The sequence below is a fragment of the Streptomyces sp. SID12501 genome (assembly GCF_010550245.1).
In the GTDB taxonomy this organism is placed as follows: Bacteria; Actinomycetota; Actinomycetes; order Streptomycetales; family Streptomycetaceae; genus Streptomyces.
This window is the reverse complement of the sequence record NZ_JAAGLU010000025.1, coordinates 114594-171627: the sequence shown is the minus strand read 5'-3', so window position 1 is coordinate 171627 and position 57034 is coordinate 114594. Positions and strand designations below refer to the sequence as shown.

Genomic DNA, 57034 nt, shown 5'->3' with positions numbered 1-57034 from the left:
GGCAGCCAAGGACGCCCGTGCGGCGGCCGACCGCGCCGACGTCGAGGCGACGGCGGCGGAGCAGGCGGCGAAGGACGCCCAGAAGTACGCGGAGTCCGCACAGCAGGCCGCCGACCAGGCCGCACAGAACGACGCCAACAGCCAGGTCCAGGCGGGCGCGGGGACCGGGGTCGGGGGTGTGTTCTCCGTCATCGACGACATCAAGCAGCGGGGTGACCCGCAGCGGCTGGCGGACGACTGCTCCCGACTGCCCTGTGACCTGGTGTACGAGGTGCCCTTCGACGCGGTCGTCAGCTACTACCTGTGCGTCAACCCGGACGTGCCGGCGACCGAGTCGGGCTGCCCGGCCGAGGACACGCTCTTCCTGAAGACGGAGACGTTCAAGGATCTGACCAAGACGGTCAACATCTCCTCCTGGGAGGCGACCAAGGCGCTGTGGAAGGGCCTCTACGAGTCGATCATCGGCGACTTCACCGGCTGCTACCACAAGGCCACCCGAAGTGATGACGGAGGGAGCTACGGCGACTGCGCCTGGGCAGCCACCTGGCTTCCGCTCGGCGGACCGATCGCGAAGATCACCGATGCGATCCGCGCCGTGGACGCCGCCATGCGCACCGGGATCGGCGTCGCCGACGCCATGAAGGCGCTGCGGGCGCTGAAGGTCGACGCCAAGGCGATGGCCGGGGTCGAGCAGAGCGTGCGGACCTACGAGGAGGCACGTACCGCCTGTGTCCGCAACAGTTTCCCCGGCGGCACCCAGGTCGTCCTCGCGGACGGCAGTCGCAAGGCCATCCGTGACGTACGGTTCGGCGACCTGCTCCTGGCCACCGACCCCGACACCGGGAGCACCCGGGGCGAGCCGGTCACCCGTACCTTCTCGCACCCCTCCAGCGACCTGCTGGACGTCACCCTGACGGACGGTGGAAGCCTGACGAGCACCTCGGGGCACAAGTTCTACGTCACCGGTCGCGGCTGGACCCTCGCGTCCGACCTGCGTGCCGGCGACAGCCTGCGCACCCCCGGCGGAAGCCTCCGCACGGTGGCCGCGGCGCTCGACCGCGACGACACGGCGCCGCGCACGGTGTACGACCTGACCGTGTCCGGGCTGCACACCTTCTACGCGGTGGCGGGCAGCACCCCGGTCCTGGTCCACAACTGCAACGACCTGGAACTGGACCACGTGTCGTTCCCCGACCAGGCGCACACTCTGAAGGAACACGTGTGGCCCAACAGGGCGGAGGCAGAGGCCCTGGCGCATGCCAAGACGCTCAAGTTCGGCACGGACAGGCCCAACAGCGTGTTCATCGACCAGCAGACCGCGCAGCAGGTCGTCGACTACGCCCTGGCCGGCAACGCGAGCAGGATCCGCACGTGGATGGCGGGACGCACCAACGAACTGACGTGGACGGGTACCTTCGGGCGGAACACATCCCTCGGCACGGTCTACTACGACAGCGGCCGAGCCGCCCCCACGGCCGCGGGCAACGGCTACTTCATCAAGCTCGTCAGAGTGCCTCGGGTGAAGGGTCAGCCGAAACACCCCCAGGGCTACTACGTGCAGACCTGCTACCCGAAGTAGGAAGGTGACCAGCTGTGCAACGTTTCACCGAGTTCGACTTCGGCGTTTCGTGGGTGATGGGCTTCTTCCATCAGGACTGCACGTATGAGGCGGATACCGAAGCCGAGCTCGTCGCGCAACACCTGCCGGAAGGGGCCGCTGAGTACGCACTGGCCGTGCGCCGCGATGCCCGGACGCTCCTCGACAGCCTTCCGTCGGAGACGCTGGAGGTGCTGTGGACGGCCGGGTCGCAGTACGGTCCGAGTTTCGCGCGGACCACGGGAGCAGAGTGGACGCGGACAGTCGTCGGTGTGTGTGACACCTGGCTGTCCGAACAGAGTGGGGTACGCCCACTCACCGGCGCCGACACGGAGGACGGCCTCACCCACCGGGACACGGTTGTCGCCGAGATCGAGGGGATGGGGTTCCTGACCGCCGAGGTACGCCAGGCGCTCGTCGACTGCGCTCACCACTGCACCCCGGACCTGGCGTTGCGGGTGCTGTTCAAGGTGGCCGTGGACACCCCCGGTGCGTCGTTGTCCGAGGACCAGTACAAGAGGCTGGAGACCATCGGATCGGCGCTCCACTACGGCGAGTTCCTGGTGGAGGACGTCAAATTCCTGGTGGCCGACGACTAGAAGTACGGCGCGAGGGCTCTCCCCGTACGGCCGCACAGGAAGAGCCCTCGCACGGCGTTCCCGATCTGGTCCCCACCGCAGGAGGTGACGGTCAGTGCGAAGTGCCGACGAGTCCGACTTCGGTGTGACATGGCTGATGAGCATGTTCCACGAGGATTGGAGTCATCACGGGCCCACGGCCGCCGACGCGGTCGGGTACCACCTCTGGGACGAACTGGACCCGGAGAGCGTGCTCGCCGTCCGGCGGGACGCTCGGCTTCTACTGTGCCTTCCCTCGGAGACGATCGAGGCGCTGTGGCTGGCCGGCACGGCGGTCGGGCCGTCCTTCTTCTCCGGGGGACGGACCGGCGTCACCTCGGGAACGCGGTGGATGGAGACGCTCACCGATCTGTGCGACGCCTGGCTGACCCGGCGCGCGCAGGCCGCCGTCCCCGCCGCCGTCCCCGCCGCCGTCCCCGGCGAGTGGGACGGCGTGGAGCTGGCCGACGCGGTCCTCGCCGAGATCGGTGAGGACCGCGTCGTACCGGAGGGCGTCGGGCGGGCGTTGGCCGAGTGTGTCCGTCACTGCACCCCGGACCTGGCGTTCCGGCTGTTGCTGCGGGCGATGGCCCAGCTCGGCACCGCGTCGGGTACCCCGTCCGGCGCCGCGCTCTCGCCGGAGAATTACGAGCGGCTGGCGGCGCTGGGATCGGCACTGCACTACGGCGAGTTCGTCGTCTCCGAAGTGCGGCATCTGGTGAAGTGAGGAACGCCGGGCCGACGTGCCCCCAACAGGTCTTCTCCGGAGGCCTGTTGGGGGACTCGGCTCCGGGCGCGATGAGATCATGTACGGGTACCTACGCGGATGCCGGCGTGGATCTACGCCTCTACGCGCGCCCCACGATGCACGCCGCGCTGGGCGATACCTGGACGGACCGGCGGCGGTCCGGCCCGGACGGCGGCGCCGGGTGAGCGTCGAGGGCGCGGCAGAGGGCGGCGTGGAGGTGCTCGGCCTCGGCGGGCGTGAGGGTCAGTTCGGCGTCGGCCGGGTGGTCGCCGTCGCGGGTCAGGCGCAGGGGGAGGGCCAGATGATCGTCGTCGGTGCGGTGCAGGGGGCGACCGGGGGTGCGCTCGATCTTCCAGGTCACGACGACTCCTTCTTCGGCTCGGGCCGTCCGATACACGCGAGGCGGTACGTGCCCCACAGCGCCCGTCCGTCGTCGCAGCCGTCCGATGCCTTGCTCATACGCTTGCAGTGGTCGCACTTGCGTGCGTGCTCGAACCAGAGTCGGTAGGCGAGCAGCGTGGGGTCTTCGGGCTTTAGTGCGGCCGTGTCCGCTCTCCCGTCGCTCACTGGAGCACCTCCGCGAACTTCGGTTCCCTATAGGCGGGTTGGCGTTCCTCAAGGTGGACGACGTAGGCGCGTACGATGTCACCCGAGTCCATGTGCGCCGCGAAAGCGGGCGGTACGGCGGGCGGCCACAGCCAGGGTGCTCGGCGGCGGCGCGCGTTGGCAAGGATCGCGGCCCACATCTGCGGCGAGGTGCGAGGCCCTGCCGAACGTGGATCGGCCTCCGGCGCAGGGGTGTTGAGGGCTGCGAGGGTGGGGCCGTCGGTCGTACTCGACCCGGACAGAAACGCTCTCACCCATTCGAGTAAGCGTGATACACACGGCATGTCGGCTCCGTTCCAGTCGGCCGCGCCCCGGGCCGTGACAGCGGCGCCGGGGTCGTTGATGTCCCATACCGTCGCCTCCCGGCGGCTCTTCGCGAAAGGCAACTTCGGCGCGGGTGACTTCAGAGGAGAGGGAAACTTCGTCTCCCGCTCACGAATCGTCATCACGTGGTTACGCTGGGATCTTCCGGTGGGGGAAAGCCGATGGACCGTCAACTCCAGCCGAACCACACGCTCCGGCGCCTCATGGCCGAGTACGGGTTCACCAGAGAGGGCCTCGCGGAGGCCGTCAACAACGCGGCTGAACGGGAGTCGGGCGGGCCCGGCAACTGCGGTGCCCGTCTTGTCGGTTACTGGCTGAGCGGGAAGACCACCTGGCCGCGAACCGGTACCCGCGGCCTGCTGGAGGCGGTCTTTCGCCGTCCAGTGGAGGAACTGGGATTCAGGCCTCCCGTGACAGGCCGTGTGCGGGTTACGGTGCGGGAGTCCGTCTCCGTACCGTCCCAGGATCCGCCCGTGCTGCGCCGCAAGTTCGTCATCGGCCTCGGAAGCCTTGTCGCTCTGCCCGTGCTCCCCGAGTCGGGTCGCCTGGGCGTGAAGGACATCGAGCACATCCACGCCACCGAGACGCAACTGCTGCGTCTCGACGACCAATACGGCAGCGAGCAGCTCGCGGGGGTGTCCGCGCACTACATCGGGCACATCGAGCGCACCATGCGGCAGTGCAGCTACGGCGGTCGTATCCAGACCGAGTTGCACCGCACGCTCGGCAACATGTGCGCCGTAGCCGGCTGGTTCTGCTACGACTCCGCACGGCACGAAGGCGCCCGCCGCTGGTGGGACACGGGCCTGCGCTACGCCCTCCTGGCGCGTGACCCCCTGCTCCAGGCCCGCGTCTGGTCCTACATGTCCCGACAGGCGGTCGACCTCGGGCACGGCAGTGAGGCCGTCGCCATCGCACGTGCGGCGCTCGACGCCACCCGGGGCCGAAGAGAGGCATACCTCTCCGCGCTCCTGCATACCCGTGTCGCGCTCGGCCTGGCGGCAGTCGGGGAGGCCACACGCTCCTTCCAGTCCCTCCACCGCGCGGAACAGGAGATCGACCGTACGGAAGCGGACGCCCAGCCGTGGCTGTCGTTCGTCGGCCCTGCCGAGGTGCTGGCGCAAGGGGCGCTCTGCCAGGACCAACTGGGCGCGTACGACCTGGCGGTGGAACTGCGCCGCCAGGCGTCGGACCTCAGGGGCACGGCATTCCGGCGCAACCGGTTCTCCGACCGCGTTCACCTGGCGGAGTGCCTCCTCGCCGGAGGCGAGCATGACGAGGCGATTTCCGTGGGCCACCAGGCGCTGAGCCTCCTCCCCGAAGTCCGTACGCCTCGTTGGAACACGCACCTGAGCGTCTTCGGGCACAACGTGCTCCAGATGAGGGTGCCCGGGGCCACAGAGTTCGCGGATCACTACCGGGAGGCGACGGCATGACGGACGTACTCACACTCAGCACCTACCAGCAGGACCACCTGCCCCGGATCAGACAGACACTGCTGGACGTGTACGCCGAGGTCTACGCGAAGGAGATCGCCGCCGACCCCTTCTTCTCCGTGGAACGCTTCGACGAGCGACTGACCGGCCACGCATCCGCGCCCGGCTGGACCTGTGTACTCGGCGAGGTGAACGGCGACCCGGTCGGTTACGCCTACGGAGCCACCGTCAGGCGCGGCGGCTGGTGGAACGGCGTACAGACTCCGATGGACCCCGAGCTGATCCGGGAGGACGGTTCCCGCACCTTCGGGCTGTTCGAGATCATGGTGCGCGTACCGTGGCGCGGGCAGGGCATCGCCCGTGGCATCCACGACGAGCTGATGAGCCGACGGCCGGAAGAACGAGCCGCGCTGACCGTGGAGCGGTCCCACTTCAAGGTCCGTGTGCTGTACGCGAGTTGGGGGTACCGCAAGGTCGGCGAACTGAAGCCGGCAGCGGACTCGCCCCTGTACGACGCCATGATTCTCGATCTGCGTTGACCCACGCTCCGCCGGTGTGACAACGGCAGCCCGGACCGCTGTCAGCCCTCGTGGTCCTCTGTCGCCCCGGTCAGCCGCTGATCGAGGTCGCTCACCCACAGCTGGGCCCAGATCCTGAGCGCTTCGGTCTCGTCCGGGGTGAGGCCGTAGGCGGCGAACTCGTCGTCGTCGAACCACTCCGCACCGCCGAGGCGCTCACGGAGGTCCTGGAGACGGAACTCGCCGCGACCGTGCCGCTCGCCGAGTCGTTCGAGATCTTGAAGGGTGCGGCTGTCCGCGGCGGCATGGACGTCGATGAGGTCTCTGACGGCACCACGGTCGGCCAACGCACGGACCTTGGTCCCGATGACGTCGTCGAAGGCGAGCACCGGTCCGTGTTCGGTCAACTCGGGTGACGCCCAGAAGTTCTCCTTCAGGACGTCCACTTCACAGTCCTCGCCCGTGTCCGGACTGGCCACCAGGAGTCGAGCGGAAAGCGGGTCGACGCTGATGACGGTGACCCTCCACCCTCGGTCCGCCAGGCCCCGCTGAAGGTCCTCCGCAATGGCGGCCATAGGCGCAGGGTTCTCGGTCGCGACGTCGATGTCCTGGCTGAGCCGGTCGACGAGCCCGTGAGCCTGGACGGCGTATCCGCCGGTAATGACCAACGGATAAGGAGTGCCGATGGAAAGGACATCGGCGAGGAGTCGACGGTGGAGGTCGCTGAGGTTCACGCCGAAGTTGGTCCTGTCCGGCGCACGAGTTCAGGGAAGTGTTCTTCCCACACCGTACGGATGTGCCGGCTGATGAGGGTGCGCAGGACCGGCCACTGCTCGATCAGCAGATCGCGGTGGAGGAAGGCCGCCACATCATCCCGCTGTCCTTCGGCCAGGACGGTGCGGTACAGGCTCATACGCTGCCGGGGCCGGTCCAGATCGTAGCTGCGCAAGCCTGACCAGGCGATGTGGAGGGGCAGCGGAACCTGGCCGTGTGTCGGACCGGCGAGGTCTTCGATGGCGTCCGGGAGCCGGTACGCGTAGCGCGCCCGCAGCACGTCGGCCGTGGAGGGCGAGGAACCGGAGAAGGACTGCGCTGCCATGCCGGTGATTATTCCTCCTCGCCTGCGCGGGCGCCTACACGGTGCCGTTTCACCCGCCCCGCGAATCCGCCCGCCAACCAAACCCACCCCGCCCATTACTCTGGAAGGTCGACCCACCCCACCTCAGGAGCAAAATGGCCGTCAACCTCGTCAATGTCGAGAACGTCAGCAAGGTGTACGGGACCCGTGCCCTGCTCGACGGGATCTCGCTCGGGGTGTCCGAGGGGGACCGGATCGGGGTCGTGGGTCGTAATGGCGACGGCAAGACCACCCTCATCCGGATGCTCGCCAAGCTGGAGGAGGCCGACACCGGGCGTGTCACCCACTCCGGCGGACTGCGCCTGGGCGTCCTCACCCAGCACGACTCCCTCGACCCCACCGCCACCGTCCGCCACGAGGTCATCCGGGACATGGCGGACCACGAGTGGGCCGGAAACTCCAAGATCAGGGACGTACTCACCGGGTTGTTCGGCGGACTCGACCTGCCCGGGTTCCCGCAGGGCCTCGACACCGTCATCGCGCCCCTCTCCGGTGGTGAGCGGCGCCGGATCGCGCTCGCCAAGCTGCTCATCGACGATCCCGACCTGATCGTTCTCGACGAGCCCACCAACCACCTCGACGTCGAGGGCATCTCCTGGCTCGCCCGGCATCTGCGCGAGCGCCGCTCCGCGCTCGTCTGCGTCACCCACGACCGGTGGTTCCTCGACCAGGTCTGCACCAGCATGTGGGACGTGCAGAAGGGCGATGTGTACGAGTACGAGGGCGGCTACACCGACTACGTCTTCGCCCGCGCCGAACGCGAGCGCATCGCCGCCACCGAAGAGGTCAAGCGGCAGAACCTCGTCCGCAAGGAGCTGGCCTGGCTGCGGCGCGGGGCGCCCGCCCGTACGTCGAAGCCGCGCTTCCGTGTCGAGGCCGCCAACGAGCTGATCGCCGACGTGCCGCCGCCCCGGGACAGCAGCGAGCTGATGAAGTTCGCCTCGACCCGGCTCGGCAAGACCGTGTTCGACCTCGAGGACGTGACCGTGCAGGCCGGGCCCAAGGTGCTCCTCAAGCACCTCACCTGGCAGCTCGGCCCCGGCGACCGCATCGGGCTCGTCGGGGTGAACGGCGCCGGCAAGACCTCCCTCCTGCGTGCCATGGCCGACGCCTCCCGCAGCGGGGGCGAGACACAGCCCGTCGCTGGACGGGTCGCCGTGGGCAAGACCGTCAAGCTGGCCTATCTCTCCCAGGAGGTCGCCGAGCTCGACCCGAACCTGCGGGTGCTGGAGGCCGTGCAGCAGATCCGCGACCGCGTCGACCTCGGCAAGGGGCGTGAGCTGACCGCCGGGCAGCTGTGCGAGACGTTCGGGTTCGGGAAGGAGAAGCAGTGGACCCCGGTCGGGGACCTGAGCGGTGGTGAGCGGCGCAGGCTGCAGATCCTGCGTCTCCTCATGGACGAGCCCAACGTCCTCTTCCTCGACGAGCCCACCAACGACCTCGACATCGAGACCCTCACCCAGCTCGAGGACCTCCTCGACAGCTGGCCCGGCTCCATGGTCGTCATCTCCCACGACCGGTTCTTCATCGAGCGGACCACCGACCGCGTCTTCGCCCTTCTCGGCGACGCCACCCTGCGCATGCTGCCGCGCGGCATCGACGAGTACCTGGAGCGGCGCAAGCGGATGGAGCAGGTCGCCGCAGCCGCCGTACCGGTGCCCGCCGCCAAGGCCGTCACCGAGAAGAACGCCGCCGACACCCGTGCCGCCAAGAAGGAACTCCAGAAGATCGAGCGGCAGTTGGGCAAGATGTCCGATCGCGAGACCAAGCTGCACGCCCAGATCGCCGACAACGCCACCGACTTCGGTAAGGTCGCCGAACTCGACGCCGAACTGCGCGAACTCATCGGCGAACGCGACGAGTTGGAAATGCGCTGGCTGGAACTCGCGGACGAGGCATAGCCGTCGCACAGCCGAGGGCGGACGAACCGTGAAACTCGCAGACATGGCGTGAAGAGCGGGTGAACGCGCATAACGGCGGCATCACGGGCCTGTTCGCCCTTGGGAACAGAGGTGGGCAGGGGCGGATACAGTCCGGTGAGGGGCGGCCACGGAGTGGTAGAAAGAGCCCTCTGAAACTCCCTGAGTGCCCATCCGCGTGCGTCCGCGCACCGTTCGCGTATTTCGGGGCGTGGCTAAAAATCAGCTGAAGGGGGAAAGCGCTGATGACCCAGCCGCCCAGCCAACCGCCCCAGGGGCCGCCCCCGGGCGGCTTCGGCCCACCGCCGGAAACTCCACAAGTACCGCAAGGAGTACCGCAGGGGGTGCCGCAGGGATCGCCGTACGGGGCTCCGCCACCCCTGCCACCGGCCCCGCCCACCCCCCAGCCGGGCTACGGCCATCCGCAGCAGCCCGGCCCCTACACCCAACCGGGCCCGTACGGTGCCCAGTCGGGCCCCTACGCCCAGTACCCCCCGGCGTACGGGGCGGCGCCCACCCCCGGCTACGGCTATCCCGGCCAGCAGTCCCCTCAGTTCCCCGGCGCCCCCGTCCCCCCGCCGCAGTTCCCGCCCGGCGGCGGTTCCCGCGGCCCCTTCAAGGGGCGGCCCGCGATGCTGCTCGGGGCGGCCGTCGCCGCGCTGCTCGTCATCGGGGGCACGGTGTACGCCGTGACCAGCGGCGGTGGCGACGACGAAAAGCCCGCGGCCGGTGGCAGTCAGGCCGACCCGGAACTCTCCGTGCCCGCCTCCGGCCCCGCCGACGCCGGTGAGGGCAGCGGCGGGAGCGGCGGTACCGCCGGCGCGGACCCCGACAACCTCAACGAGGGGCGCCAGGCCGGGGAGTCGAAGGTGCTCTGGTACAAGGAGGCGCCGGACGCGCCCGCCTCCGGTGCCGACGCCGACGGCATGTGGATCACCGACAAGGTGGCCGTGAAGACGGCGTACAAGGAGGTGTTCGCGTTCCGCGTCGGGAACGGGGACACGGCCTGGGGGCCGATCACCTTCCCGCAGAAGATCTGTGCCGTCACTCCGCAGAAGTCGGCCGACGACAAGATCGTGGTCGCCTACATGAGCGGCGCCAGTGAGCGCGCCAAGTGCAACAAGCTCCAGGTGCTCGACCTGAACACGGGCGCGAAGGGCTGGAGCGGCGAGGTCGCCGACGGGGCGCTGTTCGACAGCGCGCTGAGCGTCGAACTGACGCTCACCGGGACGACCCTGATGGTCGGACGCTCACAGTCCGGCACGGCGTACGACCTGAACACCGGCGCCAAACTGTTCGACAAGGTGAAGTACGGGGCCGCCTGCTTCCCCGCCGCCTTCGCGGGCGGCGCCAAGCTGATCGTCGTGTCGTCCTGCGGGGCCTCCACCTCCACCGAGCACGACGAGGTGCAGGAACTGGACCCGAAGACCGGTGCGGCCCGCTGGACCCGGCCCATTCCGAAGGGCTGGGCGGTCGGGCGTACGTACTCCGTCGATCCTGTCGTCCTCTATCTCACCAACGCGGACAAGAAGTCGTGGAACATCTCCACGCTCAAGGCCGACGGCAGCTTCCGTTCCGAGGTCGCCGTCGACGAGTCCTTCGCACCCGTGTGCGGCTGGGCGATCCTCGAACGCGCCCTCCAGGGCTGCCAGGGCGTCGCCGCCGACGCGGAGACCCTCTATCTGCCGACCGAGGCGACGAGCGCTGCCAACGAGATCGTCGCGATCGACCTGGCCACCGGCAAGGAGAAGTGGCGCACCAAGTCCCCGGCCGACGAATCGATGCTGCCGCTGAAGATCGAGAGCGGCTCGCTCATCGCCTACGTCGAACCGTCGTACGACGCCGGCGGCCAGGTCGTGTCGATCCCCCTCACCGGCAGCAGCCACACCCCGACGACGCTGCTGAAGAACCCGGAGGCAGCCGCCGACGTCGAGAACGGCTTCTACTCCAAGGCGTACGACTGGGTCGACGGCCGCTTCTACCTCTCCACCACCCGGCTGAGCGGCAGTGACGAGCAGAAGGAGAAGCTGATGCTCGCTTTCGGCAAGTGAGCCGCCCTCTCCCTCGCACTCTCACTCTCCCCCTTTCTCCTTTCTTTCCTCTATCCGCTCCCGAGGTACCCACGTCATGACCCAGCCGCCGCCCCCGCCCCCGCCCAACCAGCCCCCGCCCGGCTACGGCTATCCCCAGGGCGGCCCGAACCCGTACGCCCAGCAGCCCCCGTACGGTTCTCCCGCCTACGGCTATCCGCAGCAGCCGCAGCCCGCCTATCCACCCCCGGGTCCGCCTCAACCACCCACCCCCAAAGGGAAGTTGAACGCGCAGGCGGTCATCATCGTCTCCGCCGTCGCCGCGATCGCGCTGATCATCGGCGGCGGTGTCTGGTACTCCTCCACCAAGGACGGCCGGGCCGACGCGAAGAGCGGCGACAAGAACAGCACCGCCGGCACCACCGGGGGAACCGGCGACAGCGGTGGTACGGGTGGTGGCAGTGGCGCGGACAAGGCGCCCGCGAACACCGCCTCCAAGGTCCTCTTCCAGCTCCCTCAGCCCGCCATCGGCGCCGACGGGAACAGCGCCACCGTCGACGGGTCGTGGCTCACCGACACGGTGTACGCCAAGAGCGGCTTCGCCGAGATCGTCGGGTACGACCCCGTGAAGGGCACCAAGCTCTGGACGGTCCCGCTGCCCGGCCCGGTGTGCGAGGCGAGCCGGCACACCACCGCCGACCACCGGACGGCGATCGTGTACGAGCCCGCCATGCCGACCAAGGACAAGCCCTCGCACGGCTGTAGCCAGGTCGCGGCCATCGACCTCGACGCGGGCAAGGAGCTGTGGACGCGGACGGTCAAGTCCGGCGACCAGGCGATCACCCTCAACAACGTGACGGTCAGCGCGAACACGGTCGCCGTCGGCAGCACCAACGGCGGCGCCGCCTTCGACATCAGCGGCAAGGTCCTGTGGGCCCCGAAGCCGACCGACACCTGCTACGACGCGGGCTACGGCGGCGGCGAGAAGCTGGTCGCGGTGCGTAAGTGCGGTGCGTACGGATCCCGGCAGCTGAAGATCCAGACCATCGACCCGGTCTCCGGGAAGGTGCTCTCCGAGTACGCGATGGCCAAGGGCATCGAGAGCGCCAGCATCGTGTCGACGAACCCGCTCGTCGTGGCAGCCGACGTCAACTACTCGGCGGGCGACGGCAGCGGCATCTCGGACTTCTTCTCCATCGACAACAAGACGGGACAGCTGCGTACGAAGATCTCGGCGCCCGGCGACAAGTACGCCGCCAAGTGCGAGGGCATCACCAAGATCGAGTACTGCACCAAAGTGGTCGTCGGCAACGACCGGCTCTACCTCCCGACCGAGAGCCACGACGGCACCGGCGAGTACAGCAAGACCAACGAGATCGTCGCCTTCGACCTCGCCACCGGCAAGCTGGACGGTCAGCGGGCGGACGCGGGCGACGGCTACACGATCTCCCCGCTGACCATGGACGACGGCAACGTGATCGCGTACAAGAGCCCGCCCTACGACAAGGGCGGCCAGGTCGTCAGCATCGACGGCGGCTCCTTCGCGCAGACGAAGCTGATGGAGAACCCGGCGACGAAGGCGGTGCGCGAGGTCGAGTTCGACATGCAGCCCGAGTCCGCCGAGCTCATCTACGCCGACGGCCGCCTCTACATGTCGCAGGTCTTCGCCGACAAGCCCTCCACCCCCGGGGCGTCGGACTACCTGGCGATCGCGTACGGCACGAGCTGAGCCCACTTGCCTCCCTGCTCAGGGGTGGGGGCGTGCACGTACTACTCATCAACCTCGAATGAGAGGATTTTCGGCGATCCGGGGCACTTCTCTCCAGTAGGGGAAGCGCAACGTCGAACAAGCGTGTAGCTTCCGGGGGCATGGGAAGCGGGGGGAGCCGGGGGGCTCCCGTCCGTGGTGACCAGTGGACATCCAGAAGGGACAACCATTGGGGGGACTGGGGGGTGGCTCGATGGGAGTGCGGCTGATGGTGGTCGACGACCACCGACTGCTCGCCGAGGCGCTTGCCTCGGCGTTGAAGCTGCGCGGGCACCGCGTGCTCGCCGCGGCGGCGCCCACCGCGGGCGCGGCGGAACTGGTGATCACGCGCGCGCCGGAGGTGTGCCTGCTGGGCACGGCGACACCGGCCGAGCCGGGCATGTTCGACCCGGTGGTGCGGATCAAGCGCGAGCGCCCGCAGGTGGCGGTCGTGGTGCTGGGCCCGGTGCCCAGCCCGCGCGGCATCGCCGCCGCCTTCGCCGCGGGAGCTTCCGGGTACGTACGCCACGACGAGCGCATAGAGGGTGTCGAGCGCGCCATCATGAAGGCCAGGGCGGGCGAGGCGGCGGTCGCTCCGGCGCTGCTCCAGGGCGCGTTCAGCGAACTGCTCAACCCCGTCGACCAGCCCGACGACGAGGGCCAGCGCCTCCTCCAGATGCTCACACCGAGAGAGGTCGAGGTCCTGGTCCGGGTCGCCGACGGCGAGGACACGCGGCTGATCGCGGCCGGCATGGGGATCGCGCCCAGCACGGCCCGCACCCATGTGCAGCGGGTGCTGATGAAGCTGGGGGTGGGGTCCAGGCTGGAGGCGGCGGCCCTGGCGGCCCGCACGGGACTGCTGGACCGGGCGGGTCCGGTGCATCTGCACTCACCTCCCGCATCTCCCCAGCCTCTCCAACCGGACTTCTGACCTCAAGAGGTACCTGACCTTCCAGACCGCGGAGCCGGAGTTCCCGTGAACTCCGGCTCCGCTCGCGTGTCACGGACTCCGCTCACGGCTCGTCTAGCCATACCGACGGTTGTGGATTTATGATTTGATGTGTTCGGTTCTGTTTGAAGCTAGGTTTTGGGTACGGATGGAGAATCCGGCGTGAAGAAGACCTCGACGAGGCTCGCCGACGGTCGTGAGCTCATCTACTACGACCTGCGCGACGACACAGTGCGCGACGCGGTGGACCGGCGCCCCCTGGAGCGCACGGTCACGACGTCGCAGGTACGCCGGGACCCGCTGCTCGGCGACGAGGTGGCGATCGCCTCGCACCGCCAGGGCCGCATCTACCACCCCCCGGCCGACGAGTGCCCCCTCTGCCCGACCGAGGGCGACCGGCTGAGCGAGATCCCGGACTCGTCGTACGACGTGGTCGTCTTCGAGAACCGCTTCCCCTCCCTGGCCGGCGACTCCGGACGCTGCGAGGTGGTCTGCTTCACCTCCGACCACAACTCGTCCTTCGCCGACCTCACCGAGGAGCAGACGCGACTGGTCCTGGACGCGTGGACCGACCGGACGGCGGAGCTGTCGCACCTCCCCGCCGTCGAGCAGGTGTTCTGCTTCGAGAACCGCGGCGCCGAGATCGGCGTCACCCTCGGCCATCCGCACGGCCAGATCTACGCGTACCCCTTCACCACCCCCCGCACGGCCCTGATGCTCCGCTCGGTGGCCGCGCACAAGGAGGCGACGGGCGGCGAGAACCTCTTCGACTCGATCGTGGAGAAGGAACTGGCGGGCGAGCGCCTCGTGCTGGCCACCGACCACTGGGTGGCCTTCGTGCCGTACGCCGCCCACTGGCCGTACGAGGTGCACCTGTACCCCCGTCGCCGCGTGCCGGACCTCCTCGCTCTCGACGAGGACGCCCGCACAGAGTTCCCCAAGGTCTACCTGGAACTCTTGAGGCGCTTCGACCGGATCTTCGACGGGCGGGATGGAGGGAAAGAAGGCGAAGGGGAACCGCCGACGCCGTACATCGCGGGCTGGCACCAGGCGCCGTTCGGCACCCTGGAGGAGTTCGAGGGCGTCAACCGCGACGACTTCGGGCTCCACCTCGAGCTTTTCACCATTCGACGTACTTCCGGCAAGCTGAAGTTCCTCGCGGGCTCCGAGTCGGGGATGAGCGTGTTCATCAACGACATCCAGCCGGAATCCGCGGCCCAGCGACTGCGAGAGGTAGCGAGTTCATGAGCGGTAAGTACCTGGTCACCGGTGGTGCGGGCTATGTCGGCGGGGTGGTCGCCCAGCATCTGCTGGAGGCCGGCCACGAGGTCGTCGTCCTCGACAACCTCTCGACGGGCTTCCGGGAGGGCGTCCCGGCGGGTGCCACGTTCGTGGAGGGCGACATCAAGGACGCCGCCAAGTGGCTGGACGCCTCCTTCGACGGGGTGCTCCACTTCGCCGCCTCCTCCCAGGTCGGCGAGTCTGTCGTCAAGCCCGAGAAGTACTGGGACAACAACGTCGGCGGCTCGATGGCGCTGCTCACGGCGATGCGCGAGGCCGGCGTACGCAAGCTGGTCTTCTCCTCGACCGCCGCGACATACGGCGAGCCGGAGACGACCCCGATCGTCGAGACGGCCCGCACCTCCCCGACGAACCCCTACGGCGCCTCGAAGCTGGCCGTCGACCACATGATCACGAGCGAGGCGACGGCCCACGGCCTCGCCGCGGTCTCCCTCCGCTACTTCAACGTCGCCGGCGCGTACGCCACCCAGGGCGAGCGCCACGACCCCGAGTCCCACCTGATCCCCCTCGTCCTCCAGGTCGCCCAGGGCAAGCGGGACGCGATCTCGGTCTACGGCGAGGACTACCCGACCCCCGACGGCACCTGCGTACGGGACTACATCCACGTCGCGGACCTGGCGGACGCCCACCTGCTGGCCCTCGCGTCCGCGACCGCGGGCGAACACCTGATCTGCAACCTCGGCAACGGCGAGGGCTTCTCGGTCCGCGAGGTCGTCGAGACGGTACGCCGGGTCACCGGGCACCCGATCCCGGAGGTGGTGGCCCCGCGCAGGGGCGGCGACCCCGCGGTCCTGGTCGCCTCCGCCGACCGCGCCCGGACCCGCCTCGGCTGGAACCCGACCCGGTCCGACCTGGCCGGAATCGTCGCGGACGCGTGGGAGTTCGCACAGCGGCACAGCAAGTAACAGGCAGCAGACAGCGGCAGGTAGCAGCAGGCAGTAAGGCCTGGCAGGCCTGGAACGTACGAAACGAAAGGTCAGAGGTAGAGGGCATGTCGACTGTGGATGTCGCCGAGGCGTTCGAGGGGCTGTACGGGTCTGCGCCGGAGGGAGTGTGGGCGGCGCCGGGCCGGGTCAACCTGATCGGCGAGCACACCGACTACAACGACGGTTTCGTCATGCCCTTCGCCCTCCCGCACACGGCGGTGGCAGCGGTCTCCCGCCGCACGGACGGCGTCGTACGCCTGCACTCGTCGGACGTGGAGGGTGGCGTCACCGAGCTGCGGGCAGGGGAGTTGACGCCCGAGTCGGACAAGAACTGGACGGCGTACCCGGCGGGCGTGATCTGGGCACTCCAGGACGCGGGCCACACGGCCGTGTCGTCCGGCGCGGACATCCACCTCACCTCGACGGTACCGACGGGCGCGGGCCTGTCGTCGTCGGCGGCCCTGGAGGTCGTGGTCGCCCTGGCCCTGAACGACCTGTACGAACTCGGCCTGGAACGCTGGCAGTTGGCCCGCCTGTGCCAGCGCGCGGAGAACGTGTACGTGGGCGCTCCGACCGGCATCATGGACCAGACGGCCTCGGCGTGCTGCACGCGGGGCCACGCCCTCTTCCTGGACACCCGGGACCTCTCCCAGGACCAGATCCCCTTCGACCTGGCGGCCGAAGGCATGCGCCTCCTCGTCGTCGACACCCAGGTCAAGCACTCCCACAGCGAGGGCGAGTACGGCAAGCGCCGGGCGGGCTGCGAACGGGGCGCGGAACTGCTCGACGTGAACGCGCTGCGGGATGTGGCGTACGAGGACCTGGACGCGGCCCTGACCCGGCTGGCCGACGATGAAGAGGTCCAGCGCCTGGTACGCCATGTGGTGACGGAGGACCACCGAGTCGAGAGGGTGGTGGAGTTGCTGAAGTCGGGCGGCGACACCCGCGCGATCGGCCCGATCCTGACCGAGGGCCACGCCTCCCTCCGCGACGACTTCCAGGTGTCCTGCCCGGAGCTCGACCTGGTCGTCGAGTCCGCGGTCGGCTCCGGCGCCCTCGGCGCCCGCATGACGGGCGGCGGCTTCGGCGGCTCGGCGATCGTCCTGGTCGAGGCGGAGGACGCGGACCGGGTGGGCAAGGCGGTGGAGGAGGCGTTCGGCGCGGCCGGGTACGCGGCGCCTCGAGTGTTCGCGGCGGTTCCTTCGGCGGGGGCGCGGCGGGTTCGGTGACGGTTGGTCGGTAGCGGTTGTCGGTTTGTGCGGGGGCCGGACCTGGGGGCTGTGCCCCCGGCGCCCACGCTTCCGCCCGAAGTGACCTGTTGAAGTGGACAGTTGAGTGACGGGTCAGCGCGTGGGCGACGCGAACTCCGGCTGGTCCAGCAGCCGCAGCCAGCTTCCGTCGGGCTGACGGCGGACGACCTGGGCCCGGGCGCCGGTTCCGTCCTTCGGCGGGGTCGAGGTGAGCGCGATGTCCCCGCTGACCAGTGTCGGCAGCGGCTGTTCCGGTTCGAAGCGGGGACGGTTGGCCAGCACCTTCTCCCACAGTGCGCGGATCGACTCCCGGCCCACCGTCCGGTCGCCGGGCGGGTAGGCCATCACCGCGTCCTCTTCGTAGAGTGCGGCGACCCCGGCCGCGTCACCGGCGTTGGACCGTTCGACGAACAGGCGGGTGATGTCCTCGGGCCGCATGGCCTTCTCGTACTCCGGCACGGTTGCCTCCTGGCGGTTCGTAGGGCTTCGGGCTGCTTTCCAGCCTGGGCGGCCGCCCGTCAGAAGTCCAACAGATGGTTCTTCTGGAAACTAGAATCAGCAGTCATGGAACTGAGGCAGCTGGAGTACTTCGTCGCGGTCGCCGAAGAGCGGAACTTCACCAGGGCCGCCGAGCGGGTGCACATCAGTCAGTCCGGCGTCAGCGCCCAGATCCGCCGGCTGGAACATGAACTCGGCGCCGAGCTGTTCGACCGGTCGACGCGCACCGCCACCCTCACCGTCGCGGGAAAGGCCGCGCTCGGACCCGCCCGCGCCGCGCTCGCCGCAGCCGGGACGGTCGGACAGGCGGTGGGTGAGGTGACCGACCTGATCCGGGGCCGGCTCACGGTCGGGATGGTCATCGGCTGCACTGTCACGCCGCTCTTCGACGCCCTCGCCGCGTTTCACCGGGCCCATCCCGGTGTGGAGATCTCCCTGCTGGAGGACAACTCCGACCGGCTCGTCGAGGGCGTGCGCACCGGCGCCGTAGACCTGGCTCTCATCGGTACCGCGACCGCCACCCCCGACGGGCTGGACGCGTTGACGATCGTCAGTGAGCGTCTCGTCGTGGCGGTTCCGGCCGGGCATCCCCTGGCAGAACAGGGGCGGCGGGTCGCGCTGCGCGATCTGACCGCCCACCCCGTCGTCTGCATGCCACCCGGCACGGGCCTGCGTGCGGTGTTCGACCGTGCCTGCGCCGCCCAGGGCGTCCACCCCGTCATCGCGCTGCAGGCCAGCTCCGCGGATGCCATCGCCGACCTCGCCGCCCGTGGGCTCGGCGTCGCTGTCCTCAGCGAATCGATGGCCGCGGACCACCGCGACCGCCTCACCGCCCGCACCATCGACGACGTCGAGACACCGGCGCTGCTGGCCCTGATCTGGAGGAGAACGCCCGGCCCCGCCCTGCGCGAGCTGCTCGTGCACAACCGCAAGGCATTCGGCTGACCCTTGCCCGGCCTCCCCGCCCCGACAGACATCTCCCCACAGATACCTCCCTACAGATACGCCCACGTCCGGCACATCTCCCGCAGCACTTCGGGTATCTCGTCAGCCGCCGGAGCCGGCCGGTCCGGCTGGACCTTGCCCGAACGGATCTTGTCGTTCCAGTCGCCGAAGCCGCCGCCCAGGACCGCGCCCTCCAGGCTGCTGCCGTACTCCAGCATGCCGGGCTGCCAGTCCAGGTCCAGGAAGTCGCAGAGGGCGCGGAGTTCGGTGGCGGGGTCGGCGGTGAGGTTCTCGTACGTGAGGATGTGGCCGCCGAGCTTCGCGTGGGCCTCCTCCATCGCCTCCATGTACCGGAGGACCCGGGTCGCCGCCTCCTCGCGGGTGCGGTCGGGGACCGCCTCGTGCCAGGAGCGGGACACCGCGGCCGGGTGGCGGCGCAGGAAGACGAACCGGGCGTCGGGCCAGTTCTCGGCGATGCGCTGCCACTGGAAGGTGTTGCCCGGGGTCTTCTCCACGATGAACGGCTTGCCCGACTTGACGAGTTCCCGGTGCAGGGCGCGGTCCCAGAGCAGGCCCTCCAGGTCCTCGTAGCCGAGGCCGAGCGCCTCGAAGGAGCGCTCCGTGGGGCTGCCCGACTTGAAGTAGACCTCCAGGCCCGTCAGATGCAGCTCGTGCGAGGCGTGCAGTTCGGAGTGGGCGCCCAGCATCATGCGCAGCAGCGTCGAACCCGAGCGCACGGGGGCCAGCACGAAGACCGGGCGGTCCAGGAGCCGGTCGAACTCCGGGTCCACGGGGTGGCGGGGCGCGGCCGGAAGCCGGGCCGGCCGCGGAGAACGCGGCTTCGGTACGGCGTCCAGGGCGGCGGGCCTCGCGGTCGTGCCGGGCTTGGGCGCGGGAACCCGGCGGACCTGGTAGCCGGTCGTCTCGGCAAGCTTGGAGTTCAGCTTCCGCAGGATGCTCATGGGGCGGCACGTTAGAACTCTTACCTGAGACTTACCTTGGTCTTGCCTGAGACCGGCGTAAAGGCCCGAGGTGGGTGCCTCAGGAGATCTTCGGCAGCAACCGCTTCGTCAGCGTGTACTCCGTGACCCCCGGTGGATAGTCCGGGATGACGCACACCACCTCGTACCCCTGTTTGCGGTAGAAGTCCGGTGCCTGGAAGTCCCAGGTCTCCAGGCGTGCGTCGGTGCACGCGCGCTCCTCGTGTGCCGTGCGCTCCGCTTCCGCGAGGAGGCGGGAGCCCAGGCCGCTGCCCCGGTGCGGGGTGTCGACCCAGAGGTACGCCACGTGCAGCCAGGTCGTCCAGGTGTGGCCGACCAGGCCGCCGGCCAGGCTTCCGCCCTCGTCCAAGGCCCATACGTGGAGCGGGAGTTCGCGCTCCGCAGGGGTGCCGCGCAGGGCACGCAGGACGGGCGAGGCCGCCGTGTTCGCGTCGCGCAACCGCGACCGGAGCACGGAGAGCCATTCCTTGTCGACTTCTGTCTCAATACGAAACATGCGGCACACCATAAACGCGCTGGCCAATCAGTTCTGCGAATTACCTTCCGCTCCTGCCTCCCGGCCGTACCCTGATGAACAGCATCGGTGGGGGCCGGTGCTGATCAGGGGGCGAGACAGTCGGGTTCGACACCCGGAGTGGGGGTAGCAGTCATCGCACGGCGGCGGCCGTGCGTCGGTGACTGCGACAGCCCCGTCCCAGGCCAGAAGCAACAGCCGGGGACTGCTCCGGGCGTCGTGTCCGCACGAGTTGTCCCCCCGACGATTGGGTGTCCCCAGCTCTTGAGGAGCTCGGGGAAGGGGGTTTCAGTGGTTCGCATCCGAGTCCTGGTCGTCGACGACCATCGCATCTTCGCCGAGTCGCTCGCCGCCGCACTGGCCGCGGAGCCCGACGTCGACGTCTCCGCCGCCGGCAGCGGTCCCGCCGCGCTGCGCAGTCTGGAGCGCGCGGTGGCCGAGGGCCGCCGGTTCGACGTCCTGCTCGTCGACTCCGACCTGGGCGGCAACGTGCCCGGGGCGCGTCCGGCGGTGCCCGTGCAGGAGGGCAACACGGAGGGGCTGGTCGACGGCATCTCGCTGGTCGCGGGCGTCCGTACGGGACATCCGCACGTACGGATCATCGTCCTCGCCGAGAAGGACGACCCTCGTAGGGCCGCCCTCGCTCTGCAGGCGGGTGCCTCCGGGTGGGTCGCCAAGGACTGCTCGCTGTCGCGGCTGCTGACCGTCATACGGGGCGTGCTGCGCGACGAGACGCACCTCCCGGCCGCCCTGCTCACCGGTGTGCTGCGCGAGCTGACCGCCGCCCGCAAGCACCGCACCGAGAGCGAGCGGCTCGTCGAGTCGCTGACGCCCCGGGAGCGGGAAGTCCTGCGGTGCATGGTCGCCGGGCTGGGCCGGAAAGCCGTCGCCGAACGGCTTTTCCTCTCCCCGCACACCGTGCGCACCCACATGCAGAACGTGCTGGGCAAGCTCGGCGTCCACTCCACACTCGCCGCCGTCGCACTCGCCCGGCGGGCCGGGGTCGGACCCGTCGACCTGGGGCACGGTGGACGGATCACGGTGGAGGAGAGCAGCAGCGCCTGACCGGCAGCATCGGCTGACCGGCAGCGGCGTCCGGCCGGCAGCGGTGTCCGGCCGGTCGGCGTACGAGTGGCGTATCCGGTGTCAGCCGGGGATGTTGTCGAACGGCGCCGTCAACTGGCGCAGCAGCCCGGCGAGTTCGCCTCGCTGGGCACGCGACAGCTCCGCCAGGATCGCGCGCTCCTGGTCCAACAGGCCCGCGAGCGCCTGATCCGCCCTGTCCTGGCCCTCCGGAGTGAGCCGGACCAGTACCCCCCGCCGGTCGCTGGGATCGGGGAGGCGCTCCACCAGGCCCTTCTTCGTCAGCCGGTCGATACGGTTCGTCATCGTGCCGGAGGTGACCAGGGTCTGGGTGAGGAGTTGCCCGGGGGAGAGCTGATACGGGTTTCCGGCGCGCCTCAGCGCGGTCAGGACGTCGAACTCCCAGGGTTCCAGGGCGTGCTCGGCGAACGCCAGCCTGCGCGCGCGGTCCAGGTGCCGGGCCAGCCTGCTGACCCGGCTGAGCACTTCGAGTGGTTCCACGTCGAGGTCCGGGCGCTCCCGGCGCCACGCAGCGACCAGCCGATCGACCTCGTCCTCCATGGCGATCAGTGTAGTGGTTGTGTCGATGTGAAGTCTCTTGGTATCAAGTCTCTTGACGTCGAGAGACTTCCTCGGTCAGGCTGGAGCCACGAACGGCTCCGACAGCCGACGCCGGTGACCTCGACGCACAGGAGAGCCCTCCCATGTCTGCACCCGCCCCCACCTGGGACCCCGCCCAGTACCTCCGCCACGCCGATCACCGCGCTCGCCCCTTCTCCGACCTCCTCGCCCGTGTCCCCGACCTCCCAGCAGAACCGCCCGCAGGGCCTCCCCGCATCGCGGACCTCGGCTGCGGCCCCGGCAACGTCACCGCCGTACTCGCCGACCGCTGGCCCACCGCGCACATCACCGGGTACGACAACTCCGCCCCGATGCTGGAACGCGCGGCCAGGTACGCGGGCCCCACGGCGGGCGGTGGACGCCTCGACTTCGCCCACGCGGACGCCTCGGCGTGGGCGCCCTCGGAGACGTACGACCTGATCGTCTCCAACGCCGCCCTCCAGTGGGTCGAGGGTCACCTCGACGCGTTCCCGGCCTGGCTGGACGCCGTCGCGCCCGGCGGGACCTTCGCCTTCCAGGTGCCGAACAACCTCGACGCGCCCCTGCACACCCTGATGCGCGAACTGGGCACCGGCGCCCGCTGGAGGAGCCGCCTCGGCGAGGTGCTGCGTCACGACGACTCCGTCCACGCACCCCTCGTCTACCTCGACCGCCTCGCCCGGCTCGGCTGCGAGGCGGACGTGTGGGAGACGACGTACCTGCACGTCCTGCGGGGCGAGGACCCGGTGCTGGACTGGGTCAAGGGGACGGGCCTGCGCCCCGTCCTCACCGCCCTGGCGGACGACCCGGAGGCCCGGGACGCGTTCGTCACCGAGTACCGCGACCTGCTGCGCGCGGTGTACCCGACGGAGGGGTACGGCACGGTGCTGCCCTTCCAACGGTTGTTCGCCGTGGCGCGGAAGCGTGGAACAGCGGAAGGGCGGGCTGAGCGGTGATCGCCGCCGTCGACCATGTGCAGCTGGCCGCGCCGCCCGGTTCGGAAGATGCCCTGCGGGCGTACTACGTCGGCGCCCTCGGAATGACCGAGATCCCGAAACCCCCGATCCTGGCCGCGCGGGGCGGCTGCTGGTTCCAGGCGGGGCCGGTCCAGCTGCATCTCGGGGTGGAGGAGAGCTTCCGGGCGGCGAGGAAGGCCCACCCGGGGCTGCGTGTCGTCGACATCGACGCGTACGCCGAGCGGCTCGCCGCCCATGGTGCGGCGGTCACCTGGGACGGGGACCTGCCGGAGCATCGGCGCTTCTTCTCCTACGACCCGGTGGGGAACCGGCTGGAGTTCCTGGAACGCGATCACCCGTTCGGATGATCAGGCGAGAAGGGGCCGCACCAGGCGTTTCGCCTCCGTAATGTTCGGAGGTGCTTCCCGATGACTGCTCCCCGTCACGAGGTGTTTCCGGTGATGACGACGAACGAGCCAGCCTCAGTCGACGAGATCCTCTGGGAGACCTGGAAGGCGATGGAGCTTCCCGAGGGCTACCGAGCCGAGGTCATCGAGGGAGTCATCGAGGTGTCGTCAACGGGCCGCCGTCGCCATGCCGTACTCATCAGCCGCACGCGGCGTGCTCTCGAGACGCACCTGTTCGGCGGCGATTACGTTGCACACCAGATGATCCATGTGATCCACCGGCGCAAGTCCTGGATCCCCGACCTCCTCCTCGGTCCCGAAGATCTTGACGAGATCCTGGATGAGGATGGTCTCGGCGTCGATGCTGCCGTCGTTCCCATGGTCATCGAGGTCGTCTCGCCCGGGCGGCGCAACATCGAGCGCGACCGGGTCCGGAAGCGCCGTGAATACGCCCGCGCCGGGATCGCTGTCTACGTGATCATCGATGACTTCGACGAGGACGGCGCTGTTGTCGTCCTCGGCGCGCCCAACCCCGGCAAGGCCACCTACGAGGACGAGCACCGAGTCCTCTACGGCACCGACGCCGTCATCTCCAGCGGCCCCGCCAAGGGCTTCGTCATCGGCGAGGCGATCACCCGGGCCTGATGCCCGACAGGCACCCGCCCCCTGAACCCCGAAGGCGGGCTCAAGCCTTCCGCCGCCCTATAAGCCGAGGCTTCGCCTCCAGCCCGTCCAGCCCGTGCCACGCCAGGTTCACCAGGTGGGCCGCCACCTCCGCCTTCTTCGGGCGGCGTACGTCCAGCCACCACTGGCCCGTCAGCGCGACCATGCCGACCAGGGCCTGGGCGTACAGCGGGGCCAGCTTGGGGTCGAAGCCGCGGCGTTTGAACTCGCGGCCCAGGATGTCCTCCACCTGCGTGGCGATGTCCGAGATGAGCGACGCGAAGGAACCCGTCGACTGAGGGATGGGGGAGTCGCGGACCAGGATGCGGAAACCGTCCGTGTACTCCTCGATGTAGTCGAGGAGGGCAAAAGCCGCCTGCTCGCACAACTCACGCGGGTGGCCTGCCGTCAGCGAGCTCGTGACCATGTCCAGCAGGCGCCGCATCTCGCGGTCCACGACCACCGCGTACAGGCCCTCCTTGCCGCCGAAGTGCTCGTACACCACCGGCTTGGAGACGCCGGCCTTGGCCGCGATCTCCTCCACCGACGTGGCCTCGAAGCCCTTCGTGGCGAACAGCGTGCGGCCGATCTCCAGCAACTGGGCCCGGCGCTCGGCACCCGTCATCCGGGTGCGGCGGGGGCGCCGCGGTTTCTCATTGCTGTCGGTGCTGCTGGAGTCGGTCGCCACGCCGCCAATCATGCCGCCTTCGCAGGCTCCTTCCGGCGCCGAGAGCCGTCCTGATCCGTGTTTCGACGGGAATCGATACGCGAGCGTGACGGCCAGCGCACGTCAGAGGCCCAGCCGAGCTTCTCGAACCAGCGGATCAATCGCGCCGAGGAGTCGACCTGCCCGCGCATCACACCGTGCCGCGCGGACGTCGGGTCGGCATGGTGCAGGTTGTGCCAGGACTCGCCGCAGGACAGGACCGCCAGCCACCACACGTTCCCCGAGCGGTCCCGCGACTTGAACGGGCGCTTGCCCACCGCGTGGCAGATCGAGTTGATCGACCAGGTGACGTGATGGAGCAGGCAGACGCGGACCAGCGAGCCCCAGAAGAAGCCCGTGAACGCGCCCCACCAGGACATCGTCACCAGGCCACCGATCAGCGCGGGCAGCGCCAGCGACAGCATCGCCCACCAGATGAACTGACGGGAGATCGCCCGGATGTCCGGGTCCTTGATCAGGTCGGGCGCGTACTTGTCCTGCGGCGTCTGCTCCTCGTCGAACATCCACTCGATATGCGCCCACCACAGGCCCCGCATCAGCGCCGGAACCGTCTCCCCGAACCGCCACGGCGAATGCGGGTCACCCTCGGCGTCCGAGAACTTGTGGTGCTTGCGATGGTCGGCCACCCAGCGCACCAGCGGACCCTCCACCGCCATCGAACCGGCGATGGCCAGCGCGATCCGCAGCGGCCGCTTGGCCTTGAAGGCGCCGTGCGTGAAGTAGCGGTGGAAGCCGATCGTGATGCCGTGACAGCCCAGGTAGTAGAAGAAGACGAGCAGGCCGAGATCCAGCCAGCTCACCCCCCAGCCCCACGCCAGCGGCACCGCCGCCAGCACCGCGAGGAACGGGACGGTGATGAAGAGGAGAAGCGTGATCTGTTCGAGCGAACGCTTCTGTTCGCCACCCAGCGTGGCCGAGGGCGGTGAGATGTCGTCGGGCGTCTTCCCGGCGTCTTCGATCGCGCCGGAAGGTGAGGTGGTCATGCGCGTCCCCTGGGGGGTGGTGGGTCTAGGTAGATGCCGGGTTCGGAATCCGAGGGTGCCCTTCGGATCCAGGCTCCCTACGCTTGCGTAACCTACGGCGTCGTAAGTATGTCAGCGCGTTGCCCGGCGGCAAGAGCCCAAATTCTGCGCGTCCCCCTCGACACCTATCCTTGAGTCGGTCGGACAGCGCGGTCCGCTCCCATTTCTTCCCGGATGCCCAGCCCCTATGCCGCCCGGCACCCGGTTCCGGGGCGGTCTGACCGCCCGGACACCGGCCGGGTACCCACCCGCCGAGCCTCCACACTGCAAGGAGCCGCACCTGTGAGCAGTGCCGACGACCGTGGCCAGACCGACATGGCCGCCACGACGACCAGCAGTGAACTGCGCGCCGACATCCGGCGCCTGGGCGACCTGCTCGGCGAGACCCTCGTCCGCCAGGAGGGCCCTGAGCTGCTCGAACTCGTGGAGAAGGTCCGCCACCTGACCCGCGAGGACGGCGAGGCCGCCGCCGAACTGCTGCGCGGCATCGAGCTGGAGACCGCCGCCAAGCTCGTCCGCGCCTTCTCCACCTACTTCCACCTCGCCAACGTCACCGAGCAGGTCCACCGAGGCCGCGAACTGCGCGCCAAGCGGGCCGCCGAGGGCAGCCTCCTCGCCCGCACCGCCGACCGCCTCAAGGACGCCGACCCCGACCACCTGCGCGCCACGGTCAAGAACCTCAACGTTCGCCCGGTCTTCACGGCGCACCCCACGGAAGCGGCCAGGCGCTCGGTCCTCAACAAGCTGCGCCGCATCGCCGCCCTGCTGGAGACCCCCGTCATCGAGGCGGACCGGCGCCGCTACGACACCCGTCTGGCCGAGAACATCGACCTCGTCTGGCAGACGGACGAGCTGCGCGTCGTACGCCCCGAACCGGCCGACGAGGCCCGCAACGCCATCTACTACCTCGACGAACTGCACGCGGGTGCGGTCGGGGACGTACTCGAAGACCTCACCGCCGAACTCGAACGCGTCGGGGTCAAGCTCCCCGACGACACCCGGCCCCTCACCTTCGGCACCTGGATCGGCGGCGACCGCGACGGCAACCCCAACGTGACCCCGCAGGTCACCTGGGACGTCCTGATCCTCCAGCACGAGCACGGCATCAACGACGCCCTGGAACTGATCGACGAGCTGCGCGGCTTCCTCTCCAACTCGATCCGCTACACGGGCGCCACCGAGGAACTCCTGGAGTCCCTCCGCGCCGACATCGAACTCCTGCCCGAGATCAGCCCCCGCTACAAGCGCCTCAACGCCGAGGAGCCCTACCGGCTCAAGGCCACCTGCATCCGCCAGAAGCTCGAGAACACCAAGCAGCGCCTGGCCAAGGGCACCCCGCACCAGCCCGGCCGCGACTACCTCGGCACCGGCCAGCTCCTCGCGGACCTCACCCTCATCCAGAGCTCCCTGCGCGAACACCGCGGCGGCCTCTTCGCCGACGGCCGCATGGACCGCACGATCCGCACCCTCGCCGCCTTCGGCCTCCAGCTCGCCACCATGGACGTACGCGAACACGCCGACGCCCACCACCACACCCTCGGCCAGCTCTTCGACCGGCTCGGCGAGGAGTCCTGGCGGTACGAGGACATGCCCCGCGAGTACCGCAACAAGCTCCTCGCGAAGGAACTGCGCTCCCGCAGGCCGCTCGCCCCCACCCCGGCGCCCCTCGACGCGGCCGGCACCAAGACACTCGGCGTGTTCGAGACCGTCAAGAAGGCCCTCGCCGTCTTCGGACCCGAGGTCATCGAGTCGTACATCATCTCGATGTGCCAGGGCTCCGACGACGTCTTCGCCGCCGCCGTACTCGCCCGCGAGGCCGGGCTCATCGACCTGCACGCCGGCTGGGCCAAGATCGGCATCGTGCCGCTCCTGGAGACCACCGACGAGCTCAAGGCCGCCGACACGATCCTCGAAGACATGCTCTCCGACCCCTCCTACCGGCGCCTCGTGGCCCTGCGCGGAGACGTCCAGGAGGTCATGCTCGGCTACTCGGACTCCTCCAAGTTCGGCGGCATCACCACCTCCCAGTGGGAGATCCACCGCGCCCAGCGCCGCCTGCGTGACGTCGCCCACAGGTACGGCGTCCGGCTCCGCCTCTTCCACGGCCGCGGCGGCACCGTCGGCCGCGGTGGCGGGCCCTCCCACGACGCGATCCTCGCGCAGCCCTGGGGCACCCTGGAGGGCGAGATCAAGGTGACCGAGCAGGGCGAGGTGATCTCCGACAAGTACCTGGTCCCCTCACTCGCCCGCGAGAACCTCGAACTGACGGTCGCCGCCACCCTCCAGGCCTCCGCCCTGCACACCTCCCCCCGCCAGTCCGACGAGTCCCTCGCCCGCTGGGACGCGGCCATGGACCTCGTCTCCGACTCGGCCCACGCCCGCTACCGGTCTCTGGTCGAGGACCCGGACCTGCCGACGTACTTCCTCGCGTCGACACCGGTGGACCAACTCGCCGACCTGCACCTCGGCTCACGGCCGTCCCGCCGCCCCGGCTCGGGCGTCTCCCTCGACGGACTGCGCGCCATCCCGTGGGTCTTCGGGTGGACCCAGTCCCGCCAGATCGTCCCCGGCTGGTTCGGCGTCGGCTCCGGCCTGCGGGCTCTGCGCGACGCGGGCCTCGACACCGTGCTCGACGAGATGCACGAACAGTGGCACTTCTTCCGCAACTTCATCTCCAACGTCGAGATGACCCTCGCGAAGACCGACCTCAGGATCGCCGCCCACTACGTCGACACCCTCGTCCCCGACGAGCTGAAGCACATCTTCGACATCATCAGGGCCGAGCACGAGCTGACCGTCGCCGAGGTCCTGCGCGTCACCGGCGAGTCCGAACTCCTCGACGCCACCCCTGTGCTGAAGCAGACCTTCACCATCCGCGACGCCTACCTGGACCCCATCTCCTACCTCCAGGTGACCCTGCTCAAGCGCCAGCGCGACGCTGCGGCGGCGGGCGTCGACCCCGACCCGCTCCTCGCCCGCGCCCTGCTCCTCACCGTCAACGGAGTCGCGGCAGGCCTGCGCAACACCGGCTGAGCCGGACGGAAACGGACGTAAAAAGTCGAGGGTGCCCTCGTACGCGGACACACGGTCCACGCCTACGAGGGCACCCTCACGTCGTCTACAGCGCCACCCAGGCCGCCGTCACCAGGGCCAGACCGCTCCCGGCCAGCGCCCAGCCCGTCCGCGTCAGCCCCAGGCCGCCCGCCACCACGACCGACGCGAGCAGCAGCGCGCCGCCCAACGGCACCCACGCGTACAGGAAACCGGCCGGCCCCGACCGCACGACATCACGGCTGCCGGGCTTCACGACCACGGTGTACGTGTCACCCTCGACGACCCCGACCGACTGGTCCAGCACGACCCGGCCCCGCGCCGTCGACCCCACCGACACCGGCCGGTACGACCCCGTGCAGACACCGTCCTGGCACACCGACACGGTCATCGTGCCCTGCTCGCGCCCCTTGCTGAGCATCACGTGCTGAGCCGTGCCCCAGGACGCCCACACACCCGCGATCAGGATCAGCGCGGCGACCGTACCCATCACCACGAACTGCCCCAGCCGCCCAACACGCCCGAGCCGCAGTGCGGCGGGGGCGGACTTGCGCCGATGGACGGTGGCTGGCATGGCCGGGATCATTGGCCATGGTCGGGCGATCGGTCAACTCCTGCCCGACAAAGTCAGCAGTTGTACGCACGTATCCCGCGCCTCACCAGAGGCCCTCCGGCGTCTGACCGGCCTCAGGAGTTGTACGCGGTCTGCGCCCGCTCCAGGCCGTCGGTGAGCAGGGACTCCACCGCGTCCGTCGCCCGGTCCACGAAGTAGTCCAGCTCCTTGCGCTCCGCCGACGAGAAGTCCTTCAGCACGAAATCGGCCACCTGCATACGACCCGGCGGGCGCCCGATCCCGAACCGCACCCGGTGGTAGTCCGGGCCCATCGCCTTCGTCATCGACTTCAGACCGTTGTGGCCGTTGTCCCCGCCGCCCAGCTTCAGCCGCAGAACGCCGTAGTCGATGTCCAGCTCGTCGTGGACCGCCACGACACGGTCGAGCGGCACCTTGTAGAACTCGCGCAGCGCGTTCACCGGCCCGCCCGACAGGTTCATGTACGACGTCGGCTTGGCCAGAATCACCCGACGGCTCGCCGGACCGGGCGGGCCGATCCGCCCCTCGACGACCTGCGCCTGTGCCTTACCGGCCCGCTTGAACTTCCCGCCGATCCGCCCCGCGAGCAGGTCGGCCACCATGAAGCCCACGTTGTGCCGGTTCATCGCGTACTCCGGCCCGGGATTGCCGAGACCCACGATCAGCCAGGGGCCGCCCGCGTCGGTCGTCACGTCCATGTCTCCTTGATACGCGCCCTGATAGGGGTCTTGATACGCGCCTCGATACACACCGGCCGCCGCCCCTGGTGGGAACGGCGGCCGGCGGACCGGGACTCCGGGAAAATCAGGCCTCGGTGGTGGCGGCCTCGCTGTCGGCGGCGGCTTCCTCCGCCTGGGCGGCCAGGACCTGGAGGACGACCGCGTCCTCGTCGATCACCAGCGTGGTGCCCTCGGGCAGCGGGATGTCCTTGGCGAGGAGGGAGTCACCGGCAGCCAGGCCCGCGATGGACACGGTGACGGACTCGGGGATGTGGGTGGCCTCGGCCTCGACGGTCAGCGTGCTGAGCACGTGCTCAAGGAGGTAGGCGCCGGGAGCCAGGTCGCCCTCGGTGTGGACGTAGACCTCGACGGTGACCTTCTCGCCGCTCTTCACGGTGAGCAGGTCGACGTGCTCCAGGTAGCCCCTCAGCGGATCGCGCTGCACGGCCTTCGGGATCGCCAGCGCGGTGCGGCCGTCGATGTCCAGGGTGAGCAGGACGTTCGACTTGCGCAGAGCGAGCTGGAGCTCGTGGCCCGGCAGCGTGATGTGGATGGGCTCGGCACCGTGGCCGTAGACGACCGCGGGAACCTTGGCCGCGCGGCGGATGCGGCGGGCGGCGCCCTTGCCGAACTCGGTGCGGGTCTCGGCGGTGAGCTTCACGTCGGACATGCTTTTCACTCCTCGTACGGGTGAGAGACGGACAGGTCACCCGGCCACGAACGGCCTGCTACGAAGAGCGCGTCGATAACGGATCACCGGCCCGCGAACCACACGGGTACGGCCTCCCTCGCCGAGCAACTCCAACAGAGTACTCGGCGAGGGAGGCCGTAGAAAAGTTGATCATGCAGAAGCGATTCAGCAGATCTGGCGGGCAACAAACCCGCAGGCAGAAGACCTGGTGGGCCTACTGGCCTACTGCTCGTCGAACAGGCTCGTCACCGAACCGTCCTCGAACACCTCACGCACCGCACTCGCGATGGTCGGCGCGATCGACAGCACCTTGATCTTGTCCAGGTCGGCGCTCAGCTCACCCGGCGTCGGCAGCGTGTTCGTGAAGATGAACTCACTCACCCGCGAGTTCTTCAGCCGGTCCGCCGCCGGACCCGACAGCACACCGTGCGTCGCCGTCACGATGACGTCCTCCGCACCGTGCGCGAACAGCGCGTCCGCAGCCGCACAGATCGTGCCACCGGTGTCGATCATGTCGTCGACGAGAACACACACGCGACCCTTGACCTCACCCACGACCTCGTGGACGGTTACCTGGTTCGCCACGTCCTTGTCGCGACGCTTGTGCACGATCGCCAGCGGCGCACCCAGCCGGTCGCACCAGCGGTCGGCGACCCGCACCCGGCCCGCGTCCGGCGAGACGACCGTCAGCTTGCTCCTGTCCACCTTGGTGCCCACGTAGTCCGCGAGCAGCGGCAGAGCGAAGAGATGATCGACCGGACCGTCGAAGAAGCCCTGGATCTGGTCCGTGTGCAGATCCACGGTGAGAATGCGGTCCGCGCCCGCCGTCGCCATCAGGTCCGCGACCAGACGCGCCGAGATCGGTTCACGCCCACGGTGCTTCTTGTCCTGCCGCGCGTAACCGTAGAACGGCACGATCACGGTGATGGAGCGGGCCGAAGCGCGCTTCAGCGCGTCGATCATGATCAACTGCTCCATGATCCACTGGTTGATCGGAGCCGTGTGGCTCTGGATCACAAAGCAGTCCGCGCCACGCGCCGACTCCTCGTAACGGACGTAGATCTCGCCGTTCGCGAAGTCGAAGGCCTTCGTCGGCACAACCCCGACCCCCAACTGCTGGGCGACCTCCTGGGCCAGCTCGGGGTGGGCGCGGCCGGAGAAGAACATCATCTTCTTCTTGGGGCCGGTCGTCTTGGTCCCGGTCACAGCACTGTCTCCTCAGAGGTGGTGTCCCAGCCGTGATCAGCCCGGACAGGCCTGCTCAGCTGGGGGTGTGCGGGTGTGCATCTATCACGGTAGCCCGAGTCGGACCGGACTGTTTCCGGTCAGCTTTCGCCGCCCGGCTCCCGGGCAGCCGCCTCGGCAGCCCTCGCCGCCGCACTCCCCGGACGCTTTCGAGCCACCCAGCCCTCGATATTCCGCTGCTGGCCACGGGCCACGGCCAGCGAACCGGGCGGTACGTCCTTCGTGATCACCGAGCCGGCCGCGGTGTAAGCACCGTCCCCGACCGTGACAGGCGCCACAAACATGTTGTCCGAACCCGTCTTGCAGTGCGACCCGACGACGGTGTGATGCTTGTCCTGCCCGTCGTAGTTCACGAACACACTCGCGGCACCGATGTTCGTGTACTCACCGATCGTCGCGTCCCCGACATACGACAGATGCGGCACCTTCGTCCCGTCACCGATCGACGTGTTCTTGGTCTCGACGTACGTACCGATCTTCGACTTCACGCCGAGGCGGGTTCCGGGACGGAGGTAGGCGTACGGCCCCACGAGCGCCTGCGCCCCCACCACGGCACCGTCGGCCACGGTGTTGTCCAGCCGGGCCCCCGCGCCCACCCGGGTGTCCTTCAGCCGCGAGTTGGGCCCCACCTCGGCGCCCTCCGCGAGATGCGTCGCGCCCTGGAGCTGCGTGTTCGGGTGGACGATCGCGTCCTGCTCGAACGTGACCGTCACATCGACCCACGTACTGGCCGGATCGATCACACTCACCCCGGCGAGCATGGCCTCGGTCAGCAGCCGCTCGTTCAGGATCCGACGCGCCTCGGCCAGCTGCACACGGTTGTTGATCCCGGCGATCTCCCGGTGATCGGCGGCCACGGACGCTCCCACCCGATGCCCGGCCTCCCGCAGGATCCCGAGCACGTCGGTGAGGTACTCCTCGCCCTGACTGTTGTTCGTGCGCACCTTCCCCAGCGCGTCCGCGAGCAACTGCCCGTCGAAGGCGAAGACACCGGAGTTGATCTCACGGATCGCCCGCTGCGAGTCGGTCGCGTCCTTGTGCTCCACGATCGCCGTCACGGCCCCGGACGCCGCGTCCCGCACGATCCGCCCGTACCCGGTCGCGTCCGGCACCTCGGCGGTCAGCACGGTCACGGCGTTGCCGTCACCGGAATGGGTGGCGGTGAGGGCGTGGAGCGTGGCTCCGGTGAGCAGCGGGGTGTCGCCACAGACGACCACCACAGTCCCGTCGACGGCCCCACCCAGCTCCTCGAGCCCCATCCGCACGGCGTGACCGGTGCCGTTCTGCTGCGCCTGGAAGGCGGTACGGATACCGGCGCCGGCCTCCGTCAGATGGGCGGTGACCTTCTCACGGGCGTGCCCCACGACGACGACCAGGTTCTCGGGGTCCAACTCACCTGCGGCGGCGAGCACATGACCCACCAGGGAACGGCCACAGAGCTCGTGCAGGACCTTGGGTGTGGCCGACCTCATACGGGTGCCCTCACCCGCTGCGAGTACGACGACGGCGGCGGGGCGATTGGCGCTCACGGGTGGTGCCCTTCGGCTGCGGAGGGGGTGGGGTGGACATCCGCAGGATACCGGGGCGTTTCACGGGGGACATGAGTAAGGGCCCTGACTGGACTGTCAGGGCCCGAACCGAGTATGGCTCCCCTGCCAGGACTTGAACCCGGACATATGGCACCAAAAGCCACAGTGCTGCCAATTACACCACAGGGGAATGGAATCGACTAAACCGGACATTTGGTCAGGTCGCCGAATTGGCACCCACCACTATGCCGTACCAGGCGCCCTCGATGCGACGGTAAAGATCTGCTCCTTGACGCACTCTGATGCCGAGGCACCCTCGGTAGGAGCCTCCCGTGTTCTTGCGCACGGTCGTTGGATTGTGCTTCTTGAGGATGGTCCTGCCCAGGGCTGACGGGTCGATGCCGATGAGGCCGGCCCAGTGGTGTTCGGCGGCGGCGACGTCAGCAGACTCGTGAATCATGACGCGGCAGTGCAGTCGTTCCCGACTTACCTCAAGTAGGTCGAGCCAGGCGAGGAAGACGCTGATCATTCCGGGGTCGCTGTTGACGAACTCCACACACTCGCGGCGGGCGTGTGGCTTGTCCTTGGTCCCCTCGGCCCAATAGAGGGCAACACCTGTAAGGAACAACTCGCGATCCGACAGTCCGCCGACGGCTGTCGCTGCTGCTTGCTTCGTAGCCTCACGCTCCTGCTGTCGGGAGGCTTGCAGTCGAGCGAGTCCCGCGTTCATCCGCTCCCGCTGTTCCTCCGGTGTGCACTTGGGCGCTGGGTGCGGCAAATCCCGCACCCAGAGCGAGACCGAACTTTTCGAGCACCCCAGTTCCGCCTGGATCCGGTTGTAGGTCCAGCCCTGCTTCCGCAGTTCTCGCGCCCTCTCGCGGAGGTCGTCCCTCGCTCGCGGGCGCTTCGTCCATTCCGGGGGTGGCTCGCCCTCGACGAGGCGCTGCAGGACGTCCTTGTTGTGGACCTGGAGCTCGTCACGGATCTGCCGGAGACTCAAGCCCTCCCGCCGCAACTCCACCGCCCGCTCCCGAAGCCTCTCGAAATCCGCGTACTTGCCACATACGTGTTCCATGGGCAAACCCTCCGGGCGGAATCATCGCTTCCGTGGTCGAACGGTGCGCGATTCAGCAGTTCGAGGGATTCTGGTGGGTTTCGCTTCTGTTCGATTGTGGTCACGGCAGCCCGTGTGGTGTAGGCCAGTCGTCGAAACTCGCCGGAAAAGCGGGGGGTGGCGCCCGTAGGCTGGGCGCATGACCACTACGGGGGAAGACCACACCGCGGCCCTGACCGGGCCGTTGTGGTGGGCCCGGTGGCGCAGTGCGGCGTTTGACGTGGGTCTCGCGGTGCTGTCCGCCGGGGAGTGCGCGGCGGAGGGGATCCGGTTCGCCAGGGACTCGGGGATCCCCTTGGCAGCGGGGATCGTGTTCGGGCTTGTCGCCGGGTCCGTGCTGGTGTTGCGGCGGCGGTGGCCGATCGCCGTCGTGCTGGTGTCCATCGCCGTCGCGCCGGCCCAGATGGGCTATCTGATGGGCATCGTCGGGCTGTACACGCTCGCCGCCTCCGAGCTGCCCCGGCGGATCATCGGGGCGTTGGCCGGGATGGCGATGGTGGGGACGCTCATCGTGACGTTCGTGCGGTCGCATCAGGATCTGGCGGACGGGAGTCTGAAGATCGGGGACTGGCTGGTTCCTGTCGTCGCCATCACCACGTCGTTGGGTGTCACCGCGCCGCCGTTGCTTCTCGGGCTGTATGTGGGTGCTCGGCGGCGGCTGATGGAGAGTCTCCGGGAGCGGGCCGACAGTCTGGAGCGGGAGCTGCAGCTGCTGGCCGAGCGGGCCGAGGAGCGGGCGGAGTGGGCGCGGAACGAGGAGCGGACGCGTATCGCGCGGGAGATGCACGACGTCGTGGCGCACAGGGTGAGCCTGATGGTGGTGCATGCCGCGGCGCTGCAGGCCATTGCGCGTAAGGACCCCGAGAAGGCGGTGCGGAATGCCGCCCTGGTGGGGGACATGGGGCGGCAGGCGTTGACCGAGTTGCGGGAGATGCTCGGGGTGCTGCGGTCGGGGGACGGGCTGGAACGGCGGGTGCAGGGCGTGCCGTTGGCGGCGGTGGGTGTGGCCGCGGCTGTGGCTGCTTCCCGTGCTGCTCAGGGCCAGGGCGGTGATGGTGCGGGGGACGGGCCTTGTCTGGCTGAGCTGGAGGAGCTGATCGGGCAGTCGGCGGCTGCCGGGATGGTCGTCGCGCTGTCGGTCGAGGGGGATGCGCGGTTGTACGGCGCGGTGGTGGAGCAGACCGCGTACCGGGTGGTGCAGGAGGCGTTGACGAACGTCCACAAGCATGCGGCGGGTGCGAAGACGCACGTACGGCTGGCTCATCGGGGTGACGAGGTCGCGATGCAGGTGGAGAACGAGCCGCCGCCCGAGCCGTCGTCGGCCTCCGCGGTGCGGTTTCCGTCCGGTGGCAACGGTCTGCTCGGGATGAAGGAGCGGGTTGCCGCGCTGGGCGGGGTGTTCGTGTCCGGGCCGACGGAGGCCGGGGGGTTTCGGGTGTCGGCGGTCATTCCGATCCAGGGCCTGGTCCAACGCGTCGTAGGGCAGTCCTAGGGCCGTTCGGGAGCAGTCTGGAGCAGTCCTAGGGCGCAGTCAGGCGTATGGGTTCCAGGCCGGTGACCAGTGTGGCGAGGGCCTGGTCGATGTCGGCGCCGAGGTACCAGTCGCCGGTGTGGTCGAGGGCGTAGACGCGGCCTTCTGTGTCGATGGCCAGCAGGGACTGGGTCTCGGGTTCCTCGCCGAGGGGGCAGACCTCGGTGTCGAGGGCGCGGCCGAGGTCGGCGAGGGTGCGGGCCATGTGGAGGCCGTGCAGGGGGTCGAGGTGCAGGGCGGTGGGGGCGACCTGGCGGCCGGTGCCGGGGGGTGCGATGTGCAGGCCGCCGAACTCCGCCCAGGCTTCCACGGCGGCCGGGAAGACCGCGTGGCGGTGTCCGGCGGGGGAGATGTGGCCGCGCAGGGTGTCGGCCCAGATCTCGGCCAGTTTTATGTCCCAGCGGCCGGGCTGCCAGCCGGCGGCGCGCAGTGCGGCGTCGACGGCCACGGGGAAGCGGGTGGTGGAGGTGCGGTCGGTGTGCATCTGCCCTTCGATCGTCGAGGTCATGGACCGGCGCGAGCGTGTGCCTGGTGCGGCGCCGTCGTGCGGTGGGGCCTGGGGGAGGGGTGGGGGCGTCAGTCGGTGGTGGCCGACGAGTCGACTACGCGGACGCCGAAGTGGGCGCTGAGCGCTGTGCAGGAGCGGCAGGGTGCGGCGAAACCGCCGTGGAGGGGGTCGCCGTCCTCGCGGATGTGGCGGGTGGTGAGTTTGGCTTGTTTGAGTGTCCTGCGGGCTTCGCCGTTGGTCATGGGTTTGCGGGCGGCGCGTCGGCTGCGGGCCTCGTCGGCGACGGTGATGTGCCGGGATATGAGGAGTGCCTCGGCGCAGCGGCCGGTGGACCGGTCGCGTTGGGTGCTGGCGAGGGTGTCCAGGAAGTCCTGGACGAGTGGGTGCAGGGCGGGTGGCTGGTCGCCGCGTGCGGCGGTGCCGGTGAGGGTCTCGCCGCGTACGGAGAGGGCGGCGGCGACGGTCGGCAGTATGCCGTCGCGGCGGTGGCGGAGGGTGGGGACGCGGGGTGTCTCGTCGGCGCTCCAGCCGACTCGTGGGTCGCCGCCGGGTCTGTGGGCCGTACCGGGTGTTCCGGGTGTTCCTGGCCCCGGTGTTCCCGTGGAGTCTTCCGTCGGCCGTCCTGCCGGCCTTCCTGGCGCTGTCCCCGTTTGTGTCGCGTTCATGATCGTCATCCCCTCCGCTGCCTCCCCCGTGCATCCCCTCGGCGGACCCAGAGTGCCAAATGGCGTGGCTGGTGCGGTAGCTGGGGCGGTGTGACACGCCCGGGCTTCGCCGCTCCGTCACGGCAGGGTGACGGCAGGTCACGGAAGCGGGGGGCCGGTGGCCGGTGCCGGTGACCGGTGTCGGCGTACCGCATAGGCTGTCGGGCAGCCGCGATCCGCAGCACCGTCCGGGTTGCTGTCCGCACTGATGTGCTGACAGGCGGGACGGGGTGATGTGTCGTGACGTGATGTGACAGACGTACTGGTCGTACTGATGTACAGGCCTTACAGGACGCCGCAGGGGGCAACCGCCATGACGACAGGTCGGCTCGGGCAGCGAGCCGTGCCGCCGAACGCGGCCTATGCCGGGCAGGTCGTGCACTTCCCGGATCCGGTACGGGCCACTCGGCATCCGAGAGGGGTGCGGATCGACGAACACGGCTATCCGGACTTCTCGCTCTACGCGCGTGCGGTGGCGGAGATCGCCGAGCCGCCCGAGGGCTTCGGCGTCGACGAGCTTCGGCTGACGGACTACGTGTCGGCGAACGCGGCGCTCGCCGCGTCCGGGCACGAGCTGTGGGACACGATTCCGTCGGTGGCGACTCCGCACGGCTGGACCTGGCACCACGTACCCGGCGGGCGGCGGCTCGAGCTCGTCCCGGTCGAGGTGAAGGCGTTGCTGCGGCATCACGGCGGGATCGCGACGTCGGCCGTCGACCAGTACAAGCGCGGGACGCGGCCCCTGCAGGAGACGCGGCCCGCGCACTTCGCGCTGCCGAGGTCGGCGGTGGCGGTGACCGAGTTGCAGGTGCAGGGCGTCGAGGAGGACCTCGGCTACCGGCTGCCGGGGGCGTACCGGTCGTTCCTGAAGGCGGCGGGCGGGTGCGCGCCGGTGGGCGCGGCGCTCGACGCCGAGCTGGGGCTGCTGCTGGACCAGCCGTTCTTCACGGTGCGGGACGAGGCGGCGGTGAACGACCTCGTGTACCTCAACAAGTGCCTGCGGGATCATCTGACGAAGGACTACCTGTGCGTCGGCTTCGTGCAGGGCGGTCTGCTGGCCGTGAAGGTGAAGGGTGAGCGGCTCGGTTCGGTGTGGTTCAGCGCGTACGACGACGCGCGGGACGTCGATCCGACGTGGCCGCCGGCCGACCGGGTGCAGCGGTTGCTGCTGCCGTGCGGCGACGACTTCGACCAGTTCCTGTCCCGGCTCGCGGGCAATCCGCCGGAGCTGGAGACGGTGGCGAACCTGATGGTGGACGGCGGCTTCGCGCGTGCGGTGCCGGTGCCGTCCCAGGCGTCTTCGGCATCTTCTGCGTCTTCGGTGGGGGAGTGACTGACCGATGGTGACCTTCGCGCAGGCGCAGGAGCGCGCCGAGGAATGGGTCAACGGGGATGTGCCGTCGTACCAGCACCGGGAGGTGCGGGTACGGGAGTTCGAGCTCGGGTTCGTGGTCTGGGCGGAGGACCGCGCCGAGGGTCCGCGTTCGGACGGCGGCGCGCAGCGGCTGGTCCTCGCTCGGGACAGCGGCGAGGCCACGCTGTGGCCCGCCCTGCCGGTCGGCGAGGTGATCCGCCGGTACGAGGAGCAGTACGGCCGTGCGGCCTCCGTCGAGGACGCGGTCCCGGCGCTTCCGGCGCGGGTAGACCTGAACCAGACGTCGTTCCTGCTGACTCCGCCGGAGTGGTTGCAGGAGGCGGCGGACAAGCTGGGGATTCCTGACCGGCGGGCGGATTCGGCCGCGCCCTCGTCGCCCTCTGTTTCCGCGGCCTCTTCGGGCGGCGGGCCGGTGGACTCGGTGCCGCCGGGGGCCACGCCCTGGACCGGGACCGACACGACCAGTGTGGACGCGGGCGAGGACCGTTCCGTGCCGCTGCCGGCGACCGTGTTCGCGCCGCCGCTGGGCGACGACGACCGCGATGACGTGCCGCGTTCCCGGGATGCCTTCAACGGCGGTCCGGGGGGCCCGGGTTACGGGTATCCGCAGGGGGCGGGTGGGCCCTCGTACGGCTACCCGCAGGGTGCGCCCGGTGCGCCGGCCGGCCCTCCGGGGCGTGCGCTCGCGCACAACGCCGGCGAGATCGCCGACGCGGCGACCAGCAAGGCGCCGCCGCCGCGCGGCGCCCGGAGCGCGAGCGCCCCGCCTCCACCGGGTACGCCGGGAACTCCGGGTGCACGTCCGGGAGCCGGGTCGCCTCCGTTGCCTCCGGGGCCCGGTCCCGTGGGCGGGTATGTGCCCACGCAGTTCGTGTCGGCGCTCGGGGCCGAAGGGGTTGACGGTGCGGCGGGGGCTGGTGCTCCGGGCTCTGGCGCCGCTGCCGGTGGGTCTGGCGGCGCGTATCCGGGTGGCGGTCCGCGTCCGCCCGGTGCTCCCAACTCGCCTGCGGGTGCGCCTCCTGGGGGCGTTCATCAGGCCGCGACGATGTTCTCCGGGCCCGCCGGGCCCGACGCGCCTCAGCCTCCGGCGGCTCCCGGGGTCCCGGGTGCGGGCCAGGCGCCGGGCGGGTCCGGTCGGCTTGGCGTGGCCGGTGCTCCTCAGCCTCCCGGCGCGCCGAATCCGCCGGGCGCTCCGTTGCCTCCGGGTCCGCCTGGCGCTCCGGGTGCCCCTGGCGTCCCGAACCGGCCCGGCGTTCCCCACTCGCCCGGGGGTGCCCCTCCGGGTGGTGTCCACCAGGCCGCGACCATGTTCGCCGACCCCCATCAGGGCGGCGCCCCCAACGCGCCTCGGCCGCCGGGCGCCCCGGGTGCTCCCCAGCCTCCGGGTGCCCCCGGCGTACCCGGTGCGTCAGGCGTACCGTCCGCTCCCGGTGCTCCCGGTGCTCCCGGTGCTCCCGGTGTCCCTGGGGCCCCCGGTGCCGTGCACCGCGCCGAGACCATGCTGGCCGGTCCGCCGGTCGGCGGACCCGGCATGCCCCCGCCGCCGCCCCCGCCCGTCGGTGTACCCGGGGCTCCTGCCAGTGGTGGCTCCGGCGCCCCCGGTTTTCCTGGCGCCCCCGGCGCTCAGGGCGTTCCGGGTGCCCACGGTGGTCCTGGCTCGCAAGGTGCCCCCGGCGCATCGGGTGCTCCCGGTTTCCCCGGCGCCCCCGGTACTCAGGGTGCCTACAGTGGCCCTGGCACCCCGGGCATGCCCCCCGGTGCGATGGCCCCGCCCCCCGGTGGCCGGCCGGCACCTGGCATGCACGCACCGGCTGGTCCGCCTGTCCCCGGTATGCCCGCACCCAGCGGGCAGTCCGCTCCCGGCCTGGCGGCCCCCGGTCTCGCGGCGCACGCCCCCGGCTTTCCGCCGCCGCCCGCCCCCAACCTCTCCGCGCCGCCGCCTCCGCCCCCCTCCTACGGCTACCCCCCGCCCGGTCAGCCCACCGTCGGGCCCGGCTATCAGGCCGTTCTCCGCTACCGGGCGCCCGACGGGTCCGAGCAGCAGGTGATCCGGCGGTCCGCGCCCGGGACGCCGCATCCTGAGTGGCAGATCTTCCATGAGCTGCGGGCGATGAACATTCCGCCGGATCAGGTTCTCGAACTCCACACCGAGTTGGAGAGCTGTGAACTGCCGGGTGCCTACTGCGCCCGCATGATCCGCGAGCAGTGGCCGAACGCCCGGATCACCAGCATCGCGCCCTACGGCACCGATCACGCGAGCCGCCAGCAAGGCATGGCCCAACTCCTCGCGCACCAAGGTGAGTTGCACCAGGTGGCGGATGGTCCGGCGCGCCCGGGACCGGTGCGTACGCCGCTGCCGCCCGTGCAGACCGCGCCGCCGATCCCCCCGGAGGGCATCGCGCAGGAGATGGTCGCCGCGTTCGGGCCCGGGGTGTTCCGGTTCGACCAGGCGGCGGTGTCGCGGCAGGGGGTGCCGCCGATCGTGGCGCACACCCTGGTCGTGGCCGGGCTGCCCGCCGACATGGGGCCGTTCTTCTGGGCGCAGGCCCAGCCGGGGCGGCCGGTGCCGACCCTCGCCGAGCTGGCGCAGGAGCGCGGGGTGCGGCCGGCGGCGGACGCCGGGTCGTACCTCGTCATGGGAAGCGACTTCGGCAAGGCGATCTGTGTGCAGTACGGCACGGCGAACATCGTCGCGGTGCCCGTGGAGGCGGGGCCGGGCGGAGCACCCGTACCGCCGCAGTTCGTGAACACGGGGCTGCCCGAGTTCGCGCGCTGTCTCGCGCTGCTCGGCCGTATGTGGCGGCTGCGCTACGGCCTCAACCAGGAGCAGGCGGGCCGCTGGACGGTCGACTTCCAGGCCCAGCTCGCCTCCCTCGACCCGGCGGCGCTCGGCTCCCCGGAGAGCTGGTGGTCGGTGCTGCTGGAGGAGATGTGGGACGGGTTGCTTTGACCCGCTGAGCACAACAGGGAGGGGGCGGGTGGCCGTACGGCCACCCGCCCCCTTCGTCGTACGGGCCGTGACCCGGCCCGGAGTGTCGCGTTAGGCACATTTCATCCCAATCCATCAAGATGTGCGCGAAATCATTACTTCGTACGCGGAGAGGGGTTGCAGTAATGAGCAGCGCAGCGACGTCGCACGGTTTCGTGGCCGGTTTCGGGGCCGGACGGGGGCGCGGATACCGTCCCGACCAGGTCGACGCCTACGCGGCCGCGCTCTCCGCGGGACGGGACTCCGCCTGGGAGCGGGCCGCGCGGCTGACCGTGCTCGCCCGGGACATGGAGGCGGAGTCCGGTCGGCTGAAGGAGGCCGTCGCGCGGCTCGCCCCGCAGACGTACGAGAGTCTTGGTGAACGCGCCCGGCGGCTCTGGGAGTTGGGCGTCGAGGAGGCCGGCGCCGTGCGGGAGCGGGGGCGCGGCGAGGTGCGGCAGCTGATCGAGGCTGCCGAGGTCCGCGCGGACGCCCTGCGGGAGGCGGCGGACGCCGCCGCCGAGACCGTGCGCGGCGAGGCCGAGGAACGTGCCCGGCACCGGCTGCTCGCCGCCCGCGCCGAGGCCGACGAGATCCGGATCGGCGCCCGGCGGGAGGTCAAGGAGGGGCGGGGGGAGGCGCTGGCCGCGCTGCGCGAGATGCGGCTGCGGACCTCCGGGCTGCTCGCCGAGCAGGAGAAGGAGTACGCCGAGCGGTGGGCCGAGCAGGAACGGCTTGCCGCCGAGCGGGAAGTCGCCCTGGAAACAAGGCACATGGAGCGGGTGACGGCTGCCGAGGCCGCGCTGTCCGAGGCGAAGCGGGACTTCGCGGAGGCCGAGGAATCGGTCCGGCGGAGCGACGACGACGCCCGTGTCCGCGCCGCCGAGCTCCTCACCGAGGCCCGCGCCCAGGAGGACCGCATCGCCCGCGAGACCGAGCGCGTGCTGCGGGAGCACGGCGAGGAGTGGGACGACGTCCAGGCCCACATGGACCACGTACGCAGCAGCCTGACCACGCTCACGGGGCGGGCGGCGGCTGCCGAATGAGCGCCTCGCAGGGCGTCGGCTAAGGGCTGTCGAGGACCGGGAAGCGGCGCGGCGCCAGTACCAGCAGCGCCACGAACGCCAGCGCCGCCGCACCCGCCGCCCCGAAGTACACCGCGTGCACCGCCTCCGCGATGGCCCGTCGGGTCGCCTCCGGCGCTGCGCCCGTGCCCAGCGCCCGGGTGACCGAGTCCAGGTCGCTCGCGCCGCCCAGCCGGGACGCGAGTACGCCGTTGGCCACCGCGCCGAACAGGGCGGCGCCGATCGTCTGGCCGGTCTGGCGGCAGAAGAGCACCGACGCCGTCGCCGTGCCGCGTTCCGACCAGCCGACCGTCGACTGGACGCCCACTATCAGGGGGAGTTGGAAGAGGCCCAGGGCGCCGCCGAGCAGCAACATCAGGAGCGTGGGCTGCCAGGGGGAGCCGGGGTAGGGGAGGAAGGGGAACGCCAGGAGGATCAGGGCCGCCGCGCCGATGCCGAGCATCGCCGTGTTCCGGAAGCCGATCCTGCGGTAGACGTGCTGGCTCAGCGCCGCCGACACCGGCCAGCTCAACGTCCATACGGACAGCACGAATCCGGCGGCGATCGGGGCGAGGCCCAGCACCGACTGGGCGTACATCGGCAGGAACACCGTCGGGGCCACCATCAGCAGGCCCAGCGCGCCCAGCGCCAGGTTGACCGCCGCGATCGTGGGGCGCCGCCACACCCACCCTGGGATGATCGGCTCCGCCGCCCGGCGTTCGATCACGACCACGAGGAACACCAGCGCAAGTCCCGTACCGAAGAGGGCGGTTGAGGGCCAGGACAGCCAGGGCCAGGCCACGCCGCCCTGGACGAGGGACGTCAGGAGTACGCCGCCGCACGCGAACACCGCCAGCGCGCCCACCCAGTCGATGCGGGGGCGGGGGCCGGAGGTGTCGCGCTGCGGTTCGTGGAGGTGGCGGGCGAGGAGCCACATCGCCACCGCGCCGACGGGGAGGTTGACGAGGAAGATCCAGCGCCAGCCGGCGTAGGCGGCCAGCACCCCGCCCACCGCAGGGCCCGCCACCGCCGCGGTCGCCCATACCGTCGACAACTTGGCCTGGATCTTGGGGCGTTGTTCGAGTGGGTAGAGGTCGGCGGCCAGTGTCTGGACCGTGCCCTGGAGGGCGCCGCCGCCCAGGCCCTGGATGATCCGGAACGCGATCAGGGCGCCCATGTTCCAGGCCAGCGCGCAGAGGAGGGATCCGAGGAGGAACAGGGCCGCGCCCGCTATGAGCACCGGCTTGCGGCCGAAGGTGTCGGAGAGCTTGCCGTACACCGGGAGGGTGACCGTGACGGCCAGCAGATAGCCCGAGAACAGCCAGGAGAAGACGGAGAAGCCGCCGAGGTCCCCGACGATCTGCGGTACGGCGGTCGCCACGATGGTGGAGTCGAGCGCGGCCAGTGCCATCGCGAGCATCAGGGCCGCGACGACGGCCCCCCGCTTCTCGGTTCCGGCGTGCCGCACCGCGCCGGGTGTCGCGGGTATCGCGGGTTTCGTACGGCGGCTGCTGCTGTCCACCGGGTTCCTTTCCCCCTGCATCTATCTGCCGGCGACCACTCTGCCACTTGACCTTCACGCGGCGGGAGGGTGGAGCGTGGCCGGGGCGGAGGGTGGAGGCAACCCCGAGACCCGCTCCACCGAGGGGTGGACGGCCCCTAGGGGTACCTCCTTACTACGGCTCGGGGAGGGTTCGTCCCGACGGAGGACGAGACCGGGGGTGGGCCGTCCTTAACCTGGCTTTATGCCGCTGGGGACGGCGTTCCTGAACTTCGGGGGTGGGGTTTTCCCCCGCAGAAGACTGCGCTGGGCACCAGAGACCCGGACCCCCTCCCACCAGCAGACTCATGGACATACCGCAGAGCAGCACAGCGCAACGCAGAGCAGAGCAGAACAGCGCACAGCAATGCGGCGCAATGCAGAGCAACACATCGCCAGGGTGTCAGTGCGCTCTCCGCACTGACCGACTTAGGAGACATACCGTGACATCGGCTGTAACCATCACCAGGCACGGGGGCACTGGCGGGCGTACGGCCGTTGCCGCACGGGCACGGCAGGTCGTGAAGGCGTACGGGTCCGGTGAGACCCGCGTCGTCGCCCTGGACACCGTGGATGTGGATATCGCGCGGGGACAGTTCACCGCGATCATGGGTCCCTCCGGGTCCGGCAAGTCCACCCTCATGCACTGCCTCGCCGGCCTCGACACCGTGATCAGTGGCCAGATCTACCTCGACGACACCGAGATCACCGGGCTCAAGGACAAGAAGCTGACGCAACTGCGCCGGGACCGGATCGGGTTCATCTTCCAGGCGTTCAACCTGTTGCCGACGCTCAGCGCGCTGGAGAACATCACGCTTCCCATGGACATCGCGGGCCGTAAGCCGGACAAGGGCTGGCTGGCGCAGGTCGTCGAGACCGTCGGGTTGGCGGACCGGCTCAAGCACCGGCCCAACCAGCTCTCCGGCGGTCAGCAGCAACGCGTCGCCGTGGCAAGGGCGTTGGCCGCGCGGCCCGAGATCATCTTCGGTGACGAGCCGACCGGAAACCTCGACTCCCGTGCGGGCGCCGAGGTGTTGGGCTTCCTGCGCCGCTCGGTGGACGAGCTGGGCCAGACCATCGTGATGGTCACGCACGACCCGGTGGCAGCCTCGTACGCCGACCGCGTGCTGTATCTGGCCGACGGACGGATCGTCGACGAGATGTTCCGGCCGACCGCCGACAGCGTTCTCGACCGTATGCTGTGCCTTTCTGGGGGACGCCCCCAGACCCCCGACTTCGACGCGCGGGGGCGTACGTCATGACTGTGCTCAAGACCTCGATGCGCAACTTCTTCGCGCACAAGGGCCGGATGGCCCTGTCGGCGGTGGCCGTGCTGCTGTCGGTGGCGTTCGTGTGCGGGACCCTCGTCTTCACCGACACCATGAACACGACGTTCGACAAACTCTTCGCGGTCAGCTCCCCCGACGTCACGGTGTCGCCGAAGGCGGCCAAGAGCGACGACACCCCGCAGAACGGGGTTCCGGAGTCGCTGCCGGCCTCCGTGCTGGCGAAGGTGCAGCAGGCTCAGGGCGTCAAGTCGGCCGAGGGCGCGGTCATGTCGATGAACGTGACCGTCGTCGACAGCGACAACAAGAACATGGGGTCCAGTACCGGGGCGCCGACCATCGCGGGCAACTGGACGCGCAACGAGCTGCGTTCGATGGAGATCACCAGCGGTCACGCACCACGCGGGCCCACCGAGGTGATGGTCGACGCGGACACCGCCGACAAGCACCACCTGAAGATGGGTGACGAGCTCCGTACCATCGCGCAGTCCGGTGACATCACCGCGCGGATCGTCGGCATCGCCACCTTCAAGGTGACCAACCCCGGTGCCGCCGTCGTCTACTTGGACACCGCCACCGCGCAGCGCGAACTCCTCGGCGCCACCGGCCGGTTCACCCAGTTCAACGTCACGGCGGCGAGCGGGGTCACCGACACGAGGCTCAAGCAGAACGTCACGCGGGCCCTCACGGACAGCGGCGCGTTCAAGGTGCAGACGCAGAAGGAGTTCGCCGACGAGAACCGTGAGGGCGTCGGCGAGTTCATGAACGTCATCAAGTACGCCATGCTCGGCTTCGCCGGGATCGCGTTCCTGGTCGGCATCTTCCTGATCATCAACACCTTCTCGATGCTGGTCGCCCAGCGGACCCGCGAGATCGGCCTGATGCGGGCGATCGGCTCCTCCCGCGGTCAGGTCAACCGGTCCGTACTCGTGGAGGCGCTGCTGCTCGGCTTCGTCGGATCGATCCTCGGTGTCGGCGCGGGGGTCGGCATCGCGATCGGCCTGATGAAGCTGATGTCGATGGCCGGCATGAACCTCTCCACCGACGACCTCACCATCAAGGCGGCCACCCCGGTGATCGGCCTGGTCCTCGGCGTAGTCGTCACCGTCCTCGCCGCCTACCTCCCCGCCCGCCGCGCCGGCAAGGTCTCGCCGATGGCCGCACTCCGCGACGCCGGCACCCCGGCCGACGGCCACGCGGGCCTCGTACGGGGACTCATCGGCCTGCTTCTGACAGGCGTCGGCGGCTACGCCCTCTACCTGGCCGCCACCGCCGACAAGGCGAGCGACGGTTCACTGGTCCTCGGCGCGGGCGTCGTGCTCACGCTCCTCGGCTTCGTCATCATCGGCCCGCTCCTCGCGGCTGCTGTCGTACGGGTGCTCAGCGCCGTACTGCTGCGAGGCTTCGGCCCCGTCGGCCGGCTCGCCGAGCGCAACGCCCTGCGCAACCCGCGCCGGACCGGTGCCACCGGCGCCGCCCTGATGATCGGCCTGGCCCTGGTCGCCTGCCTCTCGGTGGTCGGCTCGTCGATGGTCGCCTCGGCGACGAGCGAGCTGGACGCGTCGGTCGGCGCGGACTTCATCGTCGAGGGCAACCAGCGGATCGTGCCGCAGGCGGAACAGGCGATGCAGCGCACGCCCGGCCTGACCCACGTCACCCGCTACAAGGAGGTCGAGGTCACCCTGACCCCGCCCGACGGCAGGGCCGAGAAGACCCAGCTGACGGCCGCCGACCCGACGTACGCCTCCGACCTGCGCCGCACCACGATCTCGGGCACGCTGAGCGCCGCGTACGGCAAGGACGCCATGTCGGTGGGCTCCGGGTACGCCAAGGACCACGGGGTGAAGGTCGGCGAGACGATGACCGTCGCCTTCAAGGGCGGCTCGACGGCGAAGCTCAGGGTCGCCGCGATCACGGACGACGACGTGGCGATCGACAAGGGCTCGCAGTACCTGTCCATCGCGACGATGGAGAAGTACCTGCCGGCCGACAAGGTCCCGCCGAACAGCGTGATGTTCGCCTCGGCGAAGAAGGGTGAGGAGAAGGCGGCGTACGCGGCGCTGAAGAAGGCCTTCGACCCCTACCCGCAGTACCAGGTCCGTGACACGACCGACTACAAGCAGGAACTGAAGGACCAGATCGGCCAGCTCCTGAACATGGTCTACGGCCTGCTCGCCCTGGCGATCGTGGTGGCGGTCCTGGGTGTGGTCAACACCCTGGCCCTGTCGGTGGTGGAGCGGACGCGGGAGATCGGCCTGATGCGGGCGATCGGAATGTCGCGGCGCCAGCTGCGCCGGATGATCCGCATGGAGTCGGTGGTGATCGCCCTCTTCGGCGCGCTGCTCGGCCTCGGCCTGGGAATGGGCTGGGGCGCGACGGCCCAGCGACTGCTCGCCCTGGAGGGCCTGAAGGTCCTGGAGATTCCCTGGATGACGATCGGCGGGGTGTTCGTCGGGTCCGCCTTCGTGGGCCTGATCGCGGCACTGGTGCCGGCGTTCAGGGCGGGGCGGATGAATGTGCTGAACGCTATCGCTACGGACTAGACGGACTGGTCCGAGGAGAACCGGGGACCAGGAGGGAAGACGGGGGAACGACGGCCCCGGTGAGCGTTCTCGACGCTCACCGGGGCCGCCTCCTGTCCTGGGCGGGGTCGAGGCGGGCGCTTCGGGTGGGTACGGGGCGCGCGTTCTGCTGGGCAAGCGCGTGCGGAAGCCTCCGCGCGCCCCTGGGCGCCCGGAATCCGGGGCGTGGTTCATGGGTATGTCGCCTACCCGATACAGGGGAGGGGCACGATGACGGGGGCCCGCTGGTCGCGGTTACGGGTGTTCAGGGCGGTACGGCGGTGGCTGCGGCCGGGGCCGGCTTCTCCGGCCCCGCCCCCGGCGGCTCCGAGCCCCGCGCCGCCTCCCGGTCCGTCACCGGCAACACCTCCTGGGCCTGCTCCGATCCCGAGCCCGGCTCCTGCCCCTGCGCCCACGCCCGGTCCCGCCGTTCCATCCCCACCCGCCGCCCGAGTCCCCGGTGCGCGGTTGGACAGGATGCTGTCGGGTTTCGCGGCCGTCCTGGGGCTTGCCACCGTGGCGGTCTCGTATCTCACCGTGCAGGTCGGGTTGGACGTCAGCAGGGAAGCAGGGAAACGGGACCGGGAGACGGTGCTCTCCGAGCACTACAGCGCGGCCGTGGCCCAGCTCGACTCGGACTCCGTCGTCGGGCGGGTCGGCGGAATCCACTCCCTGGAACAGATAGCGAAACCCTTCACCAAAGAGCGGGACGATCCCGCCCAGCGGTACCGGAAAGTCGTACTGGAGATCCTGGGAGCCTTCGTACGGCAGGAGGCACCCGCCGCACCGAAGTCGAAGCCGAAGCCGAAGCCAACGGTGACGGAATGTGAGAAGCCGCGGGGCATCCGGCCGCGCGCCGATGTCCAGGCGGCGATGACGGCCGTCGGGAGGCGTTACGACCCCCAGCCCCAGGATCCCGTCGATGTGCACGGCAGGAATCTCACCGGGGTGGATCTGGGAGGCCGCCGTTTCGACGGCGCGGACTTCGCCGGTGCCAGGCTCGCCCACGGGAGTCTCAAGAAGGTTCACTTCAAGGGCACCGTGCTGAACGGCGCCGACCTCTCCGGAGCCAGCCTCCAGCAGGCGGTTCTGGACGAGGCCAAGCTGGTGCGGGCCGTGCTGTGCGGAGCGGTTCTCGACGGGGCGAAGCTCAACGGGGCCGGCCTCGGGGGTGCGTATCTGACGGACGCCAAGCTCGGCGGCGCCCGCATGCGCGACGCCACTCTGGTGAAGGCGCACCTGGTCGGGGCCCAGCTGAACGACGCGCACTTGGAGAAGTCGCGGGCCGTCCGCGCCGATTTCACGGGAGCGGTACTTTCCGGTGCTCACTTGGAAGGTGCGAATCTCAAGCTCGCCACGTTCACCAGGGCCCAGCTCAATCAGGCGGATCTCGCGGGGGCGGACCTGACCGGAGCAAAGGGCCTCACGATCGAGCAACTGAAGTCGGTGAAGCGAATAACCGGAGACACCCAGTTGCCCGAGCGGTTCACGTGGTCGGCGAAGGGCGGAGTGCGGGAGCGCTGAACTACCGGACCGGGGCATCGCGGAGAGGGAAAGTGGTATGAAGCATTTGATTAAAGTGGCAGGCGTGCCGATTTTATTGTGCGTCGCTGTCTTCCTGGTACTCGAATGGATTGGATCGATCGACTTCATTCGAACCGAGGACCGGCTGCGCATTGTCTCGCTCTCGCCCTCTGCGACGGAAATTCTGTACTCTCTGGGAGCTGGCGTGGATGTGGTCGCTGTCGACCCTTATTCTGATTACCCGGAGGCCGCGCGGAAAAAGAAGGACCAGGATCTCGATGGAGCGAGTCCGGAGGTCAAGGATGTCATGGCGTACGAGCCGGATCTGGTGATCGTGCCCGGATACCAAGGGCCGGAGGGGGAGGAGGCTGTCACGGATCTCCGGGAGCGGAAGGTCGACGTTCTCGTCGACTCCGCCCCGCGAGACCTCGAAGGCGCCTATTTGGCGATCCAGGATTTGGGAGACAAAGTGGACCGCTCGAACGAGGCGCGAAAGGTCGTCGGTTCGATGAAATCAAAAATCGACGAGATCGTGGCAGAAGCGGATGCGGTACGGAAGGAGGCGGAGGGTGAGGGGAAAGGGGGGAGGGATGGGAAATCTAGTTACTATCACGAGGTCGACAGCAACTACATCTCCCTCACCTCCAGGACGTTCGCTGGGTCGATATACTCTCTCTTCGGTCTCGAGAATATCGCGGATCAGTACGAGGAAGCAGGGAACGGCTACCCGACTCTCAAAGCGGCCGAGATCATATCTGCCGACCCCGGCATGATCTTCCTGGTGGACGGGCAGACCCTGGAGACGGTTCGGGCCCGGGCTGGCTGGCACAAGATCAGTGCTGTGCGTGAGGGCAAGGTCGTGGAGCTGAACGGTGATCTCTGCTCGCGCTGGGGACCCCGCCTCGTGGATTTCGTACGGGAAGTATCCGAGATACTCGACGCCGGTTCGTGATGAAATATGCCCTGCGGCTATCGGCCATTTCTGCGATCAGGGGGCGACCATGGATGACAGCGCGGTTGACGGGGCACGGGAACCGGCGGGGCAGGTCGGGCGGCGAGGGCTTCTCAAGGGGGGAGCCGTCGCGGCGGGCGTTCTGGTGGGGATGACTCCGTCGGGCCTGGCATCCGCCGCGGGACCTGCACCCGTACTCCTACCAGGTCCGGAGGTCTTCATGGAGAGCTCAGTGCCCGCGGCGCAGCCCACACCGGCCGTGCTGCGCTCGCGTCAGGAACTCGTCGGGCCGGGAGCCGGAGCCGACCTGCCCATCACGTCCAGTGGCGTCCGCTACAGCATGGCCCAGTCCCTGGCCTGGCTGGACTCCGGGCACTTCGCCGTGGGCCGCTGGGACGGCAGCATGAGCGTCTTCGAGTTCACCGCGTCCACCACTGAAGGCCCGCTCATTCGCGAAGCGGTCAGCAGCCCGGCGTTCCAGGGCGTACGGATGGTGGCGGCCCTTCCCGGCAAGTCGCTCGTCTCGTCGAACGACGACGGTTCGGTGGCGCTCTGGCACGCACTCGGTGGCCGCTGGACCAACCTCGCTCTGGTGGGGACGTATGCGTACGACCCCTCCCTCGGAGCCGCCACCAGCGGATGTGCGGTGGGCGCCAACTCTCTGGTGGTGGGGCACAGCACCGGACGGCTCTCCGTGTGGGCCTACCACCCGGAGCGGCGCCGGCTCACCTTCCTGCGCGTGGTGGACCTGCGCAACCCCCAGCCCGTGAACCCGTGGGGACTGCACGACATCAACGCCGTCGACGTCGACAAGGCGACCGAGTCGACCCGGTCGGCCCGGGTGGTAACGGGCTCCGAGGACGGATACGTCTGCGTGGTGGAGGTCCCGTCCGGCGACGTCCTGTCCCAGCAAGTCTTCAACCCGCGTGCACAGCGCGGCATCAACGATCTCGGCCTGCGGGACGGATCGCTGCTCGTCGCCAACTGTTCAGTCGGGCCGTCGGACTCCAACCTCTGGTACTACACGCTCGACAGGAAGAGGTGGACGTTCGAACTCAGGGACCAGGCCAATCTGATCATCGACACCGGACGGCCGCAGGCCTTCAACTTCAACACCGTCTGGGGGACCTATTCCGGCGGGCCGTGCTGGTTCGCCTCCACGGAGGAAGGTGCCCTGTGGATGGGGACGGCCGGCTCCGGAATCGAGGTCATCGGCCACCGCGCGGTCACCAGCCCGCTCGGCTCCGCGCTGGGGTGGACCGAGCCAGGCAGGCTCGCCATGGTCGCGTACGACCCGTACGAGTTCACCACCTGACGGCTTCACCGTCCGAGGGCCGCACTTCCACTTCCTGAGGGCCTCTTCGGGATACTTCCGGTCCCCGGACACAGCTGGGGCGGGCGTTGTCCACAGGCACGGCGCGGGCGGGCGCGGCGACGTACGCTGGAGACTCCCCGGCCCGTCGTACGAGGTCGGGTGTTCGTGTTGCCCACCCCGGACGGGATACGCCCCTCATGAGCCTGCACGGTCTGCTCGACGTCGTAGTCAAGGACGCCGCCCTCGCGGAAGCGATCAAGGCCGCCGGCGACGGCAACCGTATGCACGTCGACCTGGTCGGACCGCCCGCCGCCCGCCCCTTCGCCGTGGCCGCGCTGGCCCGCGAGTCCGGGCGCCCGGTGCTGGCCGTGACCGCGACCGGCCGTGAGGCCGAGGATCTCGCCGCCGCTCTCAGAACGCTGCTGCCGCCGGACACGGTCGCCGAGTACCCGGCCTGGGAGACCCTCCCGCACGAGCGTCTGTCCCCCCGCAGCGACACCGTGGGCCGCCGCCTCGCCGTACTGCGCCGCCTGACGCACCCCCGCCCCGACGACCCGGAGACCGGCCCGGTGTCGGTCGTCGTGGCCCCCGTGCGTTCCGTACTCCAGCCGCAGGTCAAAGGGCTCGGCGAGCTGGAGCCGGTCGCGCTGCGCACCGGTCGGACCGCCGATCTGGGCGCGGTCGTCGAGGCGCTGGCCGCCGCCGCGTACTCCCGCGTCGAGCTGGTCGAGAAGCGGGGCGAGTTCGCCGTACGCGGCGGCATCCTCGACGTGTTCCCGCCCACCGAGGAGCACCCCCTCCGGGTGGAGTTCTGGGGCGACGACATCGAGGAGATCCGCTACTTCAAGGTCGCCGACCAGCGCTCCCTCGAAGTCGCCGCGCACGGACTGTGGGCGCCGCCCTGCCGCGAGCTGCTGCTCACCGACCAGGTGCGGGAGCGGGCCGCCGCCCTCGCCGAGGCACATCCTGAGCTGGGTGAACTGCTCGGCAAGATCGCCGAGGGGATCGCGGTGGAGGGCATGGAGTCCCTCGCTCCCGTGCTCGTGGACGACATGGAACTGCTGCTCGACGTCCTGCCCAAGGGGTCCATGGCCGTCGTGTGCGACCCGGAGCGGGTGCGGACACGGGCCGCCGACCTGGTGGCGACCAGCCATGAGTTCCTCCAGGCCTCCTGGGCGGCCACCGCGGGCGGCGGTGAGGCGCCCATCGACGTCGGCGCGGCCTCCCTGTGGTCCATCGCCGACGTCCGGGACCGGGCGCGCGAGCTGGACATGATGTGGTGGTCGGTGTCGCCGTTCGCCGCCGACGAGGAACTGGACTCGGACACGCTCAAGCTGGGCATGCACGCGCCCGAGACCTACCGCGGGGACACCGCGAAGGCGCTCGCCGACACCAAGGGCTGGCTCGCGGACGGCTGGCGCACGGTGTTCGTCACGGAGGCGCACGGCCCGGCGGCCCGTACGGTCGAGGTGCTCGGCGGGGAAGGCATCGCGGCCCGCCTGGAAGCCGACCTGACCTCCCTGACCCCCTCTGTCGTGCAGGTGGCGTGCGGCTCGATCGACTTCGGGTTCGTCGACACGAAGCTGAAGCTCGCCGTGCTGACCGAGACCGACCTCACCGGACAGAAGGCCGCCGGCAAGGACGGCGCCCGTATGCCCGCCCGGCGCCGCAAGACCATCGACCCGCTGACCCTCGAAACCGGCGACTACATCGTGCACGAGCAGCACGGTGTGGGCCGGTACGTCGAGATGGTCCAGCGGACCGTGCAGGGCGCGACCCGCGAGTACCTGGTCGTCGAGTACGCGCCCGCCAAGCGCGGCCAGCCCGGCGACCGCCTCTACATTCCCACCGACCAGCTGGAACAGATCACCAAGTACGTCGGCGGCGAGTCACCCACCCTCCACCGGCTCGGCGGCGCCGACTGGACGAAGACCAAGGCGCGCGCCAAGAAGGCCGTCAAGGAGATCGCCGCCGACCTGATCAAGCTGTACAGCGCGCGCATGGCGGCCCCCGGGCACGCCTTCGGGCCCGACACGCCCTGGCAGCGCGAGCTGGAGGACGCCTTCCCGTACGTCGAGACGCCCGACCAGCTGACCACGATCGCCGAGGTCAAGGACGACATGGAGAAGACGGTCCCGATGGACCGCCTGATCTGCGGCGACGTCGGCTACGGCAAGACGGAGATCGCCGTCCGCGCCGCCTTCAAGGCCGTCCAGGACGGCAAGCAGGTCGCCGTCCTCGTCCCCACAACTCTCCTCGTGCAGCAGCACTTCGGCACCTTCGGCGAGCGCTACTCCCAATTCCCGGTCAACGTAAGGGCGTTGAGCCGTTTCCAGTCGGACACCGAGGCGAAGGCCACCCTGGAGGGCCTGCGCGAGGGCTCCGTCGACGTCGTCATCGGCACCCACCGACTCTTCTCCGCCGAGACCAAGTTCAAGGACCTCGGGCTCGTCATCGTCGACGAGGAACAGCGGTTCGGCGTCGAGCACAAGGAACAGCTGAAGAAGCTGCGCGCCAACGTCGACGTGCTGACCATGTCCGCGACGCCCATCCCCCGTACGCTCGAAATGGCGGTCACCGGCATCCGTGAGATGTCGACGATCACCACCCCGCCGGAGGAACGCCACCCGGTGCTGACCTTCGTCGGCCCGTACGAGGAGAAGCAGATCGGCGCCGCGATCCGCCGCGAACTCCTGCGCGAGGGCCAGGTCTTCTACATCCACAACCGTGTCGAGTCCATCGACCGGGCGGCGGCACGGCTGAGGGAGATCGTCCCCGAGGCGCGGATCGCGACCGCCCACGGCCAGATGTCCGAACAGGCCCTTGAGCAGGTCGTCGTCGACTTCTGGGAGAAGCGGTACGACGTCCTGGTGTCGACGACGATCGTCGAGTCCGGCATCGACATCTCCAACGCCAACACCCTCATCGTGGAGCGCGGAGACAACTTCGGCCTTTCCCAACTCCACCAGCTGCGCGGGCGAGTTGGGCGTGGCAGGGAGCGCGGTTACGCGTACTTCCTCTATCCCCCGGAGAAGCCCCTGACCGAGACCGCCCACGAGCGGCTCGCGACCATCGCCCAGCACACCGAGATGGGCGCGGGCATGTACGTCGCCATGAAGGACCTCGAGATCCGCGGCGCCGGAAACCTCCTCGGCGGCGAACAGTCCGGCCACATCGCGGGAGTCGGCTTCGACCTCTACGTACGGATGGTCGGCGAGGCCGTCGCGGACTACCGGGCCTCACTGGAGGGCGGGGTGGAGGAGGAGCCGCCGCTGGAGGTCAAGATCGAGCTCCCGGTCGACGCCCACGTCCCGCACGACTACGCCCCCGGCGAGCGCCTGCGCCTCGCGGCCTACCGTGCCATCGCTGCCGCGAACACCGAGGCCGACATCAAGGCCGTACGGGAGGAACTCGTCGACCGCTACGGCAAGTTGCCCGAGCCGGTCGAGAACCTGCTGCTGGTGGCGGGGCTGCGGATGCTCGCGCGGGCCTGCGGGGTCGGTGACATCGTGCTCCAGGGCGCCAACATCCGCTTCACGCCGGTGGAGTTGAGGGAGTCCCAGGAGCTGCGGCTCAAGCGCCTCTACCCGGGCACGGTCATCAAGCCGACCGCACACCAGATCCTCGTACCGCGCCCCAAGACGGCGAAGGTGGGCGGAAAGCCGGTGGTCGGGCGGGAGTTGCTCGGCTGGACCGGGGAGTTCCTGACTTCGATCCTGGGATCGTGAGCGCGTAGGAAGTAGGAAGCGGGAAGTAGGAAACGAGAAGCAGGAAGCGACAAGACGAAGCCGCCCGCGGCCCGTTGGGGGTCGTGGGCGGCTTCTCATTTCTGTCCCAGGTTCTGCCCAGGCTCTTGTCCCAGGTTCTTGTCGCAGGCTTCAGGGACCTCCGGGGCTACGGCTGTTCGGGCCTGTCGCGATCACGGTCCATGCCCATCGCGCCCTCGATCCGCTGCTGCGCGTCGTCGACCTGGCTCGTGTACTTGTCGCCCGTCTTCTCGTTGACCTTCTTTTCCGCGGTGTCGGAGAGCTTCTGTCCCGTCTTGCCGCGCATCTGGTCCTTGAACTTGTCGAGGATGCCCATCCAGAGCTCCTTCCGGAGGTGAGTCTGCAACGACGATACGCCCGGTATGCGGAATACGCCCCTTGAGTGCCGGTGGGCGCCCCTGTAGTGGGGAGAGGCCGGCCGATAGCCTGGCGACCGGCGGAATATTGCGGGCGGGCGCGGGAACTGGCAGTAGCGGGCGGGGACGGGAACTGGCAGTGAACGGGCAGTAGGGGAGGAACCCAACGTGGTGTGTCTGAGGGGTGGGGGCGTCGCCGCCGTCGTACTCGTGATGGTGTTCGGCGTCGGCGGGTGCAAGGGCGAGAGCCTGGGGTCGGCCGGGCCCGAGGAGAGCGCGAGCGGCGCGGCAGGCGGGGGAGGCGGTGGCGGGGGTGCGGCGCTCGCGGCTGTCGACTCGCTGACCGTGAAAGGGCGGGCGCCCAAGACGGGATACGCCCGCGACCGGTTCGGCACCGCGTGGGCGGACACCGACTCCAACAAGTGCGACACCCGCGACGACATCCTCAAACGGGACCTGGTCGACGTGCGGTTCCGCAGCGGCGGCTGCAAGGTGTCGGCGGGGAAACTGGATCCGGACCCCTACAGCGGCAAGGACGTGGCGTTCACGCGGGGCCGCAGCGAGGTCGACATAGACCACATCGTCGCGCTCTCGGACGCCTGGCAGAAGGGCGCCAAGTACTGGGACGCCAGCAAACGCATAGCGCTGGCCAACGACCCGCTCAACCTCCGCGCCGTCGACGCGAGCACCAACCGCAGCAAGGGTGACGGCGACACGGCGACCTGGCTGCCGCCGAACAAGGCGTACCGCTGCACGTATGTCGCCAACCAGGTCGCCGTGAAGAAGAAGTACGAACTGTGGGTCACGGAGGCGGAGAAGACCGCGATGAAGAAGGTGCTGTCGGGGTGCGACGGGCAGAAGTTGCCGGCCGGCGGCAACCCGACGGAGGCACCCGCGCGGTTCCACGCGAGCTGAGTTTCTTTGCCGGGTTGCCGGGTTGCCTGGGGGTGGTGAACCGGCGTTGGTGTGGGCGCCTGCTGGGGGCTGCCGCGCCCAGACCTCCGCTCCGGCCCTGAACGGGCCTTGTCCTCAATCGCCGGACGGGCTGGAGGGTGCCGGACGGCCTGGAGGGTGTCGGCCGGGCTGAAATGGTGCGGCCGGGGCTTGATGATGCGGGCC

The 57034-nt window shown here is 69.7% G+C and carries 51 protein-coding genes and 1 tRNA gene (1 of these 52 running past the window's edge); 29 read left to right on the top strand and 23 right to left on the bottom strand.

The window, feature by feature from the left end:
- From G3I71_RS28490 to G3I71_RS28480, 3 genes are all read left to right on the top strand, one after another.
- On the top strand, positions 1–1579 hold part of the coding region annotated (locus G3I71_RS28490; RefSeq protein WP_275409276.1) for a polymorphic toxin-type HINT domain-containing protein (this coding region is incomplete at its 5' end). 858 nt of the annotated region lie to the left of the window's left edge; 1579 of 2437 annotated nt are visible.
- 14 nt (positions 1580–1593) lie between these two features.
- On the top strand, positions 1594–2196 hold the full coding sequence (locus tag G3I71_RS28485; RefSeq protein ID WP_164318780.1) for a hypothetical protein: 603 nt from the start codon (positions 1594–1596) through the stop codon (positions 2194–2196).
- A gap of 94 nt (positions 2197–2290) precedes the next feature.
- Positions 2291–2941: a hypothetical protein gene (locus tag G3I71_RS28480; protein WP_343243104.1), complete on the top strand. Its 651-nt coding sequence runs from the start codon at positions 2291–2293 to the stop codon at positions 2939–2941.
- A 121-nt stretch (positions 2942–3062) separates the two neighbouring features.
- Here the strand turns inward: G3I71_RS28480 and G3I71_RS28475 are convergent, their stop codons facing one another.
- Genes G3I71_RS28475 through G3I71_RS51380 form a run of 3 tightly spaced genes read right to left on the bottom strand, consistent with a single transcriptional unit; the run spans position 3063 to position 3822 of the window.
- Positions 3063–3323: a hypothetical protein gene (locus tag G3I71_RS28475; protein WP_164318778.1), complete on the bottom strand. Its 261-nt coding sequence runs from the start codon at positions 3321–3323 to the stop codon at positions 3063–3065.
- Positions 3320–3529 (bottom strand): hypothetical protein, encoded by a 210-nt coding sequence (locus G3I71_RS28470; protein WP_164318776.1) that lies wholly within the window; start codon positions 3527–3529, stop codon positions 3320–3322. Before G3I71_RS28470 ends, G3I71_RS28475 begins: the two co-directional genes overlap by 4 nt.
- Positions 3526–3822, bottom strand: coding sequence for a hypothetical protein (locus tag G3I71_RS51380; RefSeq protein WP_239149398.1), 297 nt, complete (start codon positions 3820–3822; stop codon positions 3526–3528). Before G3I71_RS51380 ends, G3I71_RS28470 begins: the two co-directional genes overlap by 4 nt.
- Positions 3823–4053: 231 nt before the next feature.
- Between G3I71_RS51380 and G3I71_RS28460 the strand changes: the two genes are divergently transcribed.
- Together G3I71_RS28460 and G3I71_RS28455 are read left to right on the top strand one after the other, a co-directional pair.
- On the top strand, positions 4054–5328 hold the full coding sequence (locus G3I71_RS28460; RefSeq protein WP_164318774.1) for a hypothetical protein: 1275 nt from the start codon (positions 4054–4056) through the stop codon (positions 5326–5328).
- Positions 5325–5867 (top strand): GNAT family N-acetyltransferase, encoded by a 543-nt coding sequence (locus G3I71_RS28455; protein WP_239149397.1) that lies wholly within the window; start codon positions 5325–5327, stop codon positions 5865–5867. Before G3I71_RS28460 ends, G3I71_RS28455 begins: the two co-directional genes overlap by 4 nt.
- Before the next feature lie 41 nt (positions 5868–5908).
- Here G3I71_RS28455 and G3I71_RS28450 read toward each other — a convergent pair whose 3' ends face one another.
- Both G3I71_RS28450 and G3I71_RS28445 read right to left on the bottom strand, forming a co-directional pair.
- Complete coding sequence (locus tag G3I71_RS28450; protein WP_164318772.1) at positions 5909–6580, bottom strand: nucleotidyl transferase AbiEii/AbiGii toxin family protein; 672 nt, start codon at positions 6578–6580, stop codon at positions 5909–5911.
- The gene (locus G3I71_RS28445; protein WP_164318770.1) at positions 6577–6945 is read right to left on the bottom strand and encodes a hypothetical protein; all 369 of its coding nucleotides are present in this window, start codon (positions 6943–6945) and stop codon (positions 6577–6579) included. Before G3I71_RS28445 ends, G3I71_RS28450 begins: the two co-directional genes overlap by 4 nt.
- Before the next feature lie 134 nt (positions 6946–7079).
- Here G3I71_RS28445 and G3I71_RS28440 point away from each other — a divergent pair, with 134 nt between their 5' ends.
- The 7 genes from G3I71_RS28440 (at position 7080) to galK (ending at position 17086) form a co-directional block, all read left to right on the top strand.
- Positions 7080–8885: an ABC-F family ATP-binding cassette domain-containing protein gene (locus G3I71_RS28440; protein ID WP_164318768.1), complete on the top strand. Its 1806-nt coding sequence runs from the start codon at positions 7080–7082 to the stop codon at positions 8883–8885.
- Positions 8886–9148: 263 nt separating this feature from the next.
- Entirely contained in the window at positions 9149–10954 is a 1806-nt protein-coding gene (locus tag G3I71_RS28435) for a PQQ-binding-like beta-propeller repeat protein (protein WP_164318766.1), read from the top strand.
- A gap of 76 nt (positions 10955–11030) precedes the next feature.
- A complete protein-coding gene (locus tag G3I71_RS28430) occupies positions 11031–12662 on the top strand; it encodes a PQQ-binding-like beta-propeller repeat protein (RefSeq protein ID WP_164318764.1) in 1632 nt (543 codons plus the stop codon).
- A 232-nt stretch (positions 12663–12894) separates the two neighbouring features.
- Entirely contained in the window at positions 12895–13611 is a 717-nt protein-coding gene (locus G3I71_RS28425) for a LuxR C-terminal-related transcriptional regulator (protein WP_164318762.1), read from the top strand.
- A 180-nt stretch (positions 13612–13791) separates the two neighbouring features.
- Positions 13792–14877 carry a galactose-1-phosphate uridylyltransferase gene (gene galT, locus G3I71_RS28420; protein ID WP_164318760.1) on the top strand — a complete coding sequence of 362 codons (1086 nt, stop codon included), beginning with the start codon at positions 13792–13794 and terminating at the stop codon, positions 14875–14877.
- Entirely contained in the window at positions 14874–15836 is a 963-nt protein-coding gene (gene galE / locus G3I71_RS28415) for a UDP-glucose 4-epimerase GalE (protein ID WP_164318758.1), read from the top strand. Before galT ends, galE begins: the two co-directional genes overlap by 4 nt.
- Before the next feature lie 86 nt (positions 15837–15922).
- On the top strand, positions 15923–17086 hold the full coding sequence (gene galK / locus G3I71_RS28410; protein WP_164318756.1) for a galactokinase: 1164 nt from the start codon (positions 15923–15925) through the stop codon (positions 17084–17086).
- Between the two features lie 114 nt (positions 17087–17200).
- Here the strand turns inward: galK and G3I71_RS28405 are convergent, their stop codons facing one another.
- A complete protein-coding gene (locus tag G3I71_RS28405; RefSeq protein WP_164318754.1) occupies positions 17201–17566 on the bottom strand; it encodes a nuclear transport factor 2 family protein in 366 nt (121 codons plus the stop codon).
- Between the two features lie 105 nt (positions 17567–17671).
- Between G3I71_RS28405 and G3I71_RS28400 the strand changes: the two genes are divergently transcribed.
- Positions 17672–18550, top strand: a complete 879-nt coding sequence (locus G3I71_RS28400; protein WP_164318752.1) for a LysR family transcriptional regulator — start codon at positions 17672–17674, stop codon at positions 18548–18550.
- A 50-nt stretch (positions 18551–18600) separates the two neighbouring features.
- On the opposite strand, the gene G3I71_RS28395 is transcribed toward G3I71_RS28400, so the two are convergent.
- Positions 18601–19512, bottom strand: coding sequence for a sulfotransferase (locus G3I71_RS28395; RefSeq protein WP_164318750.1), 912 nt, complete (start codon positions 19510–19512; stop codon positions 18601–18603).
- Positions 19513–19591: 79 nt separating this feature from the next.
- Positions 19592–20059, bottom strand: a complete 468-nt coding sequence (locus G3I71_RS28390) for a GNAT family N-acetyltransferase (RefSeq protein ID WP_203731644.1) — start codon at positions 20057–20059, stop codon at positions 19592–19594.
- A gap of 297 nt (positions 20060–20356) precedes the next feature.
- On the opposite strand from G3I71_RS28390, the gene G3I71_RS28385 reads away from it, so the two are divergent.
- Complete coding sequence (locus G3I71_RS28385; protein WP_164318746.1) at positions 20357–21130, top strand: response regulator transcription factor; 774 nt, start codon at positions 20357–20359, stop codon at positions 21128–21130.
- An 81-nt stretch (positions 21131–21211) separates the two neighbouring features.
- Here G3I71_RS28385 and G3I71_RS28380 read toward each other — a convergent pair whose 3' ends face one another.
- Entirely contained in the window at positions 21212–21709 is a 498-nt protein-coding gene (locus G3I71_RS28380; protein ID WP_164318744.1) for a MarR family winged helix-turn-helix transcriptional regulator, read from the bottom strand.
- Positions 21710–21852: 143 nt separating this feature from the next.
- Here G3I71_RS28380 and G3I71_RS28375 point away from each other — a divergent pair, with 143 nt between their 5' ends.
- Genes G3I71_RS28375 through G3I71_RS28365 form a run of 3 tightly spaced genes read left to right on the top strand, consistent with a single transcriptional unit; the run spans position 21853 to position 23756 of the window.
- Entirely contained in the window at positions 21853–22704 is an 852-nt protein-coding gene (locus G3I71_RS28375) for a trans-aconitate 2-methyltransferase (protein ID WP_164318742.1), read from the top strand.
- A complete protein-coding gene (locus G3I71_RS28370; RefSeq protein ID WP_164318740.1) occupies positions 22701–23072 on the top strand; it encodes a VOC family protein in 372 nt (123 codons plus the stop codon). The genes G3I71_RS28375 and G3I71_RS28370 overlap by 4 nt, the downstream gene beginning before the upstream one ends.
- Positions 23073–23132: 60 nt before the next feature.
- Positions 23133–23756, top strand: coding sequence for a Uma2 family endonuclease (locus G3I71_RS28365; RefSeq protein ID WP_164318738.1), 624 nt, complete (start codon positions 23133–23135; stop codon positions 23754–23756).
- 40 nt (positions 23757–23796) lie between these two features.
- Here the strand turns inward: G3I71_RS28365 and G3I71_RS28360 are convergent, their stop codons facing one another.
- Both G3I71_RS28360 and G3I71_RS28355 read right to left on the bottom strand, forming a co-directional pair.
- Positions 23797–24474, bottom strand: a complete 678-nt coding sequence (locus tag G3I71_RS28360; RefSeq protein ID WP_164318736.1) for a TetR/AcrR family transcriptional regulator — start codon at positions 24472–24474, stop codon at positions 23797–23799.
- On the bottom strand, positions 24471–25484 hold the full coding sequence (locus tag G3I71_RS28355; protein WP_164318734.1) for a fatty acid desaturase: 1014 nt from the start codon (positions 25482–25484) through the stop codon (positions 24471–24473). The genes G3I71_RS28360 and G3I71_RS28355 overlap by 4 nt, the downstream gene beginning before the upstream one ends.
- A 321-nt stretch (positions 25485–25805) precedes the next feature.
- On the opposite strand from G3I71_RS28355, the gene ppc reads away from it, so the two are divergent.
- The gene (ppc, locus tag G3I71_RS28350) at positions 25806–28556 is read left to right on the top strand and encodes a phosphoenolpyruvate carboxylase (RefSeq protein WP_164318732.1); all 2751 of its coding nucleotides are present in this window, start codon (positions 25806–25808) and stop codon (positions 28554–28556) included.
- An 85-nt stretch (positions 28557–28641) separates the two neighbouring features.
- Here ppc and G3I71_RS28345 read toward each other — a convergent pair whose 3' ends face one another.
- From G3I71_RS28345 to G3I71_RS28315, 7 genes are all read right to left on the bottom strand, one after another.
- Positions 28642–29148 carry a hypothetical protein gene (locus G3I71_RS28345; RefSeq protein ID WP_239149396.1) on the bottom strand — a complete coding sequence of 169 codons (507 nt, stop codon included), beginning with the start codon at positions 29146–29148 and terminating at the stop codon, positions 28642–28644.
- A 113-nt stretch (positions 29149–29261) separates the two neighbouring features.
- The gene (pth, locus tag G3I71_RS28340; RefSeq protein WP_164318728.1) at positions 29262–29864 is read right to left on the bottom strand and encodes an aminoacyl-tRNA hydrolase; all 603 of its coding nucleotides are present in this window, start codon (positions 29862–29864) and stop codon (positions 29262–29264) included.
- Between the two features lie 106 nt (positions 29865–29970).
- On the bottom strand, positions 29971–30555 hold the full coding sequence (locus G3I71_RS28335) for a 50S ribosomal protein L25/general stress protein Ctc (protein ID WP_164318726.1): 585 nt from the start codon (positions 30553–30555) through the stop codon (positions 29971–29973).
- A 243-nt stretch (positions 30556–30798) separates the two neighbouring features.
- Positions 30799–31782 carry a ribose-phosphate diphosphokinase gene (locus G3I71_RS28330; protein WP_164318724.1) on the bottom strand — a complete coding sequence of 328 codons (984 nt, stop codon included), beginning with the start codon at positions 31780–31782 and terminating at the stop codon, positions 30799–30801.
- A gap of 119 nt (positions 31783–31901) precedes the next feature.
- On the bottom strand, positions 31902–33350 hold the full coding sequence (gene glmU / locus G3I71_RS28325) for a bifunctional UDP-N-acetylglucosamine diphosphorylase/glucosamine-1-phosphate N-acetyltransferase GlmU (protein WP_164318722.1): 1449 nt from the start codon (positions 33348–33350) through the stop codon (positions 31902–31904).
- A 115-nt stretch (positions 33351–33465) separates the two neighbouring features.
- Positions 33466–33540, bottom strand: a tRNA-Gln gene (locus G3I71_RS28320).
- Between the two features lie 27 nt (positions 33541–33567).
- A complete protein-coding gene (locus G3I71_RS28315; RefSeq protein WP_164318807.1) occupies positions 33568–34425 on the bottom strand; it encodes a hypothetical protein in 858 nt (285 codons plus the stop codon).
- A 178-nt stretch (positions 34426–34603) separates the two neighbouring features.
- On the opposite strand from G3I71_RS28315, the gene G3I71_RS28310 reads away from it, so the two are divergent.
- Positions 34604–35956, top strand: a complete 1353-nt coding sequence (locus tag G3I71_RS28310) for a sensor histidine kinase (protein WP_164318720.1) — start codon at positions 34604–34606, stop codon at positions 35954–35956.
- A gap of 28 nt (positions 35957–35984) precedes the next feature.
- On the opposite strand, the gene G3I71_RS28305 is transcribed toward G3I71_RS28310, so the two are convergent.
- Positions 35985–36479: an SUKH-3 domain-containing protein gene (locus G3I71_RS28305; protein ID WP_164318805.1), complete on the bottom strand. Its 495-nt coding sequence runs from the start codon at positions 36477–36479 to the stop codon at positions 35985–35987.
- A gap of 92 nt (positions 36480–36571) precedes the next feature.
- Entirely contained in the window at positions 36572–37177 is a 606-nt protein-coding gene (locus G3I71_RS28300; RefSeq protein ID WP_164318718.1) for a YwqJ-related putative deaminase, read from the bottom strand.
- Positions 37178–37520: 343 nt separating this feature from the next.
- Here G3I71_RS28300 and G3I71_RS28295 point away from each other — a divergent pair, with 343 nt between their 5' ends.
- From G3I71_RS28295 to G3I71_RS28285, 3 genes are all read left to right on the top strand, one after another.
- On the top strand, positions 37521–38540 hold the full coding sequence (locus G3I71_RS28295) for an SMI1/KNR4 family protein (RefSeq protein WP_164318716.1): 1020 nt from the start codon (positions 37521–37523) through the stop codon (positions 38538–38540).
- A 7-nt stretch (positions 38541–38547) separates the two neighbouring features.
- Positions 38548–41532: an SUKH-4 family immunity protein gene (locus G3I71_RS28290; protein WP_164318714.1), complete on the top strand. Its 2985-nt coding sequence runs from the start codon at positions 38548–38550 to the stop codon at positions 41530–41532.
- 164 nt (positions 41533–41696) lie between these two features.
- Entirely contained in the window at positions 41697–42596 is a 900-nt protein-coding gene (locus tag G3I71_RS28285; RefSeq protein WP_164318712.1) for a cellulose-binding protein, read from the top strand.
- A 19-nt stretch (positions 42597–42615) separates the two neighbouring features.
- Here G3I71_RS28285 and G3I71_RS28280 read toward each other — a convergent pair whose 3' ends face one another.
- Positions 42616–44157 (bottom strand): MFS transporter, encoded by a 1542-nt coding sequence (locus G3I71_RS28280; RefSeq protein WP_164318710.1) that lies wholly within the window; start codon positions 44155–44157, stop codon positions 42616–42618.
- A 440-nt stretch (positions 44158–44597) separates the two neighbouring features.
- Between G3I71_RS28280 and G3I71_RS28275 the strand changes: the two genes are divergently transcribed.
- Positions 44598–45416, top strand: coding sequence for an ABC transporter ATP-binding protein (locus G3I71_RS28275; protein WP_343243103.1), 819 nt, complete (start codon positions 44598–44600; stop codon positions 45414–45416).
- Positions 45413–47983, top strand: coding sequence for an ABC transporter permease (locus G3I71_RS28270; RefSeq protein ID WP_164318708.1), 2571 nt, complete (start codon positions 45413–45415; stop codon positions 47981–47983). The genes G3I71_RS28275 and G3I71_RS28270 overlap by 4 nt, the downstream gene beginning before the upstream one ends.
- A gap of 283 nt (positions 47984–48266) precedes the next feature.
- Here the strand turns inward: G3I71_RS28270 and G3I71_RS50410 are convergent, their stop codons facing one another.
- Positions 48267–48437 (bottom strand): hypothetical protein, encoded by a 171-nt coding sequence (locus G3I71_RS50410; protein ID WP_203731596.1) that lies wholly within the window; start codon positions 48435–48437, stop codon positions 48267–48269.
- A 41-nt stretch (positions 48438–48478) separates the two neighbouring features.
- On the opposite strand from G3I71_RS50410, the gene G3I71_RS28265 reads away from it, so the two are divergent.
- The 4 genes from G3I71_RS28265 (at position 48479) to mfd (ending at position 55520) form a co-directional block, all read left to right on the top strand.
- Complete coding sequence (locus G3I71_RS28265) at positions 48479–49525, top strand: pentapeptide repeat-containing protein (protein WP_203731594.1); 1047 nt, start codon at positions 48479–48481, stop codon at positions 49523–49525.
- A 37-nt stretch (positions 49526–49562) separates the two neighbouring features.
- A complete protein-coding gene (locus G3I71_RS28260; protein ID WP_164318704.1) occupies positions 49563–50477 on the top strand; it encodes an ABC transporter substrate-binding protein in 915 nt (304 codons plus the stop codon).
- Positions 50478–50697: 220 nt separating this feature from the next.
- Positions 50698–51792, top strand: coding sequence for a hypothetical protein (locus G3I71_RS28255; RefSeq protein WP_164318702.1), 1095 nt, complete (start codon positions 50698–50700; stop codon positions 51790–51792).
- Between the two features lie 197 nt (positions 51793–51989).
- On the top strand, positions 51990–55520 hold the full coding sequence (mfd, locus tag G3I71_RS28250) for a transcription-repair coupling factor (protein ID WP_164318700.1): 3531 nt from the start codon (positions 51990–51992) through the stop codon (positions 55518–55520).
- 166 nt (positions 55521–55686) lie between these two features.
- On the opposite strand, the gene G3I71_RS28245 is transcribed toward mfd, so the two are convergent.
- Complete coding sequence (locus G3I71_RS28245) at positions 55687–55875, bottom strand: antitoxin (protein ID WP_164318697.1); 189 nt, start codon at positions 55873–55875, stop codon at positions 55687–55689.
- A gap of 208 nt (positions 55876–56083) precedes the next feature.
- Here G3I71_RS28245 and G3I71_RS28240 point away from each other — a divergent pair, with 208 nt between their 5' ends.
- Positions 56084–56830, top strand: coding sequence for an HNH endonuclease family protein (locus tag G3I71_RS28240; protein ID WP_343243102.1), 747 nt, complete (start codon positions 56084–56086; stop codon positions 56828–56830).
- Positions 56831–57034 lie beyond the last annotated feature (204 nt).

What these genes read in the sequence shown, in the direction of transcription:
- G3I71_RS28460 (WP_164318774.1), top strand. Translation starts at nt 4,054, where the DNA reads ATGGACCGTCAACTCCAGCCGAACCACACGCTCCGGCGCCTCATGGCC.
- G3I71_RS28455 (WP_239149397.1), top strand. Translation starts at nt 5,325, where the DNA reads ATGACGGACGTACTCACACTCAGCACCTACCAGCAGGACCACCTGCCC.
- G3I71_RS28445 (WP_164318770.1), bottom strand. Translation starts at nt 6,945, where the DNA reads ATGGCAGCGCAGTCCTTCTCCGGTTCCTCGCCCTCCACGGCCGACGTG.
- G3I71_RS28440 (WP_164318768.1), top strand. Translation starts at nt 7,080, where the DNA reads ATGGCCGTCAACCTCGTCAATGTCGAGAACGTCAGCAAGGTGTACGGG.
- G3I71_RS28435 (WP_164318766.1), top strand. Translation starts at nt 9,149, where the DNA reads ATGACCCAGCCGCCCAGCCAACCGCCCCAGGGGCCGCCCCCGGGCGGC.
- G3I71_RS28430 (WP_164318764.1), top strand. Translation starts at nt 11,031, where the DNA reads ATGACCCAGCCGCCGCCCCCGCCCCCGCCCAACCAGCCCCCGCCCGGC.
- G3I71_RS28425 (WP_164318762.1), top strand. Translation starts at nt 12,895, where the DNA reads ATGGGAGTGCGGCTGATGGTGGTCGACGACCACCGACTGCTCGCCGAG.
- galE (WP_164318758.1), top strand. Translation starts at nt 14,874, where the DNA reads ATGAGCGGTAAGTACCTGGTCACCGGTGGTGCGGGCTATGTCGGCGGG.
- galK (WP_164318756.1), top strand. Translation starts at nt 15,923, where the DNA reads ATGTCGACTGTGGATGTCGCCGAGGCGTTCGAGGGGCTGTACGGGTCT.
- G3I71_RS28400 (WP_164318752.1), top strand. Translation starts at nt 17,672, where the DNA reads ATGGAACTGAGGCAGCTGGAGTACTTCGTCGCGGTCGCCGAAGAGCGG.
- G3I71_RS28395 (WP_164318750.1), bottom strand. Translation starts at nt 19,512, where the DNA reads ATGAGCATCCTGCGGAAGCTGAACTCCAAGCTTGCCGAGACGACCGGC.
- G3I71_RS28390 (WP_203731644.1), bottom strand. Translation starts at nt 20,059, where the DNA reads ATGGTGTGCCGCATGTTTCGTATTGAGACAGAAGTCGACAAGGAATGG.
- G3I71_RS28380 (WP_164318744.1), bottom strand. Translation starts at nt 21,709, where the DNA reads ATGGAGGACGAGGTCGATCGGCTGGTCGCTGCGTGGCGCCGGGAGCGC.
- G3I71_RS28375 (WP_164318742.1), top strand. Translation starts at nt 21,853, where the DNA reads ATGTCTGCACCCGCCCCCACCTGGGACCCCGCCCAGTACCTCCGCCAC.
- G3I71_RS28365 (WP_164318738.1), top strand. Translation starts at nt 23,133, where the DNA reads ATGACTGCTCCCCGTCACGAGGTGTTTCCGGTGATGACGACGAACGAG.
- G3I71_RS28360 (WP_164318736.1), bottom strand. Translation starts at nt 24,474, where the DNA reads ATGATTGGCGGCGTGGCGACCGACTCCAGCAGCACCGACAGCAATGAG.
- G3I71_RS28355 (WP_164318734.1), bottom strand. Translation starts at nt 25,484, where the DNA reads ATGACCACCTCACCTTCCGGCGCGATCGAAGACGCCGGGAAGACGCCC.
- G3I71_RS28345 (WP_239149396.1), bottom strand. Translation starts at nt 29,148, where the DNA reads ATGCCAGCCACCGTCCATCGGCGCAAGTCCGCCCCCGCCGCACTGCGG.
- pth (WP_164318728.1), bottom strand. Translation starts at nt 29,864, where the DNA reads ATGGACGTGACGACCGACGCGGGCGGCCCCTGGCTGATCGTGGGTCTC.
- G3I71_RS28335 (WP_164318726.1), bottom strand. Translation starts at nt 30,555, where the DNA reads ATGTCCGACGTGAAGCTCACCGCCGAGACCCGCACCGAGTTCGGCAAG.
- G3I71_RS28315 (WP_164318807.1), bottom strand. Translation starts at nt 34,425, where the DNA reads ATGGAACACGTATGTGGCAAGTACGCGGATTTCGAGAGGCTTCGGGAG.
- G3I71_RS28310 (WP_164318720.1), top strand. Translation starts at nt 34,604, where the DNA reads ATGACCACTACGGGGGAAGACCACACCGCGGCCCTGACCGGGCCGTTG.
- G3I71_RS28305 (WP_164318805.1), bottom strand. Translation starts at nt 36,479, where the DNA reads ATGCACACCGACCGCACCTCCACCACCCGCTTCCCCGTGGCCGTCGAC.
- G3I71_RS28300 (WP_164318718.1), bottom strand. Translation starts at nt 37,177, where the DNA reads ATGACGATCATGAACGCGACACAAACGGGGACAGCGCCAGGAAGGCCG.
- G3I71_RS28295 (WP_164318716.1), top strand. Translation starts at nt 37,521, where the DNA reads ATGACGACAGGTCGGCTCGGGCAGCGAGCCGTGCCGCCGAACGCGGCC.
- G3I71_RS28290 (WP_164318714.1), top strand. Translation starts at nt 38,548, where the DNA reads ATGGTGACCTTCGCGCAGGCGCAGGAGCGCGCCGAGGAATGGGTCAAC.
- G3I71_RS28285 (WP_164318712.1), top strand. Translation starts at nt 41,697, where the DNA reads ATGAGCAGCGCAGCGACGTCGCACGGTTTCGTGGCCGGTTTCGGGGCC.
- G3I71_RS28280 (WP_164318710.1), bottom strand. Translation starts at nt 44,157, where the DNA reads ATGCAGGGGGAAAGGAACCCGGTGGACAGCAGCAGCCGCCGTACGAAA.
- G3I71_RS28270 (WP_164318708.1), top strand. Translation starts at nt 45,413, where the DNA reads ATGACTGTGCTCAAGACCTCGATGCGCAACTTCTTCGCGCACAAGGGC.
- G3I71_RS50410 (WP_203731596.1), bottom strand. Translation starts at nt 48,437, where the DNA reads ATGGAACGGCGGGACCGGGCGTGGGCGCAGGGGCAGGAGCCGGGCTCG.
- G3I71_RS28265 (WP_203731594.1), top strand. Translation starts at nt 48,479, where the DNA reads ATGCTGTCGGGTTTCGCGGCCGTCCTGGGGCTTGCCACCGTGGCGGTC.
- G3I71_RS28260 (WP_164318704.1), top strand. Translation starts at nt 49,563, where the DNA reads ATGAAGCATTTGATTAAAGTGGCAGGCGTGCCGATTTTATTGTGCGTC.
- G3I71_RS28255 (WP_164318702.1), top strand. Translation starts at nt 50,698, where the DNA reads ATGGAGAGCTCAGTGCCCGCGGCGCAGCCCACACCGGCCGTGCTGCGC.
- mfd (WP_164318700.1), top strand. Translation starts at nt 51,990, where the DNA reads ATGAGCCTGCACGGTCTGCTCGACGTCGTAGTCAAGGACGCCGCCCTC.
- G3I71_RS28245 (WP_164318697.1), bottom strand. Translation starts at nt 55,875, where the DNA reads ATGGGCATCCTCGACAAGTTCAAGGACCAGATGCGCGGCAAGACGGGA.